Below are 57,671 nucleotides of genomic sequence, written 5' to 3'. Positions count from 1 at the left end.
ACCGTCAGCTGCGCCGGGAGGCACCGCCGGACGGGCCCGGAACACGGGTCGAACGAGTCGGCGACGTGGTCCGTCAGACCGGCGCCGACAGCGACTGGAACGGGGTCATCTGGTCCGGCCTCGATCGAGACACGGCCGACGCGGCCATCGCCGAGCAGACGCGGCACTTCACCGCACTGGGCCATTCCTTCGAATGGAAGCTGTACGGCCATGATGAGCCGGGGGACCTCGGCGATCGGCTGCTCAGGGCTGGTTTCCTTCCGGAGCCCACGGAGACGCTGATGGTCGCGCCGGCCGACGCACTGGCCACCGAGGCCGTGCTCCCCGACGGCATCACCTTGGACGAGGTCACCACACCAGCCGGGGTGGACCTCATGATCGATGTCAATGAGCGCGCCTTCGCTACCCGATCCCCCTGGCTCAAAGAGCGGCTACTGGGGCAGTTGGGACAGGACACTGTCACCATGACGGTCGCGATGGCGGACGGCCGACCGATCAGCGGAGCCCGGCTGGAGATGCGACCGGGCACCAAGTTCGCCGGACTCTGGGGCGGCGGCACCCTGCCGGAATGGCGCGGTCGGGGCGTCTACCGTGCCTTGGTCGCCCATCGCGCCCGGGTCGCGGCAGCGCGCGGCGCCCGCTTCCTCCAGGTCGACGCGTCCGATCAGAGCCGCCCCATCCTCCAGCGCCTGGGATTCGCACCGCTGACCACGACCACCCCGTACGGCTATGAGATGCCCTCCGGGCCGCGGTCCCCGGCCCGGTCCTGAGCCCGGGCCGTCGACCTGACCCCACAGCACCTCCCACGCTGCTCCTGACTGCCTCTGAGGAGCTGCCACGATGCCTCGTGGACCACTTCGGCCTCGTCGGTAGGCCCGGGACCAGCTCGTTTCCCCCTCCGCACCCCGGGTACGCACAGGACCTCCGACCTTCGGCGCGCCTACCCGAGGGCATGGCCTAAGGCCTCCCACGACGGTTCCTAAGGCCCCCATCGCACCGAAGATGGGGAAGCAGCCCGATGCGGTGGACCCCTCCGGGAGGCGAGATTGGGTGGGACACCAGGAGATCCCACACCACGGAGGATGAGATGTTCGCGTACCGACTTCAGGAAATCCGCAGCGCCGATCTGATCGAGGCGGCGGCGGCCCACCGGCTCGCCCGGGAGGCGCGTCGGGCCCGCCGTGCCGCGAGTCGCAAGACCACGGCAGGGGCGGGTCGGGTGAGAGGCCCCGGCGAGGAATTCGTCCAGGTGGCCTGACCCGATGCTGACAACCGTCCCCGAGCCGACAGCGCTCCCCGGCGGGCCGATTTGTGGAAACACGATGTCAGAGCACTGTGCGATGCTCGGCGATGTGGAGAACAGGTCTATCAGTCCGGTGTTCGTGGGGCGGGCCCAAGAGCTGTCGGCTCTCACCGACGCCCTGGTCCGCGCCGGTGGCGACCCCGGGAGCACATCTCCCGGAGCGCCGCAGGCACTGCTGGTCGGGGGTGAGGCGGGAGTCGGCAAGACCCGCCTCCTGGAGGAACTGCAGACCGTCGCCTGCCGCCGCGATGCCGTCGTCGCCATGGGCGGCTGTGTCGAAATAGGCGCGGACGGACTGCCGTTCGCGCCCTTCTCCACCGCGCTTCGCGCCCTCAACCGCCAACTGCCGCAGGAACTGGCCTCGGCAGCGGCCGGACAGGAAGAAGAACTGGCCAGGCTCCTACCGGAGCTGGCCATGCGCCCCAGCGGCGAAGCGGATCGACGGGATGAAGAGGGCATGGCCCGCCTCTTCGAGCTGACCGCACGGCTCTTGGAGCGCATGGCCACCGACCGTACGGTCGTCCTGGTGCTGGAAGACCTGCACTGGGCGGACACCTCCACCCGCAATCTGCTCTCCTACCTCTTCCGCACCCTGCGTCGAGGGCGACTGGTCGTCATCGCCACCTATCGTTCCGACGATGTCCACCGCCGTCATCCGCTCCGACCGCTGCTGGCCGAGCTCGATCGGATGCGCACGGTGCAGCGGATCGAACTGACCCGGTTCAACCGCGGCGAGGTCCAGCGGCAGCTCGCCGGCATCCTGGCCGCTGAGCCCGAGCCCGAGATGGTCGACCAGATCTTTGAACGCTCCGACGGAAACGCCTTCTTCGTCGAGGAACTGGCCTGCAGCATCACCGAGAACTGCCGCAGCGGACTCACCAGCTCACTGCGCGACATCCTGCTCGTTCGCGTCGAAGCACTGCCGGAAGAGGCACAGCGAGCCGTCCGCATCCTCGCCGAAGGCTGCTCGACGGTGGAACACGGACTGCTCAGCGCCGTCGCCCGCCTCCCCGAGGACGACCTGATCGAAGCACTGCGAGCCGCTGTCGGCGCGAACATTCTGCTGGCCACCTCCGACGGTGACGGCTACCGCTTCCGGCACTCCCTCGTCCGCGAGGCCGTCAGCGACGATCTAGCGCCCGGCGAGCGCTCCCGCATCAACCGGCGGTACGCCGAGGTTCTGGAGGCCGAACCGCTCCTCGTACGGGACGAGGAGCGGGCCATGCGCCTCGCCAGCTACTGGTATCACGCACATGTCCCGGCGAAGGCACTACCCGCGGTGCTCAGCGCCTCCGTCGAAGCATGGCGGCGCCACGCCTACGCCGAACAACTACGCCTCCTGGAGCGGGCCATGGAGCTCTGGGACGCTGTTCCCGAGTCCCTGCCGTCCACCCTGCGGCCTCTTGACTACATCAGGCAGTGGGCGCCGAGCATCAGCGATCCCGCCACCACCCCGCTGCGCTTCATCGACCTGATGGCAGAGGCCACCGTCGCCGGCCGGCTCTGCGGTGAGCGGGAGCGGGCCCTGAAGATAGCCAAGCGCGGACAGCGGCTCGCCCAGTCGGACGACGACCCCCTGCGCGCGTCCTGGTTCGCGGTCCAACGCTCACGACTGGTATCGGCCCTGGGGCGGAGCGACGGCCTCGGCGAACTCCACGAGGCCAAGGAACTGGTACACGGACTACCCCCGTCCGCCGCCCACGCGGAAGTCCTCGCCGCCACGGCCAACTGGGCCCGGCTGCGGCCTTCGGGGCCGGACGCCCTGGTAGACGCCGAGCGGGCCGTCGCCTACGCCCGGATGGTGGGGGAGGAGGAGAACGAACTGCTCGCCCGGCTCGCCCTCGGCGGACTCCTGGTCGACGCGGGGGACCATGACGAGGGATTCGCCGAGATGCACCGGGTCAAAGAGCGGGCCGTCACCCTGGACCTTCCCTCGCTCATCGCCTCCGCCCACATCAATCTGCCCTCCGCCTTGGAGGGCGTGGGCCGCTCCCGGGAAGCCGTGGACGTCCTTCTCGAAGGACTTGAGCTCTGCCGCCACTACCGGATGCTCGACACCGAGGCATGGGTGCTGGGCAACCTCGCCGAGTCCTACTACTCGCTCGGACGATGGGATGAGATACGCCCGGTGGCCGAGCGGGCACTGCGCATCGCCCTGAGCCCCAAGCCCCGGGGGTACGCCGCCACCCGACTGAGCGACCTCGCCCTGGGGCAGGGCGATACGGACAAGGCGGCGGAGTATCTCCAGGCCGCCCGAAGCCACTTCGGGACCCATGACCCGCTGCTCCACAGCTCCTTGAGGCTCGACACCATTGAGATCGCCATCGCAGCGGCCCAGGGGCGGGTCCTGGATGCCAGAAGGCAGTTTCGCCAGGCCGTGGAGGCAGGGTTCCCGCCGGGCGTTCAGCGCTATGCCTGGCCCCTGCTGCGCGTCGTGGCCGAACTGGAGGCTGACACACGGGGTCTGCCCGCCGCGGAACATGGCCGCTCCGAGGCCTTGGACCTGATGAGCGGGGTGGCCAGGAGTCTCACCACAGGGGCATCGGTGTGGAGGGCCTACGACAGTTGGGTTCGGGTTGAGTTGTTGCGTGCGCAGGGTCGCGACACCGCCGAGGCGTGGATCGAGCCGCTCGCTGCCTTTGAGCAGTTGGACCTTCCGCACGAACGGGCGACGGTTCGGTTGCGCAGAGCGGAAGCATTTGTCTCATCGGACCGTCCCGGTGCCACGGAACTACTGAGACAAGCGGATGAGACGGCCCGCACTCTGGGAGCGCGTCCCTTGTCCCAGCAGATCGCTCTCCTGGCCCAACGGGCCCGGATCTCGCTCACCCGTCCCGCCAAGGTTTCCTCCGCTGCTCCGACGAGCCCGGCCCCTGGCCCGGCATTCGGACTCACCCCTCGGGAGGAAGACGTCCTACGCCTGGTAGCGGCGGGTCGAAGCAACCGTCAGATTGCGGCCGCACTGTATATATCCCCGAAGACCGCGAGTGTTCATGTCTCCAACATCCTGGCCAAGCTCGGCGTCTCGGGGCGGGTAGAAGCAGCCGCCCTCGCCCACCGTCTGCGCCTCTTTCCCGCCCTCCCCGAGGAGCAGCCCTCCCCTTGACGGGGCCACTGCCCGCCCCTCCCTTCCCCTGACCTGACCTGACCTGACCTGACCTGACCTGACCTGACCTGACCTGACCTGACCTGACCTGACCTGGCCTGGCCGGTCCGTGGCCGGTCCGTCGACCCGCCGACTTCCTGTGGCGTCCCCGGGCCGTCGCGATGCTGGGGCGCCATTTGGCGGGCGCGATAGACAAACCCGGGTCTGTCACCTGTCGTCGCCCTGCTGGTCCCCCGTGAAGCCCCATCTGCGGACAAAGCCCCCATGGGTGAAGCCCCACCCAGGGCGGCCCATCAGCTCCCGAGGTACATCCACGCCGCCGCCCGCCCGTGGGACCTGCAACCCCGACTCCCGGGCCTGGCGATTCCAGCGCGCACCCGCCCCGCCGTGCCCGACCCCCGGCGCGAGAGTCCGCCGGGCCAGCGTCGTCAGCGCACCCCGTTACACCGTCTCGCTGCTAGTCCCTCTCGCTGCGATGCACCCGGGGGACCGGGGGAAGCACCGCTGCCAGTGGCGGTTTCTCGGCAAGGGCAGGGCACTCGCCCGAGGCGGTGGACCCATCCGTGGTGAGGGGTGCCGCAGCACCGCGCACGGTCACCTTGCCCGAGGCCAGATCTATGGGGCCGCGCGACGGGTCGCTCTCTCCGACATCGGTCCTCGTCAGCGCCAGGCGGTTGCGCTCTTCGTCCGTGTGTTTGCTGCCCGGAGCGAAGAACTCATCCAGTGCGTTGAACATCGAGATCGCACCTCCTACTTCACCTCTAGCCGGAGGATCTTGTCGTCCCCTGGCCCGGGTGTGCCCCGGGTGTCGGTCTCGCTGGTGACCAACAGGATCTGAGAGCCGCCGGTTGCCACGACCGTGCGCAGTCGGCCGTACTTGTCCTGGAGGAACGACTGGGGATCGGCCGAAGGTTCCTCGCCCGCCAGCGGAATGCGCCAGAGCCGTTCCCCTCCCAGCCCCGCCATCCAGATGGAGCCCTCGGCATAGGCGATACCGCTGGGGGACGCCTCAGCCGTACGCCACTGGGCCACGGGGTCCACAAACCCCGCCTTACCGGCCTTGCCCTCGGCCTCCGGCCAGCCGTAGTTCTTCCCCGGCTTGATCAGATTCAGCTCGTCCCAGGTGTTCTGACCGAATTCGGCTGCCCACAGCCGCTTCTCGGAGTCCCAGGCCAGACCCTGCACATTGCGATGGCCCAGGGAGTAGACCAGGGAGTCGGCATCCGGATTGCCCGGGGCTGGCTGCCCGTCCGGGGTCATCCGAAGGATCTTGCCGGCCAATGAGGTCCTGTCCTGGGACAGCCCCGTCTCACCCACCTCGCCCGTGCCCGCGTAGAGCATCTTGTCCGGACCGAACGCAATCCGTCCGCCGTTGTGGACGACCCCCTTGGGGATGTCCCTGAGGATGGTGTCCGGTGCGCCCAGCTGCTGCCCGGCGGGCTTGTCCTCATCGAAGAGCATGCGTGCGATGCGGTTGTCCGACTCGGTCGTGAAGTACACATAGACCGATCGGTCCGAGGCGAACGTCGGAGAGATCGCAAGACCCAGCAATCCGCCTTCGCCGCCGGGGGAGACCCCAGGCACCGAGCCCACCGCGATCTGCTTCCCGGTCTTGGTGTCGACCCGGGTGATCGTGCCCTCATCGCGCGAGGCGACCAGCAGGTCTCCGCCGGGCAGGGTCGCGGCCCCCCACGGGGACTTCAGCCCCTCCGTGAGCGTGGACACCACCTTCACCGAGCCCTTTGCCGGTGGCGCGGGCCGTATCGGCGCTGAGGGGCTGCTCCGCGGGGCACCGGCTGAAGCCGAGGCGGAGGACGACGACGACTCCTTCAGTTCGTCGAACAGCTTCCCATCGCCATCCGAGGAGCACCCAGTGGCCAGCAGCGCCACCAGGGCGGCCAGCACGGTCGTCACACCAGGACGTTGCACAGTTCTGATCCCTTCGACAGCTCTTTGAGCAGTCTCACTACCCTTCTTACACCGCTCGCCGTCCAGAGGTTCCCGTTCGGACCGTCCGAAGTGATCCCCGGTTCCGCTGCCTCAGTCCCAGGAACCGCGCGCCCGCGGTAGCCGAGCGATCTCGTCCAGATCACGCGTCGATAGCCGCAAGTCCGCCGCTGCCGCGTTCTCCACCGCCCACTCCGCCCGTTTGGCCCCCGGCACCGCCACCACGTACCGCCCCTGCTCCAACACCCACGCCAGCGCCACCTGTGCCGGGGTGGTGCCCGGCCGGTGGCGCTCCGCTATCCGTCGCAGGCCAGCCACCACGGGCTGGTTCGCCGCCATCATCTCCGCGGTGAACCTCGGGTGCCTGGCCCTGATGTCGTCCGGCTCGAACCCCTGTCCCGGCGTCAGCGTCCCCGTCAGAAAGCCGTTCCCGAGCGGCATCGCGGCGAGGAATCCCACCCCGCGCGCCGCACACCACGGCAGCAACAGCTCCAGGGCCTTTGACGACCAGACCGACAACTCCGCCTGCACCGTGCTCACCGGGAACACCTGCTGCATCCGCTCCAACTGCCGGATCGTTCCGGCGTGCGCACCCGCGGCAGGTCCGGCAGACGCACCCGCCCGGACATGCCCGGCAGGAGCACCCGTCCCCGCCCCGTGTGGACCCATGGCACACACCCCCAGCGCCCGTACCTTGCCCGCGCCCACCAGATCCGCCATCGCGCCCCAGGTCTCCTCGACCGGAACCTCCGGATCGACGCGGTGCAGCTGGTAGAGGTCGATCACATCTGCCTGGAGCCGCCGCAGCGAGGCATCACACGCCCGTCTGATGTACGCGGGGTGACCGTTGGCGACCACATGCCGATCCCCCACCAGCAGCCCGACCTTGGTCGAAACGAAGGCGTCCCGCCGCCGTTCCCGCAGCACCCTGCCGATGAGCAGTTCATTGGTGAACGGCCCGTACATATCCGCGGTGTCCAGGAGCACGGCCCCCGCGTCCAAGGCGGCGTGCACCGTACGCAGTGACTGCTCGCCCCGCCGTTGGGACGCGGTGTAGCCCCAGTGCATCGGCATACACCCCAGCCCGACCGCGCCTACCGCCAGCGCTGTCGCACCGATCGTCCTGCGCTCCAACTGCCCGTACCCCTCCCTCAGCCGCCCCCCAAACTAGCCAATGCGGACCGCTGATCTCCGCTCAGGCTGTCGCCGACTAGCCTCGTGACCATGACTTCAGACGTATGGCTCTCCATACCGGTCGACGAAATCGAGGGTCTGCCCTCCGCCGCCGACTCCGGTTTCACCTACCGGTTCTGGAACGGCGGCGCTCAGCTTCCCGCCGATCCGGCGGACTGCATCTTCTACACCGTGCCCTACCTCCAGCCCGAAATCGCGCTTGTCCCGGTCCCCGAGATGACATCAGTGCAGGTCATCCAGACCCTTTCCGCCGGGATCGACCATGTCGAGCCGGGCCTTGCCGCACTCCACCCCGGCGTACGCCTCTGCAACGCCAAAGGCGTCCATGACGCCTCCACCGCTGAACTGGCGCTGACCCTCCTCCTCGCGTCCCTCAGAGGCATCCCCGGTTTCGTCCGCGGCCAGGACAAGGAGGAGTGGCGATCCGGTTTCTATCCCGCGCTCGCCGACAAGTCGGTCCTCATCATCGGCTACGGATCGATCGGGGCAGCGATTGAAGACCGGCTCGCGCCCTTTGAGTGCGCGCGGGTATCACGCATCGCGCGCTCTGCCCGCACTACGGCGCGCGGTGAAGTGCGCCCACTCACCGAAGTGCACTCTCTGCTCCCGCACGCCGATGCGGTGATCCTTTCGACCCCCCTCACCGAGGACACCAAGGGGCTGGTGAATGCCGAGTTCCTGGCCCGTATGAAGGACGGAGCCGTGCTGGTGAATGTCGCAAGAGGGCCGGTCATCGACACGAAAGCCCTGCTGGCAGAGGTGGAAAGCGGTCGTATCACCGCCGCCCTCGATGTCACCGACCCCGAGCCGCTGCCCCCGGGCCATCCTCTGTGGCATGCCCCCGGGGTGCTCATCAGCCCTCATGTCGGCGGCTCCACCTCGGCGTTTCTGCCGCGCGCCAAACGACTGCTGGCGGCGCAGATCACCGCTTTCGCGGCCGGGGAACCCTTGGGCAATGTTGTGCTGACTACGGAATAGCCCCTGGTGGGGCTCTATGCGGCCCGGTGCGGAGCTCGGCGGGGCGATCGTCGGAAGCACCTGGTGCGCTGGGTAAACGCGGTGAAGTCAACCAATCGCTCCGCGCGCCGAGATGGCGATTGATGGTCACTCAGAGTAGAGGGACTATGTCCCTGAGTGACAATTCTGGTGTATCGTCCGGACCGGGGACTGCGCCGGGCAAGGGGCGGTGCAGTAGCGCGACCTGACTGCCAATCAGACTTTTGAGGGGGGCGACGGGCGATGCATGGCCAGTGGACCCAAGATCCCATGAGGCGAGGACGTCAACGACGACCCTCGCACGCTCCAGAACCCAGCGCCACCACGACTACAGTTCCCGTTTCCATGCCTCCTAGGCCAGCCTCGACGATCCGGCCCAGCACGGCCCCACCCACTTCAACGTTCCCCACCGCTGCGAAGTCACCCCCGTCGTCGTTCCGGCTCACCGCAGCGACATCGGCGGCCCGCATCGCCCACGGCCGAGCCCTCCCCGCGCCGACTGCGGCAACGGCCGCGCCCCATGCGCCCGCCACGCCGGCGAGGCGCCCTCTCCTCGCCACCCACCGGTTCCCGGAGGCGTGCTCACCACAAGGAGCGGCCCGGTGAGCGCCCCGGGGGCAGTGGTGGCCCACGAGCCCGCCCCCAACGGCACTGGAGTAGTCGCCCAATTCATCCTCGCCCTCATCTGCGCCGGCTACGGAGTGGGCGCGGCTCTCGGTTGGGGCTCTCCCGAACTCGCCCTCATCATGGGTGACTTCGGCCTCAGTGCCGGGGCGCTCGTCGCCGCCGTCTCGTGCTTCCTCTACGCACGGACCAGCCCACCCCGACTGCGCCCCGCGTGGTTGCTCTTCGCGCTCTCCTCGCTGATGGCCTCGGCGGGCAACGCCGTCTGGGGATGGTACGAGGTGGTGCTGGATCGCGAGGTGCCCAGCCCGTCCATCGCCGACCTCTTCTTCCTCTGCTTCGCACCGCCCGCCATCGTCGGGTTGCTGGTGCTCGCCAAGCGTCCGGTCAGCAGAGCCGGCTGGGTCTGCCTCGGTCTGGACGCCTGGTTGATCGGCGGTTCCCTGTTGACCCTCTCCTGGAGCCTCGCGCTCGCCCACACCACTCGCGTCCAGGGCGAGAGCGTGGCCCCCGCCGCGCTTTCGCTCGCGTATCCACTGTTGGACATCGTGCTGGTGAGCATGGTTCTCGCCCTGCACTTCAGGCGCTCGGCCACCAATCGCTCCGCGGTCAACACCGCCATCGCGGCGCTCGCCCTGACCGTTCTGTGCGACACGTTATTCACCTCTCCCCTGCTGCGGGAGAGCTATCGCTCGGGGCAGTTGCTCGACGCGGGCTGGTTCGCCGGCTCGCTGCTCCTCGCGTACGCCCCCTGGGGCGCTCGCCGTCCGGTCGAGTCCCTGCGACCCCCGAGAGCGCCGCGCCCCAGCAGCCCGGTCGCCGGCTCGCTCGCCGCCCTCACCCCGTATCTGGCCGCCGCGGTCTGCACTTTGGGCATTCTCTACAACGTTGTCGAAGGGCGAACGGTCGACCGAGTCGTCGTTCTCACCGGCTGTACGGTCGTCCTCGCCCTGGTGGTGCGACAGGGCATCATGCTCGTGGACAACATCGCGCTCACCCATGAGCTGGCCCAGAAGGAGAACCACTTCCGCTCGCTCGTCCAGGGCTCCAGCGATGTCATCATGATCGCCGCTCCCACGGGCGTCCTGAGATATGTGAGCCCCGCCGCATCGGGTGTCTACGGGCGGGAGGCCGATGAGCTGATCGGCTCCGAGCTGGCCACGCTCATCCACCCCGAGGACCTGGGCCGGGTCATCCGGGAAGTCCGTCGATTCCTGACCGCTCCTCCGTCGGAAGAGCCCACCACCCGCATCGAGTGCCGCTTCAGGTCCGGTAGCGGGGAGTGGCTCAATGTGGAGTCCACGGTCAATCGCCATCAGGGCGGCCTGATCTTCAACAGCCGCGATGTCACCGAACGTGTGCGCCTCCAGGCTCAGCTCCAGCACAGCGCGGAGCACGATCCCCTGACCGACCTCCCCAACCGGGCCCTCTTCACCGACCGGGTCCGGCAGGCCCTGACGGGGAGACGATCCAGTGATCGAGGCACCGCGGTCCTCTTCATCGACCTCGACGGCTTCAAAGGCGTCAATGACCGTCTTGGTCATCAAGCGGGCGATGAACTGCTGGTCCAAGCCGCCGGACGGCTCGCCGACTCGGTACGGGCCGGGGACACCGCGGCTCGACTCGGCGGCGACGAGTTCGCCGCCCTGATCATCGGCGACGGCGGTGCCGACCAGGCCACACGCGAAGGCCACGTCGCCGAGATCGCCGATCGTCTGCGGCTCACGCTCTCCCAGCCCTACCGCGTCGACGGCAATGACGTTCGGGTCGCCGCCTCGATCGGAGTCGCCTTCGCCGAGGTGGGCATCACCCCCACCGACCTCATGCGCAACGCCGACCTCGCCATGTACCGCGCCAAGGCGGCTGGCAAGGACCGTGTCGAGTTGTACGTACCGCAGATGCAGGCCGAGGTCGTCCGACGTACGGAATTGGCCGCGCGGCTGCGCACTGCCCTGCACGACGGAGAGTTCGCGCTGCTCCACCAGCCCGTGGTCAATCTCGCCACCGGCCGTATCGAGGCCGTCGCCGCCCAGGCCCGCTGGCGCTCGGCCCAGGGGATGCTGTTCACCCCCGCCGAGTTTCTGCGCTCGACCGACGACGGTGACCGTTCGGCTGAGCTCGGCCGCTGGCTGCTGGAGGAGGCGGTGGAGCAGGCCGCCGAGCGGGATCGGCTCGGCCACCGGGTGCCCGTCTCGGTGCGGCTGTCGGCTCGCCGCCTACTGGACCGCTCCCTGCCGGGCGGGACGGTGGAGGCCCTGCTCACCCGGCACGGCCTGCCCTCCGGCGCCCTCATCATCGAACTGGCGGACAGCGATCCGCGGATTTCCTTCGACGATCTGGAGGAGCGACTTATCACGCTGCGCAGGCTCGGGGTACGGATCGCGCTGGATGGTTTCGGCAGCGGGCACGCGGCCATCAACGCCCTGCGCAAACTCCCCGTCGATATGTTGAAACTCGATCGGGGATTGATCGAAGGCATCGTGGAATCCGCTCGACTGCACAAGATCACCAGCGGATTGCTGAGGATCGCGGGCGACCTCGGGCTTCAGTCCGTCGCGGATGGGGTGGACGCCCCGGAGCAGGTGCTCGCCCTGCGTGCCATGGGTTGCACTCATGGCCAGGGGATGGCCTTCGCCGGGCCGCTGGACGAGTATCGACTGAGGCGAGCGCTGGTCCGCGATGACTTCCCGCTGCCAGGCGGGATCGCCCTGCCCGTTCTCGCCGGTGGCTCATTGAACCCACACACTGGTTCAAATAGTGAGACGCGTGTCCCACCCGCTTGACAGTCCCACCACGCGAGAGGGAGGGTCTGTGCCATGCGCACCCGAATTCTCGTACTTGGAAAGCGCGTCGGCTGAGCGGAGCCTCGATAAGGCCCCGCAGACTCCTCCCGACGCGCTCCCCTCGCTTGCCTCACGGCACGGGGGGTTTTTTGTTGTACCGATACAGGTTCCAGGCGTGAGAATTCACCGCAAAATCCACCAGCAGGACCCGGTGGATGCTCTAGCGACACCCGTGAAATCCTGAGCAAGACAGCCCCATAAGTAGTAACTGGCAGTAATCAAATGCAAGCCCATAAAAAATCAGCCATTCCGTAGAAACCTCGGCAAGATCGCAGACCTTCCGCAGGGCCCCAGGGCCCACACGGAGGCGGCTCAGCCCGGCGAGATCCATGGCCCGGCCCTCACCACGCTCAGCAACACCTCGCAGACCGATCGCAGCAACCTCAGCGTCAGCCCTCAGCTTTGAGAAGAGAATGCCGATGACCGAGCAGGCCACCGGGGCCCACCATCCGCAGCCGCGGGCCCGAACTGTCGGACACTCCACCCCCGCAGTCGAGCACGTCACGGGCGCCAAGTCCCTCATTCGCTCTCTTGAGGAAGTGGGGGCGGACACCGTCTTCGGTATCCCCGGCGGCGCCATCCTCCCCGCGTACGACCCGATGATGGACTCCACCAAGGTCCGTCACATCCTGGTCCGCCACGAGCAGGGCGCGGGCCACGCGGCCACCGGGTACGCCCAGGCCACCGGCAAGGTCGGGGTCTGCATGGCCACCTCGGGACCGGGCGCCACCAACCTGGTCACCCCGATCGCCGACGCCCATATGGACTCCGTCCCGCTGGTCGCGATCACCGGCCAGGTCTCCTCCAAGGCGATCGGCACCGACGCCTTCCAGGAAGCGGACATCGTCGGCATCACCATGCCGATCACCAAGCACAACTTCCTGGTCACCAAGGCCGAGGACATCCCGCGGACGATCGCCGAGGCCTTCCACATCGCCTCCACCGGCCGGCCGGGCCCCGTCCTCGTCGACATCGCCAAGGACGCCCTCCAGGCCCAGACCACCTTCAGCTGGCCCCCCGTCCTGGACCTGCCCGGCTACCGCCCGGTGACCAAGCCGCACGCCAAGCAGATCCGGGAAGCCGCCAAGCTGATCGTCCAGGCCAAGCGTCCCGTCCTCTATGTCGGCGGCGGTGTTCTCAAGGCGCACGCCACCGCTGAACTGAAGGTCCTCGCCGAGCTGACCGGGGCACCCGTCACCACCACCCTGATGGCGCTGGGGGCCTTCCCCGACAGCCATGAGCTGCATGTGGGCATGCCCGGTATGCATGGCGCGGTGACCGCGGTCACCGCGCTCCAGAAGGCCGATCTGCTCATCGCCCTCGGTGCCCGCTTCGATGACCGGGTCACCGGCAAACTCGACAGCTTCGCCCCGTACGCCAAGGTCGTCCACGCTGACATCGACCCCGCCGAGATCGGGAAGAACCGAGCCGCCGACGTGCCGATCGTGGGTGACGCCCGTGAGGTCATCGCCGATCTGGTCCAGGCCGTCCAGGCAGAGCACAGCGAGGGCCACATCGGCGACTACAGCGCCTGGTGGAAGGACCTCAACCGCTGGCGCGAGACCTACCCCCTCGGCTACGACCAGCCGGCGGACGGCAGCCTCTCCCCGCAGCAGGTCATCCAGCGCATCGGTCAGCTCGCCCCCGAAGACACGATCTACGCCGCCGGGGTCGGCCAGCACCAGATGTGGGCCGCCCACTTCATCGACTACGAGAAGCCCGCCACCTGGCTGAACTCGGGCGGCGCCGGAACCATGGGATACGCGGTCCCGGCCGCCATGGGCGCGAAGGCCGGCTCCCCCGAGCGCACGGTCTGGGCGATCGACGGTGACGGCTGCTTCCAGATGACCAATCAGGAACTCACCACCTGCGCGCTGAACAACATCCCGATCAAGGTCGCCATCATCAACAACGGCGCGCTCGGGATGGTCCGCCAGTGGCAGACGCTGTTCTACAACCAGCGCTACTCCAACACCGTCCTGCACTCCGGCACCGGAGAGGGCGGCAGTGAGCCCAGCGGCGGCACTCGTGTCCCCGACTTCGTCAAGCTCTCGGAAGCGATGGGCTGTTACGCGATCCGCTGTGAGTCCCCCGACGACCTCGACAAGGTCATCGCGGAGGCCAACGCCATCAACGACCGTCCCGTGGTCATCGACTTCATCGTCCACGAGGACGCGATGGTCTGGCCGATGGTGGCCGCCGGCACCTCCAACGACGAGGTCATGGCCGCCCGTGGCGTCCGCCCCGACTTCGGCGACAACGAAGACGACTGAGCGAGCGAGCAGAAGAGAGACCGACTCCGATGACCTCCTACAACAACCCGGCGCACACGCATATGTCGAAGCACACGCTCTCCGTCCTGGTGCAGAACACCCCCGGCATCCTGGCCCGGATCGCCGCCCTCTTCTCCCGCCGCGGCTTCAACATCGACTCGCTCGCCGTCGGCGTGACCGAACACCCCGACATCTCCCGCATCACCATCGTGGTCAATGTCGAGGAACTGCCGCTGGAGCAGGTGACCAAGCAGCTCAACAAGCTCGTCAACGTCCTGAAGATCGTCGAACTGGAGCCGGCCAACGCCATCCAGCGCGAACTCGTGCTGGTGAAGGTCCGCGCCGACAACGAGACCCGTTCCCAGATCGTCGAGATCGTCCAGCTGTTCCGTGCCAAGACCGTGGACGTCTCACCCGAGGCGGTCACCATCGAGGCCACCGGATCGAGTGACAAGCTGGAGGCCATGCTCAAGATGCTGGAGCAGTTCGGCATCAAGGAGCTGGTGCAGTCCGGCACGATCGCCATAGGGCGTGGCGCCCGGTCCATCACCGACCGGTCGCTGCGCGCCCTCGACCGCAGCGCCTGACCCTCGCTCCGGCTCGCATAGCGAGACCCGAAAACCTCCCCGCGCCCTCCCGCCGTACGGTGGGACGCACAACCTGCACACCAAGGAGACATTCCAGTGGCCGAGCTGTTCTACGACGACGATGCCGACCTGTCCATCATTCAGAACCGCAAGGTCGCGGTCATCGGCTACGGCAGCCAGGGCCACGCCCACGCCCTGTCGCTCCGTGACTCCGGCGTGGACGTCCGCGTCGGTCTGCACGAGGGTTCCAAGTCCAAGGCGAAGGCCGAGGAGCAGGGTCTGCGGGTGGTGACCGTCGCCGAGGCTTCCGCCGAGGCCGACGTCATCATGATCCTCACGCCGGACCCGATCCAGGCCCAGGTCTACGAGGAGTCCATCGCCCCGAACCTCAAGGACGGCGACGCGCTGTTCTTCGGTCACGGCCTCAACATCCGCTTCGGCTTCATCAAGCCCCCGGCCGGTGTCGACGTCGCCATGGTCGCCCCGAAGGGCCCTGGCCACCTGGTCCGCCGCCAGTACGAGGAAGGCCGCGGCGTTCCGTGTATCGCCGCCGTGGAGCAGGACGCCACCGGCAAGGGCTTCGAGCTGGCCCTGTCGTACGCCAAGGGCATCGGCGGCACCCGTGCCGGCGTGATCAAGACCACCTTCACCGAAGAGACCGAGACCGACCTCTTCGGCGAGCAGGCCGTGCTCTGCGGCGGTGCGTCCGCGCTGGTCAAGGCCGGCTTTGAGACCCTGGTCGAGGCTGGCTACCAGCCGGAGATCGCCTACTTCGAGTGCCTCCACGAGCTGAAGCTGATCGTGGACCTGATGTACGAGGGCGGCCTGGAGAAGATGCGCTGGTCGGTCTCCGAGACCGCCGAGTGGGGCGACTACATCACCGGCCCCCGCATCATCACCGACCAGACCAAGGTCGAGATGAAGAAGATCCTCGCGGAGATCCAGGACGGCACCTTCGCCCGTAACTGGATGGACGAGTACCACAGCGGTCTGAAGAAGTACAACGAGTACAAGACGCAGGATGAGAACCACCTGCTGGAGACCACGGGCAAGGAGCTTCGCAAGCTCATGAGCTGGGTCGACAACGACGAGGCGTAAGCCGAAGGCGGGGGCCGGGACTGCCGTGTCCCGGCCCTTCGCCGTGATGGCACCGCCCGGGCGCGAGAGCGACCGGTGTGCGCCCCGGACACTCGCGGACACGCCGGGACTCTCCGGGCGGTTCTCCACTTCGTCCAGCCACGGATGGGTGATCCTGCCGAGAAGGCACAAGACACACCCCGATCCACCACTACACTTCTCAACAACACCTTCGCGTCAGGCCCACAGTGTCGTGCGTCTTCCACGCGGCTAGCCCCCTCCACCGCCTGCGGCCGTCGGGACGGCCGTCTGCAATGGACTAGTGAGGACTCACGTGAGCACTGCGTCTCGGAAACCAGTCGTACTCATCGCTGAAGAGCTGTCGCCCGCCACCGTGGATGCGCTCGGCCCTGACTTTGAGATTCGTCACTGCAACGGTGCGGACCGTGCGGAGTTGATCCCCGCCATCGCCGATGTGGACGCCATTCTGGTGCGTTCCGCGACCAAGGTCGACGCCGAAGCCATCGCCGCCGCCAAGAAGTTGCGCGTCGTCGCACGCGCCGGTGTCGGCCTGGACAACGTCGACGTGTCCGCCGCCACCAAGGCCGGCGTCATGGTCGTCAACGCACCGACCTCCAACATCGTCACGGCCGCCGAGCTGGCCTGCGGCCTGCTCGTCGCCACCGCGCGCAACATCCCCCAGGCCAACACCGCCCTGAAGAACGGCGAGTGGAAGCGCTCCAAGTACACCGGCGTCGAGCTGAGCGAGAAGGTCCTCGGCGTGGTCGGCCTCGGCCGTATCGGTGTGCTGGTCGCCCAGCGGATGTCGGCCTTCGGTATGAAGATCGTCGCGTACGACCCCTATGTTCAGCCCGCCCGCGCCGCCCAGATGGGCGTCAAGCTGCTCACCCTCGATGAGCTGCTGGAAGTCGCCGACTTCATCACCGTGCATCTGCCGAAGACCCCCGAGACCCTCGGTCTCATCGGGGACGACGCGCTGCACAAGGTCAAGCCGACCGTGCGGATCGTCAACGCCGCCCGCGGTGGCATCGTCGACGAGGAGGCGCTGGCCTCGGCGCTCAAGGAGGGCCGGGTCGCGGGCGCGGGCCTCGATGTGTATGCGAAGGAGCCGTGCACCGACTCCCCGCTCTTCCAGTTCGACCAGGTCGTCTGTACCCCGCACCTCGGCGCGTCCACCGACGAGGCACAGGAGAAGGCCGGCGTCGCCGTCGCCCGTTCCGTGCGCCTCGCGCTCGCCGGTGAGCTGGTGCCGGACGCGGTCAACGTTCAGGGCGGCGTGATCGCCGAGGACGTCAAGCCCGGTCTGCCGCTCGCCGAGCGCCTCGGCCGCATCTTCACCGCACTCGCGGGCGAGGTCGCGGTCCGTCTCGATGTCGAGGTGTACGGCGAGATCACCCAGCACGACGTCAAGGTGCTGGAACTATCAGCGCTCAAGGGCGTGTTCGAAGACGTCGTCGACGAGACCGTTTCCTATGTCAACGCTCCGCTCTTCGCACAGGAGCGCGGTGTTGAGGTACGGCTGACGACCAGCTCGGAGTCCCCGGACCACCGCAATGTCGTCACCGTGCGCGGCACCCTCTCGGGCGGTGAGGAGGTCGCGGTCTCCGGCACTCTCGCCGGTCCCAAGCACCTTCAGAAGATCGTGGCGATCGGCGACCACGACATCGATCTGGCGCTCGCCGACCACATGGTGGTGCTGCGCTACCAGGACCGCCCCGGTGTCGTCGGCACCGTCGGCCGGATTCTCGGTGAGGCCGGACTGAACATCGCGGGGATGCAGGTGTCCCGTGCCCATGAGGGCGGCGAAGCCGTTGTCGTACTCACGGTGGATGACGATGTGCCGCAGTCGGTGCTCACGGAGATCGCCGAAGAGATCGGCGCCGTATCGGCCCGCTCGGTCAACCTGATCTGACCTCTCCTACCGCAGGGGCCCGACTCACCTCTCGTGAGTCGGGCCCCTGCGGTATGTGTGCCCGGTCACGGTGGGAGCCATATCTGTTGACCCGTCATATGCCTGCTGGGGAGCGGGAGTTGCCGTCCGGCGGCCGGGCCGTGCCCAGGGGATGGAGGCCTTCGAGGAAGGGCTGTTCTGTGCTTCGGCGGGGGAGCGAGGGCGGTTGGGGCAGAACCCTCAGCCGGGCCGGGCCAGGCGGTCGGCGGAACGAGCGTTATGGCCCCGGTTTCGCGGCGCCTTGCCGTCCCCGGGCCGGTGGGACGCACCAGGCCAGGGCCGCCCGCCGGGGGTTTCCCGGCGAGCGGCCCGGATGACGGGGTGTACCTCAGCCGTTCCGGGTGCCGGTGTGCCGGATCACCGCGGTGGCCGAGCGGGGGCGGGACCCTCGGTTTCCGTCCGGCCAGGAGCTGACGGCCCCGGGGTCGCCCGCCTTCGGCGCACCCCAGGCGGAGGTGCGCTGACCGGGGTGCTGGATGTTGACGAACAGCGTGCGACCGTCGGCCGAGGTGGCCACGCCGGTCACCTCGGCGCCGCGCGGCGCGGTGAGGAACCGTTGGACCGTTCCGGTGCGGGTGTCCGCCGCCAGCAGGGCGTTGTTGCCGAGCGACCGGTAGGGCCCGTCAGGACCGTTGAGGTGACGGCCGGGAATGCCGGTGGAGATCCACAGCCGCCCGCCCGCGTCGAACCACAGACCCTTGGGGTGCGCGAACGCCCCTTCCGACGCCGCGTCGTCCTCGCCGCCGGTGAGGAACCGCTCCCACGCGAACACGTTCGCGGCCGGGTCGCCGCCCTCACCGCGCCAGCGCACGATCTCACCGTAAGGACCCGTGCCCGGGACACAGGCGCTGCCCGCGCCACCGCAGGAGGCGCCGCCCTCCCCGCCCACCAAGGCGAGATAGACGTCGCCGCCGAGCGGGTCGACCGCCACCCGCTCGGGGCGGGCCAGCGGTGTCGCGCCGAGCGCATCGGCCGCGAGCCGGGCCCGTACGAGCACATCGGCCTGGTCCCGCCAGCCGTTCTCCGCGGTCAGCGGCCCCTTCCCGTACGCCAGCGGCAGCCATGCGCCGGTGCCGTCTGGGGAGAGCCGGGCGACCTGGAGGGTGCCGTGGTCCAAGGGGTCCTTGCCCCGCGCGCGTAGCTCGCGCCAGGGTGCGGAGCCGACGAAGCGGTACAGGTACTCGCCGTCCTCCGCGTCCGTGCTGTGGACGATGATCCGTCCGGCGGTCTCGGACACCGTCGCGCTGCCGTGCGCGAAGCGCCCGAGGGCGGTCCGCTTGATCGGCTCCGATGCCGGGTCGCGGGCGTCGATCTCCACGATCCAGCCGTAGTGCTCGGGGTGGGAGCGCCGGTCGGCCAGGTCGAACCGGGGGTTCTCGGTGTGCCAGGCGTGTCCGAAACCGCTGGCGGCCAGACCGTCGCGGACATCGCTCTCGGAGCGACGCCAGGTCCGGTCGTCGGTGCCGAAGAACGCGTTGGCGTTCTCCTCCGCCACGAGCACCGTGCCCCAGGGAGTGATGTCGACCGCGCCGGGGGCCAGCACACCGAGGGCCGTGCCCCGGCCCGCGGCCGGGCCGGAGAGCCGGACCGGGGTGTTCGCGGTGATGCGCCGGTTGTACCGGGAGCTCTCGGTGCGCCAGGCGGTCTTCGCGGTCCTTCCGGCGGCCACCGCGACCACGGTCACCCCCTGCGCTGCCATGGCCGTCTGCGCCGCGCCCTCCGTAAGCGCGGCGTCGGCGGACTCATGGGCCAGGACCAGCAGGCCGTGCGGGGGAGTGTTGCCGCTCCGGGCGAAGGGCAGGAACCCCACTCCGTGGTGGTGGCTTCCGATCTGGTGCGCCTGGTCGGCCGCGGAGGCCACCCGCCCGGGGCGCCAGGGCGGGGCGGAGGACGTCAGGGGCTCGCCCCAGCGGGCGATGGTGTCGGCCCGGAAGCCCTCGGGGACGATGAGCGCGTCGGCGTCACCGGCCGGCACCGCGGTGAAGGCGGGCAGCACGCCGTGGCCGCCGGTTTCGGCCGGGAACCCGGGCGCGGCCGTAGCGCTCGGAGCGGACGCGACGATGAGGCCGGCGGCAGCGAGCGCGCCCCCGGCGAGAACGGTGCGTCGGGACGCGGCGGTTGGCCGGTCGACGGAGGGTTGCGGCTGCCTGTCCGCCGACGGGTTCGGGTGCTGTCCCATTCAGAACTTCTCCAGGTTGAGTGCGGTCTGTAGGGCTCGGTTGGTGGCGGGCCCCCAGGACCCGTCGAGGGGGAGTCCGGCGCGGATCATCTTGTTCAGATGGTTCTGGAGGGCCTTGACGGTTCCGGGTCCGATGGCGCCGTCGACCACCAGGCCCGCGTCTGACCAGGTGTTGAGATGGCGCTGGAGCGCCCGCTTGGACTCCGGGCCCCAGACGCCGTCCGGTACGACACCGATCGCCCGCTGGGTGGCCGAGATGGTGGCCGGGCCGAAGCTGCCGTCCACGACGAGGCGTTCGCCGTCGGACCATCTGCCGTACGCGGCCTCGGTGTTGGGACCCCAGTTGCCGTCGGCGTCCACACCGATCTTGGTCTGGAGCCAGCGGACACCGGCCAGGGTGAGCGGCCCGAAGGCGCCGTCCACGACCAGGGCCGGTGTGTAGCCGAGGCCGTTGACCGCGTTCTGCTGGTAGGAGACCGAGCGGATCGTGGAGATACCGCCGGAGCTGGAGCCTTGGCCGGTGTGGGCGAGGTAGGCCTTCTCCGTCGCCGGTCCCCAGTTGCCGTCCGCCTCGACGCCGATCTTGGTCTGGAGCCAGCGGACGCCCGCCGTGGTGGCCGGGCCGAAGGAGCCGTCGACCACGAGCGCCGGCGTGTAGCCGAGCGCGTTGGCCGCGCGCTGCTGGGCCTTGACGGAGCGGTAGAGGGTCAGCCCGCCGCCGGTGCCTCCGCCGATGTGGGCCACGTACGCGGCTTCGGTGAGCGGTCCCCAGTTGCCGTCCGCCTCGACGCCGACCTTCCGCTGGAGCCAGCGCACACCGGCCAGGGTGGCCGGGCCGAAGGAGCCGTCGACCACGAGCAGCGGTGTGTGGCCGAGGAGGTTGACCGCATGCTGCTGAGCGGAGACGGAACGGACGTGTGTGACACCGGCCCCGGCCCCGGGCGGACCGCCGCCCTCGATGGGGACGTTGTCCCCCGCGAGCCCGCTGATCACCCAGTTGCGCAGGTCGGCGCCTGGGCAGGCGGTCGATCCGATCGCGCCGTGGTAGGTGGCTTGGAGCGTGCGGCCGGCGTTGTGGTTCGCGGCGTAGTACAGCGCGCGGATGGCGTTCTTGGCGGCCGGGGTCGCGTCTCCGTTGCTGCCGATGAAGCAGACGCCGATGTGGGTGGTGTTGTAGCCGGTGGCGTGGGCGCCGATGCTGAGCCAGCCACGGCCCTCATAGACCCGGCCGAACCTGTCGACCAGGAAGTTGTAGCCGATGTCGGGCCAGTTCCTGCCGTCCATGTGGTAGTTCTGGATCGATCGCACGGACTGGGTGGCGGGTCCCGCCGAGTAGTGCACGGCGAAGCCGGTGCGCTGGGAGAGCGGTACCGAGGACTCACCCCTCGGCGGACGGGCGCCCCATGCCACCCGCGGGACGATCGACACGACCGGTGACGGGGCGGGCCGCCCGGGGTCGATGACCGAGCCCAGCTTTGCGTACGGGGTCAGATTGCCGGGGCATTCCGTGTTGTCTCCGTGCGAGTGCGGGAAGATGTTCGCGCCGGCCCGGATGTGTGAGCTGACATCCCCTTGGAGATATCCGATCAGATTCTTTATCGAATTCAGCATCGCCTGGGTCGGCTGATCCCAGGATTTGATCATTCCCAGGATGGAGTAGAAGCCGGCGTTGCGTCCGACCGCTCCGGTGCCGTTGACCCAGATCTCACCCTGCTTGGTACGGGAAGTCGCCGGTGCGTCACCGCCGTTCGCCTCGCCGCGTACCAGTCCGCGCCCCTCGTAGATCTTTCCGTGCGGGCACACGAGAAAGTTGTAGGCGATATCGCCGTAGTCCTTTCTCATATGTTGTCCCCAGACGTCTGCGACCCCCTCGATGCACTCCGCCTCGGAATTCGGCGAGAAGGACATGGAACCCATGTGGTGGATGAATACTCCACCCTTCCAGGGGGCCCATTCGCGGCCTTGGGCCGGCTGTGCGGGGGCGGCGATCTGATCCCGCACGATCCGCAGGGCCGTGGTGCCGTCGAGGCCCTCCCCATGGATCAGTGGCAGCGCCAGTACGTGCCCACTGGGTGAGGCGGCCGCGCGGTCCGCCCAAGTCGAGCGCGGTCTTATGTCGATCGCCATAGAAGCGACTCTCCCGTCAACGTGATCATCCGTAGCCGGGGACAGTAAAGGTCTGGACCTTTGGATGGCAAGAAAGGGTCGCCAGGGGATTGCGATTTCCGGAATGGCGGCCGGTTGAACGGGAGTGCCGTCCCGATGCCTTCGCTCGCCCAGCGGATGGTAAATGCGAAGAGTGCCGGAAATGGGGTTGATGGTCGAGGGTAGGTATGCGGGAAGAGCTACGCATACGGGAGGCGTCGGGGTGGAGTGAGTGATGCGCGTAGGTTGGGAATAATGTCCTGCCAGTGGCTTGACATTGACTTATATGAGTGCAGCTGTCGGGTTGGCCCCATCCGCCCTTCCGTATCGCTTCGGAGGGGGCCTGGTGTCCGAAAGGGCCTGTGCCGCCATGATTTGATGCCCCGTCAGAGATGCGGCGGCGATCCCGAGGTGGACGATGGCGCTGCTGGGCCGCGGTGGGGTCTTTCCGCTTCCCGGCGAGCGGGGCCGGAATCCGATGTGCGCGGATCGCTCCGGACCGCTCAGCCGGAATTCCTCCGGTCACTACCGTCGCAGCCGGTTTCGGTCGATCGTTCCTTCCGAGGTGGAATTGCGCTCGGATGGTGCGCGAGTGAGTGTGGCGCTGTTTGGTTGGAGGGTTTGACATGCGATTCGGCCGACCGGTGCGGAGTGTCTTTCTGATCGACCGGACAGGGAATGCGCTGACGAAATTCAGTGCGATGGCCCCCAGACGGCCGTTCGGAGAGGGATAAGTCAAGGGAGAGGAGGCCGAGTGATAGGGGAAAATCTCCGCGGCTCCCTTCGGCACGGATTTCACGCCTACCGGCTTGAGGGTGAACGAAACCGCGGGTGGAGCGAGGGGATGGGGAAGGCGGATACCCGGATCTCCCCTTCCGGCGCGATGAATCGCCCTCCCTGCTCCGGGGGTTCTTCGCTCTCGCGCTCTTCGTCGTAGCCGGGGAGTCCGTCCCGGCTGACGCGGGGAGTCCCGTGTGGGTCGCCAGGGCATGAATCAGCTATGCGCGCCCCCGTCGACGGGGGCGGACGGAGGCCCACTGATGGAGTCTGGCCAGGAGGAACCCTGAGGTGAGACACCCCAGGGCGGTGATCCACCAGATCTGGTCCGGTGGTGTCCGCGCGCCCATGCCATCGCTGTGACCGCTCGCTGATGCCGCCAGGGTGATCCCCAGGCCCGCCGCCAGGGTGAGTACCGTCTTGGTGACTCCCGACGCCTCACCCGCCCAGAGCGGATCGATCGCCGTCTGAGTGGCCACCAGCGTCAAGGAGTTCGCCATCCCCAGGACCCCGCCACCGATGGTTGCCACGGTCAGATAGACGGTGAGCGAGGAGGCCTGGGCGAGGCAACCGAACAACGCCGCCATCCCGCCCAGGGCCCCGGCCATCAACCGGACGGCCAGTCGTGCGGGTATCCGCCCGGCGACGGGCCCCGCCACGGCCATCGCCAGCGCCGGCAGCGCGAAGGCGGTGCCCGCGCCGGAGACCGAGAGGGCCCACTGCCCCTGGAGCGTGCCGGGCACCGTGTAGAGGAAGACCACCGTCGCGGTGTTGGCGACCGCCCCGCCGAGGGTGAGGGCCATAAACGGTCCATTGCGGAACAGGGCCGGTGCCACCAGCGGATGTGCCGTGGCTCGCTCCCGCCGGACCAGCAAGATCACCAGGGCCGCCACGCCGACCAGCCCGAACAGGACCGCATCCCACCGCCCCTGCCGACCACGGTCCAGGACAAGGGCGAGGACCCCCAACGCGGCGGTGGCCAGGAGCAGCCCCCGCCAGTCGACCGGCCGCGCCCCGCACCGGCTGCTCGTACCACCCCGGGCAGCGCTCCGGGGTGCCGCGGAAGACGCGGCACACCCGATGCCCAGCGCCGTGAGTGGCACCGCCAACCAGAACACCACCCGCCAGGACCATGCCTCGGTGACCGCGCCCCCGATGAACGGTCCGGACGCGGTGGCGATCCCGCCGAGCCCGAGCGCCCACCCGATCGCCCGCCCCCGCAGCGCCCCCGGGTACCGCTGGCTCAACAGGGCCAACCCCACCGGCATGACCAGGGCCGCCCCCGCGCCCTGGACCACCCGGGCGCCGATGAGTACGGGCAGGGTCGGCGCCAGCGCACATCCCGCGGCGGCCGCGCCGAACAGCGCCAACCCGACGATGAGCAGCCGTCGTCGGCCCCAGAGGTCACCCAGCCTGCCGGCGCCCAGCATGAAGGTGCCCGACGACAGCAGATAGGCGCTCAGCACCCATCCCGGGTCCGCGCTCGATGTCGGTAGGTCGTGAACCAACCGCCGCAACGCCACGGGGAGGGCGAACGCGTCGAGCTGTACACAGAACACACCCAGGGACACGGCGAGCAGTGCCCGTGTCCGGGAGGCGACGACAGGTGTCCTCACGCTTGCGGTCTCCTTCTCCCACTGCGCCGGTGGGGCGCGACGACGGCCGGGCACGGCTGTGCGGCGGCTCGGTCGGGCGAGGGGGGAGGTCACAGCCAGAAGGCCTCGGGGGCATCGCTGCGGGGAAGGCGCGGTGGAGTGGCGCCGGTTGACGGTGTGACGGAGGACGGTGTCGCGGAAAGCGAGCGACAGCCACTACGGCGCATCGGGCGTACACGAGGGCCGAGTCCGCTGGGAAACGCCTCAGCCAAGAAGCCAGGAAACCGAGCGGGGGACTCAAGGCCCGCTGCCCAAGGGCTGCCGTGAGGCTCCGACAACCTGGTGGACCTTGTTCTGCGGTGCCACCGTGCCACCGGGCCAGCGCGCCCTACCGAGCTCCGTACGGTCACAATCCCCCGGAAGCCCGGAAGCCCGGAAGCCCGGAAGCCCGGAAGCCCGGAAGCCCGGAAGCCCGGAAGCCCGGAAGCCCGGGCGCGAGGATGCGGGCGCCCAGATTCCGGGCCATCGGGAGTGTCGATCTCCTCAGCGCGCGATCGCCTCGGGGAGGAGCGGCGGGCGTGGCCGTCGCCTGCTCAGAGCCGGGTCGTCTTCAGGGCCATATGGAGCAGCAACCGGTCCTCGCCCTCGGCCAGGTCGAGTCCGGTGAGCTGCTCGACCCGGGAGAGCCGGTAGTAGAGCGTCTGGCGATGGATGCCGAGGGCAGCGGCGGTACGGCTGGCCTGGCCGCCGCAGTCGAGGTACAACTCCGCCGTACGGACGAGGTCGGCGTGGGACGGGTCGAGCAGGGGCATGACGGCGGGGTCGGGTGGTAGATCCCGGGGCAGGGCGGTCAGGGTGCGGTACGGCCCGATGCCCGCCCACTGGGCAATGGGTCCCAGCCGGGGTGCCGCTCGGGCCGCCCGAGCGGCGGAGGCCGCTTCCCGCCAGGCGGCGGTGAGCTCGGTCAGGCCGTGACGCGGGGAGGCCATCCCGGCGGTTGCGCCGCCGTCCGCCGAGGTCAGCAGCCGTTCGGCGGCGCTGAGCGCGGGGGAGGGGGTGTCGAGTGCCCGAAGCCTGACGAGCACGGCGAGCGCGTGTGTGCCCGTGGGCGGCCGGGTGCCTCGCGTATCGGGCGGCTGGTCGCCGCTCCTGCCGCCGGCTCGGCTGGGTGGGCCCGAGGACGGCGCCGGGGCGGCCGGGGGTGCCTCGGCGCTCTCCCCGGGCAGGGTACACAGGGCCGCTGCCCCCGGTAGTGACCGTACGGGTGGGGCGTCCCCGGTGGGCCAGGGCGTCACACACACCATCGCGTGCGGTCCGTCGGCCCCTCGTTCCCCGCCGCCGAGGGCGGTCCGTAGCGCTGCCACCGCCATGTCGTACTGCCAGCCGCGCTCCGCGGTGAGCACCGCGCGGAACTCACGGGACAGGTCCGTGCCGGCTCGTTCCTCGTCGGCCAGCAGGGTGCCGATGCGCTCCGCTACCTCCATGGCCGCGGTGAGCTGGGCGTCGGTGGGGCCGGGAGTGGTGTCCAAGAGCCAGACATAGCCGAGCACGATGCCCCGATGGCGTACCGGGAGGCAGACGCGGTCGCGGAACACTCCGGCGTCGGGGGCGGCGGGGATGCGGACGGGGCCGGTCGCCCGGGCGATGCCGAAGCCCTCGAACCAGGCGCGGATCGCGGGGGTGGACTTTCTGGTCAGGATGGACCGGGTCCTGACCGGGTCCATCGCGCTGTCGTCCTCGCTGTCGTGCGCACCGAAGGCGATCAGCCCGAAATCGCGGTTCTCCAGTGTTGCCGGAGCTGCCAGCAGTGCCGAGATCTCATCGACGAGTTCCTGGTAATCGCCCTTCATCTGGACATTCTGGCACGGCCTTCAGACATATGTCTGAGATCCCGGCCACGGATGCGTGACAGCTGTCGATGGCTGAGGATCGGAGCGATCCTTAGATTTCACGGTGGTTCTTCGTGCCGTCGCAGACGCGTTGCCCCCAACGCTTCGGCCCGGTGCCCGTACTTCCAGGAGGTCCCCGTGCTGGGTCCCGTGATCCTCGCCGCTTCGCGCAGCGACAGGATGCGTCGTATCGTTTCGGCCGCCCCGGTCACCAAGCCCGTGGTGAACCGTTTCGTCGCGGGTGAGACGGTCCGGGAGACCATCCCCGTCATTGAGGAGACCGCCGCTCGCGGCCTGGAAGTCACCCTCGATGTGCTCGGTGAGGACATCACCGACCCCGCCGAGGCGCTGCGCGCCCGGGACGCCTATCTGGAGCTGGTCGAGGCGCTGACGCCGCTCGGCCTCGGTGAGCGCGCCGAGCTGTCGGTGAAGCTCTCCTCCTTCGGTCAGGCGCTCCCCGGTGGCCATGATCTGGCGCTGAAGAACGTCCTCCCGGTCGTCGAGGCCGCCGCCGGGATCGGCACCACGGTTACCCTCGACATGGAGGACCACACCACGGTCGACTCGACCCTGGCCATCCACGCCGAGCTTCGTGAGCGCTTCCCGCGCACCGGGGCGGTCGTGCAGTCGTACCTGTTCCGCACGGAGGACGACTGCCGCGCACTGGCCGCGGCGGGCTCCCGGGTCCGGCTGGTCAAGGGCGCCTACAAGGAGCCCGCGTCCGTCGCCATCCAGGACAAGGCCGAGGTCGACAAGGCGTACATCCGCTGCTTGAGGATTCTGATGGAGGGCGAGGGATACCCGATGATCGGGTCCCACGACCCGCGCATCATCTCCATCAGCCAGGAACTCGCCCGCCGGGCGGGCCGCAAGCTCGACGACTACGAGTTCCAGATGCTGTACGGCATCCGTGAGGGTGAGCACCACCGACTGGCTGCCGAGGGCCATCGCATGCGTGTCTACATCGCGTACGGCACCGACTGGTACGGGTACTTCACCCGCCGCCTCGCGGAGCGCCCCGCCAACCTGGCGTTCTTCCTGCGTTCGCTGGTCAGCCGCGGCTGAACCCCCCAACTGACCTACTGCTTAAGGAGAGTCGGCACCATGGACGCCGTCACCAAGGTTCCCGCCCCGATCAATGAGCCGGTCCACGGCTACGCGCCCGGCAGCCCCGAGCGGGCCCGGCTCGAGGTCAAGCTCAAGGAGCTGGCCGAGAACCCGATCGAGCTGCCGATGACCATCGGTGGCGTACGCCGGATGGGCGGCGGCGAGCGTGTCGACGTCGTCCAGCCGCACAACCACTCCGCTGTGATCGGCACCTTCGCCGGGGCCACCGAGCAGGACGCGCAGGACGCCATCGACGCCGCGCTCGCCGCGGCCCCCGCCTGGCGCGCGATGTCCTTCGACGACCGCGCCGCGATCATCCTGCGCGCCGCCGAGCTGCTGTCCGGCCCCTGGCGGGAGACGCTGGCCGCCTCCACCATGCTGGGACAGTCCAAGACCGCGCAGCAGGCGGAGATCGACACCCCGTGCGAGCTGATCGACTTCTGGCGGTTCAATGTCGCCTACGCCCGCGAGATCCTGGCCGAGCAGCCGCCGGCCAACTCCCCGGGCGTGTGGAACCGGATGGACCACCGTCCCCTGGAGGGCTTCGTCTACGCGATCACGCCCTTCAACTTCACCGCCATCGCCGGCAATCTGCCGACCGCCCCGGCCCTGATGGGCAATGTGGTGGTCTGGAAGCCGTCCCCCACGCAGACCCACTCGGCCGTGCTGCTGATGCAGCTCCTTGAGGAGGCCGGGCTGCCCAAGGGCGTCATCAACCTGGTGACCGGTGACGGCATCGCCGTGTCCGAGGTGGCGCTGAACCACCGCGATCTGGCCGGTATCCACTTCACCGGTTCGACCCCCACCTTCCAGCACCTGTGGAAGACGGTCGGCAACAACATCGAGAAGTACCGCTCCTACCCGCGGATCGTCGGCGAGACCGGTGGGAAGGACTTCGTCGTCGCCCACCCGAGCGCCGATCGTGCCGTGCTGAAAACGGCGCTCACCCGGGGTTCGTTCGAGTTCCAGGGCCAGAAGTGCTCGGCGAGCTCGCGTGCGTACATCCCGGCCTCGATCTGGAACTCCGGCTTCAAGGAGGAGTTCGCTGCCGAGGTCGACGCGATCACGATGGGCGATGTCACCGATCTGTCGAACTTCATCGGTGCGGTGATCGACGAGCGGGCGTTCGCCAAGAACAAGGCCGCCATCGACCGGGCCAAGGCCGATGACAGCTGCACTGTCATCGCCGGTGGTACCTATGACGACTCGGTCGGCTACTTCATCCGTCCTACGGTCGTGGAGTGCTCCGATCCGGCCAATGAGGTCTTCACCACGGAGTACTTCGGCCCGTTCCTCGCCGTGCACGTCTACGACGACAGCTCCGCCGACCAGTACGACGCCATGCTGGAGCAGATGGAGTCCGTCTCGGACTACGCCCTGACCGGCGCGGTGATCGCCAATGACCGGGCGGCGGCGGCGCACACGATGGAGAAGCTGCGGTATGCCGCGGGCAACTTCTACATCAACGACAAGTCGACCGGCGCCGTCGTGGGCCAGCAGCCGTTCGGCGGCGGGCGTGCCTCGGGCACCAACGACAAGGCGGGCGCCCCGCAGAACCTGATGCGCTGGACGCTGACCCGCGCGATCAAGGAGACGCTGGTCGCGCCGACCGACTACACGTATCCGCACATGGGCTGATCTTCCCAGCCCCCCAGAGCCCGCCCCCGTTCCAGTCCCCACGCCGGAACGGGGGCGGTTCCATCTGCCCACCCAGCCCGTACGGTCATAGGCGATCGCAACCGGTCTCCTGCCGGCTAGTCATGATCGGACTCCGCCAGGTTCTTGATCGCTGACAGTCGGCTGTCCCAGTCCGACGCCACTCGGTCCATCCAGCGTGCCGTGCTGGTGAGCGGGGAGGGCAGAACGGTGTAGCGCGCCTCGCGCCCCTCCCGGTGGCCCACGACCAAGCCGGCCCGGGTGAGCACTCCGAGGTGTTTGACGATCGCCTGCCGGCTCACCGGTAGTTGCAACGCCAGCACGGTGGCGGTCGCCCGGCCGCCGTGGGCGGCCAGGGCGTCGAGTATGCGGCGGCGGGTGGGGTCCGCCAGTGCCGAGAGCACCTCGGAGACCGCGTCCTCACCCGGGTCGCGCCCGCCTTCTTCCGTCATGCCGCCATCTGCTCCGCGTACTTCCGGATATTGACGGTCTGTTCGGTCCAGCCGCCCTCATGGGCCTCGTACGAGGCCGAGCTCCTGCGGTCCTCGGGGATGGTGATCGAGGCGAATCCGCTCTCGACCACCCGCAGCCGGGTGCCGTCGCCCTCGGGGGCCAGGGTGAACTCAACCAGGGTGGAGTTGCCGTCGACGGCCTGCTCGCCGGGGTGTGCGGTCGCCCAGCGGTAGGAGAAGTGGTGCGGCGGGTCCACCTCCACGATGGTCGTCGGGAACTGCCCCTGCTCCCCGTGGTCCAGGAGCATGGTGCCGCCAGGACGGAGGTCGACCGGGGTGGGCTGCCCCTGGCCGAACCACGTACCGACGTGCTGCGGTTCGGTGAGCACCGCCCAGACGCGCTCGATCGGCGCGGCGATGCTGATCTCCCTCTCGATGCGGTCCCGGTCCGTGCTGTGGTCTTCACTCATGGCGGCCTCCTCAGCGCTTTGATGTGCAACTCCAGAGTTGCACGACACTGAGTGACGTGCAACCCGATGGTTGCGAATTGGTGGTTCCGCTGGATCTGTGACCTTGTGAACACTGTTCGAAGCCACAGGTCCAACTCCATTGACCGGTGGGACACTTGGGCCGTGTTCCAGCTTCTGCCCGGCACCGGAGTGCGGCTGCCGCATCACGCCGGCACGCTGCGCTTCGGTATGAGCGAACACGCGGCTCAGTGGGCCGTATCGAGCATCTGCGCGATCCGTCCCGGCTCTGTCTGCGGAACCGCGTGGGCGTTCAGCGGCGAGTATCTGGGGCTCACCATCGATGTCTGGGGCGCGCCCGAAGGGCTGCACGCCCAGCGGCTCGGATATGTCGAACTGCTTCGGATATCACGTGACTCATCGGGAGCGGAGCCCAAGACGCCCGCGCTGGTGGCCGTCGTCCATGAAGGCGTCGACCTCTTCGGCCGTCCAAGGGATGAGATCGCCCGCCATCTGCCACCGGAGTCCCGGGTGAACCACGGCACCGGGCTGAGCGGCGGCTATATCCAGTCGATCGGCCTGCGCAGCCCCTTCTGGTCCATCCCCCAGCGCTGACGGGCCCTGCCCCGAGGGCGCGAACCGATCCACCGGATCCCCCGCGCCCTGTGCCGCCGCGCTGGCCGCTTCGCCCGCCGCGCTGGGCCGCTGTGAGCTCGCGGGGCGTCTGGTTCAGTGCCGGCTGGACACGGTCAGTCGCGCCGGACACGGTCAGTGTCGACTGGACATGAGCAGTGCCGCCGGACACGGTCAGTGCCAGCTGGACACGATCAGTGCCAGGCCGACCGTGAAGGCGCTGCCCAGCAGTACCAGATAGATGCCGTAGAACCTCCGGTACCGGCGCAGCAGCAGCCCCAGTGCCGCAAAGGCCAACCCCACCGTCAGCGTCCGAGCCCCCCGGGCAGCCGCCGATGACACCAGCCACTCACCGGCCGGGACATCGGCCCGCCCGGCCCCTGCCGCGTACACCTTGAAGGGGATGCCGTTCCACGGCTGGTGTCGCACCGCCTGCGCCGACTCCACGATCAACTGCTGCCGGACCTCGACCCGCATCCGGTCGGTGGTCAGCGGGGCGGGCAACACCGCGCCCGAACCGGCGATTTGCAGGGCGAGCAGCGATCCCGCGAGGCTGCCCGCCAGGGCGGTGGCCGAAAGGCGCGGTGCCGCCCGGGGCGCGGCCACACAGGCGATGCCCAGCAGCAACTCCGGCATCAAAGGCCAGCTCAGTGCCTCGGCAAAGGCCCAGACAAAGGCGATCAGCAACCCCCAGCGTGACGCGGCCCGCGCCGCCACCCAACGTCGGGTCCGCGAGTCCCGCAGCGATTCCGCGTTGGTACGCCGGTGCAGCGCGGCGACCTCGTCGCGGGCCTGCTCGGGGGTGACCGTCGGCGGTAGCGGCGCACCTATGCGCACCCTCACCAGGGACGACCGCAGCCGCCCATGCTTGGGCAGCAGCCGATCGGTACCCGCGATCCCCACCGGAACCACGGGCACCCCGGCCTGCTCCGCGAGTACCAGAGCGCCGCGGTGGAAGGCGCCCACCGCGGCGCCGTTCCCCCCACGGGTGCCTTCCGGGAAGAGGACCACCGCGCGACCGGCCCTCAACTCATCGGCCATCGACAACAGATCGGCCATCCCGCCGCCGGTGCGCCGCAGCGGAAAGCCGGCAGCCAGCCGGCGGCAGATCCGGCTGCGCCACGGCGAGGCGAACCAGTAGTCGGCTGCCGCGCCCAACACCGGGGTGTGGCGTGCGTCGAGCGCGGCGAGCAGGGCCGCCGTATCCGCGTGGGAGGAGTGGTTGGCGACCACCACACAGCCACCGCGCGGCAGCCGACCACGGCGCTCCACCCCACCCGTGAGGGTGAGAACGCCCCACCACAGCGCACGGCGGAGCACCGACGCCACCCGTGACCGGGCCGGACGGCCCCCCATGGCCGGGGCTGTGGGGTTGACGGGCTTGACGGGTTTGCTGGGCTTGGATGTCTTGGGTGACGCCGGTGTCCTGGGGCTCCTACGGCTCAGCAGCCCGCTTCTCCTCATGGCGCGCCCACCACCATCGCCAGCAGCAGCGCGGGCAGTAGCGAGTCGATGCGGTCCAGCAGGCCGCCGAACCCGGGAAGCCAACTCCCCGCGTCCTTCACTCCTGCCTCCCGTTTGACCATCGACTCCAGCAGATCGCCCAGCACGCAACCCACCAGCACCGCCGCCCACAGCAGTGGTGTGAAGACGCCGACCGCAAACAGCACCAGCGCGGTCGCCACCGCGCAACCGGCGACCCCCGCCCAGGTCTTGTTGGGTGACAGCGGGGAGAGCGGCCGGGCCAGCGGCCCGCGCCGACCGAGCGCCGTACCTCCGCACCAGGCCCCCACATCGCCCAGCGCCACCGCGAGCCCCACCGCGATCGCCGTTTCCCCCAGCACCACCAGACCCGTCAGAGAGAGGGGAATCCACAGCAGTCCGAAGGTGGAACGAGCGACCCGGGTGAAGCCCGAGGCGGCATCCCCCGACAGCAGGGGCGGCAGCGCCGCGACGAGCAGCAGCAGTGCTGCGGCGCGTGGATCCAGCACCGCCGGGGCGAGCCAGGCCAGACCCGGCAGTACGACGGCGGCCACCGTCAACACCACCTGGTCGGTCCGCTGGAGCCCCGCCATCCGCGTGTACTCGGCCACCGCGATCACCCCGAGGGCGGCCGCGAGCGCGAACGCCCCGCCCGCGCCCAGGAAGAGCGAGCCCAAGAACACCGGGGCGGTCAGTGCCCAGGTGCGCCAGCGGCGCCGCAGCTCAGCCCGCATCCGCACCCGCGCGGGGAGCGCGGCCACCGCGATACCGCCGGCCCCGAGCGCACCGGCGACCAGCGGCAGGGCCCGGCCCATCGCATCGCCCACCACCAGGAAGCCGCTCATCGGGCCAACTCCTTCCAGAGCCAGCCGAGCCGGACCAGCGCGGTGAGCAGCGAACCCACCGCGATGACCATCAGCACCGGTACGGCCCACCCGGTGGCCGCGGCGACCAGTACCAACAGACAGCGCTCGGTCTTACCCACCGGGCCGCCGTTGCGGCGCGGCGCACCGGCCGCGGCGCCCGCCAGCGACACCCATGACGGAAGGGTCGCGGCCAGTGCCGCCACCGCCACCAGCCACCGCGGAGCGAGGCTAAGGAAACCGGCCAGCACCACCAAGTCCGCCACCCGGTCGCCGAGTTCATTGAGCAGTGCGCCACGCCGGGTGGTGCGCCCGGTGTCCCGAGCGAGGGCGCCATCGAGATTGGCGAAGGCCAGACGTGCCGCGAGCAGCACACCGACCGGGAGTGCGGCGAGCGGCACGGGCAGCCAGGCGAGCGCTGCCGCCGCTCCGGCCGCGCACACCACACCGGCTGCCGTCAGGGTGTCGGGCGACACCTCACGGCGGACGAGCGCGCCGCGGACCCCGGAGAGTCGGGCCGCGTACCAGGGCTTGAGGGAGTAGAGGCCGTTCATGCGCACAACTGTCCAGCGATGGCTTGTTCTCCACCACGACCCGGATACTCACTTCCTTGATGAGTACCTGTAAGCCGTGAGACCGGGGAGACTCAGAGTTATGTCCGAGACAACCTGGCTGGTCCGCACCGCACACACCCATGAGTTCACCCCCCAAGAACTGGCCGCCATCCACGATCTGCTGGACAAGGCCTTCGGCGGGGACTTCGGCGATGAGGACTGGGACCACAGCCTCGGCGGGGTCCATACCGTGCTGTATGACTCCGATGGCGCACCCGTCGCTCATGGCAGCGTCATCATGCGCAGGGTGATGCACGGCGGGCGCTCGTACCGGGTCGGATACGTCGAGGGCGTCGCGGTCCGGGCGGAGCTGCGGCGGCAGGGCCTCGGCGACCTGGTGATGGGGGTGCTGGAGGGAGTCATCGGTCGGGCCTATGACCTCGGTGCGCTCTCCGCGTCCGACGCGGGCGCGGCGCTCTACCGTTCGCGTGACTGGCAGCTGTGGCGCGGACGCATCGAGGCGATCGGCCCGGCGGGTGTGGTGCATCTGCCGGATGAGGAGGACTCCACCTTCCTCTGGGCCGGCAGCGCGGCCGAGAAGCTTCCGGAACCGTCCAAGGCGCTGGTCTTCGACTGGCGGGACGGGGATGTGCTCTGAACCGCCACCGTGGCGGTTCAGAGCGGCGCGGAAGCCGGGTGTCCGCCCGAGCTCTCGTCGCCCAGCTGCGATCGGTGCGAGCCGCTCGGCCCCATGACCCGGGGCCCGCCGCCCTGGTGGCCGAACCCCGGACGAACAGCGCGGAGTTCGCCGCGCTCTGGGAGCGCCATGAGGTGGCTGTCCGACGTACGTCGGTCAAGAGGTTTGTGCACCCGGTGACGGGCTTGCTGGAGTTGGACTGCGAGCTGCTGCTCAGCGCGGATCCTGGACAGCTGCTGGTCGTCCACAGCGCTCGACCGGGCACGGAGGCGTAGGAGCGGCTCCAACTACTGCGCGTGGTGGGACTTCAACGGATATCTCCCTGAGGCCCTGGGAGGTGCGCGGCGCTGACCAGGGGATTCCATGATCGCCGTCTCAGATAGTAGGAAGTCCGACTATTTGTAGAGACAGCGAGGCCCACCTCCCTTAGCTTGGTAGGAGCCGAACGTCTCGCTTGATCAAGCGAATGGCGTGCGTGAGCTCCAGCCCTTGGCAGGCGACCCCTGCGGCGCGCTCCCCGCCTCAACCGGCACCTCGACATCTCCGTGATCTCAAGGAGTCGATCACCATGCCCGCTGAGACCGCCCGCCGTGTCCGCCATGCCTCCCACGCCAGTGAGTCCGACCGCAAGAACGCGGCCGCCGCACTTCAGCGCGCTCTCGACCGCCGCGACAACGGCGGCTCCACCGGTCACTGAACCGCCCCGATGAACCCGGCTGGGTCGCCCGCGGCTGATGTGCGCTCTCCGGTCGGCCGCCGCTGAGTCCGATCCAGATCGCCGCGCTCGGGTGGGGATCAAGCCAAGCGCGGTCCGATGGGGTTCTCAGGTCGGCATGTGCTCGGGACGCCCAGGCGCGCGTGCCCCGTGTGGCCGGTGCGCCCCGACTGCACCACTAAGTCCACATCGTGGACGTCCCATGTCATGGGCTGGGACGGAGAGTAGGGTCCCCGACATGTCTCGCAGCCTCAATCTCGCAGTCATCCCCGGCGACGGCATCGGCCAGGAGGTCGTGGCCCAGGGCCTGAAAGTCCTGTCCTCGGTCCTTCCGCAAGATGTGAAGCTGGAGACCAGGGAATACGATCTCGGAGCCCAGCGCTGGCACCGCACCGGTGAGACCCTTCCCGATGCGGAGTTGACGGACCTCAAGGGCCATGACGCCATCCTGCTCGGCGCCATCGGCGACCCGACCGTGCCGTCCGGCGTACTGGAGCGCGGGCTGCTGCTGAAGCTGCGCTTCGCCTTTGACCACTACGTCAATCTGCGCCCCTCGAAGCTGTTCCCGAACACCGCGACTCCGCTGGCCGGCCGCCCCGAGATCGACTTCGTCGTCGTCCGCGAGGGCACCGAAGGCCCGTACACGGGCAACGGCGGCTCCCTGCGCACCGGTACCCCGGCCGAGGTGGCCACCGAGGTCAGTGTGAACACCGCGTACGGAGTCGAGCGCGTCGTCCGTGACGCCTTCGAGCGGGCCAACTCCCGCCCCCGTAAGAAGCTGACGCTGGTCCACAAGAACAACGTCCTCGTCTACGCGGGTCATCTGTGGAAGAACATCTTCGACGCGGTCGCCGCCGAGTACCCCGATGTCACCACCGACTACCTGCATGTCGACGCGGCGACGATCTTCTTCGTCACCCAGCCGGAGCGCTTCGACGTCATCGTCACCGACAACCTCTTCGGTGACATCCTCACCGACCTGGCCGCCGCCGTGACCGGCGGAATCGGCCTGGCGGCATCCGGCAACATCAACCCGACGGGCACCTTCCCGTCCATGTTCGAGCCCGTCCACGGCTCGGCGCCCGATATCGCGGGCACCGGCAAGGCGGACCCGACGGCCACCATCCTCTCCGTCGCCCTCCTCCTGCGTCACCTCGGCTTCGAGCCCGAGGCCGTACGCATCGAGGAGGCTGTCACCGCCGACCTCGCGGGACGCGACGGAACGGTCCGTACGACGGACGAGATCGGCGACGCGCTCGCGGCGCGAGTAGCGGGCTGACCCGACGCTTCCACCCAAGCCGCCGGGTCGCACCTCGCACCCGGCGGCTTCATCGTTGCGGCTTCCGGGTGCCACCATCATCCTGGACTGATTCACGCCGTTCCCCCCGGTACCACCCCCGTTTCTCGCATCAGCCCATTAAGGCGATAATCGAAGCGGGCCGTGGTCTGCGGTAATGCTCGGACGTCCTACCATCGGCGGCGGCGTGAGCGCGGTCCGTCACAACCAACGGTGAAGGACACTCCTCATGACGACGCCCTCGATCGAGCTCAAGCCCTCGGCGCATCCGCTATCCGACGCGGAACGCGAGGCGATCCTGGCCAACCCCGGGTTCGGCCGCCACTTCACCGACCACATGGTGACGATCAAGTGGACCGAAGGCCGTGGCTGGCACGACGCACAGCTCACCCCCTATGGGCCGCTCTCGATCGACCCGGCCAATATGACCCTGCACTACGCCCAGGAGATCTTCGAAGGCCTCAAGGCGTACCGCCGCCCCGACGGCACCGTCGCCACCTTCCGCCCGGACGCCAACGCCGCGCGTTTCCAGCGCTCCGCCCGCCGTCTGGCCATGCCGGAACTCCCGGTCGAGACCTTCATCGAGGCCTGCGACGTGCTGATCCAGCAGGACAAGGCATGGGTTCCCGCACACGGCGGCGAGGCATCGCTGTATCTGCGCCCGTTCATGATCGCGGCCGAGGTCGGGCTGGGCGTCAAGCCCGCCAACGAGTACCTCTTCCTGGTGATCGCCTCCCCGGCCGCCTCGTACTTCCCCGGCGGCGTGCGCCCGGTCTCCGTCTGGCTCTCCGAGAACTACGTCCGAGCGGTCCCCGGTGGCATGGGCTTCGCCAAGACCGGCGGCAACTACGCGGCGTCCCTGCTCGCCCAGGCCGAGGCCGCGGAGAAGGGCTGCGACCAGGTCGTCTGGCTGGACGCCCTGGAGCACAAGTGGGTCGAGGAGATGGGCGGGATGAATCTGTACTTCGTGTACGGGGACCGCATCGTCACCCCCGAGCTGACCGGCTCCCTCCTCGCGGGCGTCACCCGGGACACCCTCCTCAAGCTGTCGAAGGACCTCGGTTACCAGTCCGAGGAAGGCCGGATCTCCACCGAGGACTGGAAGCGCGACGCGGAGAACGGCACCCTCACCGAGGTCTTCGCCTGCGGCACCGCCGCAGTGATCACACCCGTCGGCCTGGTGAAGTCGGCCGGCGGCGAGTGGAACCAGAGCGATGGACAGCCGGGCGAGGTCACGTTGAAGCTGCGCAAGGCGCTGCTGGACATCCAGACCGGTGTCGCGGCGGATGAGCACGGCTGGATGCACCAACTGGGCTAGGGCCTCTCGTTTGGATCTTGCCGGGCCAGCCTGATCCAAACGACAGACCCCAGGCCGCAGGGCTCCCCTCCCCGTATCGACGGGGATGAGTCATGCCCCCGTCCCCACATCGGTGAGGATGGGGGCATGACGACGATCTCCGAGCGAAACGTGCGGCTGGCCGAGGCCGTACGGGTGCGGGAGCAGGGCGACGCCGCCGAGGCCCGGCGGCGGCTGCTCGCCCTGGGCGAGCGCTGGCCGCAGGACGCGGAGATCGCGTATCAGACCGCCTGGGCGCACGATGCCCTCGGTCTGGAGGCCGAGGCGGTGCCGTTCTACGAGCGCGCCCTGACGGCCGCGAGCCAGCGGCTAACGCCGGGGGACCGCTGCGAGGCACTGCTCGGCCTCGGCAGCACCTACCGGGTGCTCGGCCGATATGAGGACGCCGAACGCACGCTGCGCACCGCGGTCGCCGAGTACCCCGAACATGGCGCCCTCCAGGCGTTCTTGGCCATGACCCTGTTCAACCGGGGTCAGTACGAGGAGTCCACCAGGCTGCTGCTCGAACTACTGGCGGCCACCAGCGAGGACCCGACGGTACGGGCCTTCCACCGGGCGATCGAGATGTACGCCAAGGACCTCGACGGGACCGCGGGCTAGGGCGGTCTGCCCATCGGGTGCCACCACCGCGAGAACCTCCTACGCCGTTCGGTCTGACCGGCACTCCCGCTTCCCCCGTTCCAGGTCAGTCGCTTCCCTCCCGCGGGCCCCATGGTTAGAGTGACGCTCTAAAGGGAGGTGTGGTGAGGTGCGACTGACCCCCACGGAACGGGACCGGCTGCTGCTCTTCAGCGCCGCGGAACTCGCGCGGGCGCGGCGGGCCCGTGGTCTGCGGCTCAATGTGCCCGAGGCCACCGCGTTGATCGCGGACACGGCCTGCGAGGCGGCCCGCGACGGGCGACGACTCGCGGAGGCGATCGAAGCCGCCCGGGCGGTCCTCGGGCCCGATGACGTACTGCCCGGGGTCGCCGACGTGGTCACGGAGGTCCATGTGGAAGCCGTCTTCGACGATGGTTCCCGGTTGGCCGTGATCTCCGACCCGATCGGCGGTGGGGGCCTGGGCGATGCCGCCCCCGGCGCGATCCTGCCGGGCCCCGCGACCCCCGAACCGGAGCCCGCGCTACGGCTGATGGTCCGCAACACGGCTTCCGTCCCCATCAGCGTCACCTCCCACTTCCACTTCTTCGAGACGAACCCCCGGCTCGACTTCGACCGCGAAGCGGCGTACGGGATGCGACTCTGCGTCCCGGCCGGATCATCGGTCCGCTTCGATCCCGGCGCACGGTCCGAGGTCGGGCTGCTCCCGATCGGCGGCGCCCGGGTGGCGATCGGGTTCGCCGGTCTGGTCGACGGACCCCTCGACGCTCCTGGAGCCAAGGATGAGGCCCTGCGCAGAGCTGTGGCCTGCGGATATCTGGGTGCGCGCGAATGAGCCAGACGAGCCGCTCCGAAAAGCACCCGGCGGACGCGCCCCAGACATCGGAGGCTTCTGATGGCCGGAATTGATCCCTATGAGTACGCGGCTGTCCATGGCCCCCGCGCCGGCGACCGGGTCGTACTCGGCGACTCGGGCCTGGTCGTACGGGTGGAGTCGGACTCCCAGAAACCGGGGGAGGAGTTCCTCGCCGGATTCGGTAAGACCGCCCGGGACGGACTGCACCTCAAAGCCGCTGCCGTACGGGAGACCTGCGACGTCGTCATCAGCAACGTCCTGGTCATCGACGCCGTCCAGGGCATCCGCAAGGCCTCCATCGGCATCCGCGAGGGCCGGATCGCCGGCATCGGTCGCGCGGGCAACCCCGACACCCTCGACGGGGTGGAGGTCGTCACGGGCACGGGCACGACCATCGTCTCCGGCGAAGGCCTGATCGCCACCGCCGGAGCCGTGGACACCCATGTCCATCTCCTCTCACCGCGGATCATGGAAGCGTCCCTCGCCTCCGGTGTGACCACGGTGATCGGCCAGGAGTTCGGCCCGGTCTGGGGAGTGGGCGTCAATTCGCCCTGGGCCCTGAAGCACGCCTTCAACGCCTTTGACGCCTGGCCGGTGAACATCGGCTTCCTCGCCCGCGGCTCATCATCAGACGCGGCCCCCCTGGTGGAGGCCCTGGCCGATGGCGGTGCCTGCGGGTTCAAGGTCCATGAGGACATGGGCGCCCACACCCGCGCCCTGGACACCGCCCTACGGGTCGCCGAAGAGCATGATGTCCAGGTCGCGCTGCACAGCGATGGACTCAATGAATGCCTCTCGGTCGAGGACACCCTGAGGGTCCTGGACGGTCGCACCATCCACGCGTTCCACATCGAGGGCTGCGGTGGCGGGCATGTGCCCAACGTCCTGAAGCTGGCCGGCGTACCCAACGTCATCGGCTCCTCGACCAATCCCACCCTCCCCTTCGGCCGGGACGCCGTCGCCGAGCACTACGGGATGATCGTCTCCGTACACGATCTCAAGACCGACCTCCCCGGGGACGCGGCGATGGCCCGCGACCGTATCCGTGCCGGGACGATGGGCGCGGAAGACGTACTGCACGACCTCGGCGCGATCGGCATCACCTCATCCGATGCCCAGGGCATGGGCCGCGCGGGCGAGACCGTACGTCGCACCTTCGCCATGGCCGGGAAGATGAAGGCCGAACTGGGCCCGATGGACGGCGATGGGCCGCACGACGACAACGGCCGAGTACTGCGGTACGTCGCCAAGCTGACCATCAACCCCGCCATCGCGCATGGTCTCGCTCAGGAGATCGGCTCCATCGAGGTGGGCAAGATGGCCGATATCGTGCTGTGGCAGCCCCAGTTCTTCGGGGCGAAACCCCAACTCGTGCTGAAGTCCGGCTTCCCCGCGTACGGGGTGACGGGCGACCCCAACGCGGCGACCGACACCTGTGAACCGCTGGTGATCGGGCCGCAGTTCGGGGCGTACGGCGCGACCGCCGCCGATATCTCCGTCGCCTTTGTGGCGGGCGCCGCCATCGACCTCGGCCAGGACCGGATGCCCACCCGCCGACGGCGGGTCGCGGTCCACGGCACCCGGGGCATCGGCCCCGGGGACCTGCTGCTGAACTCCCGCATCGGCGACGTCGGGGTGGACAACCACAGCGGCCTGGTCACCCTCGACGGTGCGCCCATCCGCTCGGAGCCCGCCGAATCCGTCTCCCTGAACCGCCTCTACTTCCTCTGACGCTCTCCGGCCTGCTCCGACTGAGCCGCCGTACCCTCCAAGGAGTTGCCGTATGTTCCGTATGCCGCCCGAGTGGGCACCGCACGAGCGCACCTGGATGGCGTGGCCGGTTCCCAACACCACCTTCACCGGCGACGACCTGGCGGCCTCCCGTCGGGCCTGGGCCGATGTGGCCCGTGCCGTACGTCGCTTCGAGCCGGTCACCGTTCTGGTCGGACCCGCGGGAACGGACGACGCCCGGGCGCTGCTCGGGCCGGAGATCGAGATCGTGGAAGCCGAACTCGACGACGCCTGGATGCGGGACATCGGCCCCACCTTCGTCACCGACGGTCAGCGGCTGGCAGCCGTGGACTGGGTGTTCAACGGCTGGGGAGCACAGGAGTGGGCCAGTTGGGGCCATGACTCCCAGATCGCCCGCCGAGTCGCGGACCTCATCGATGTCCCCGTGTACTCCTCCCCCCTGGTGAACGAGGGCGGCGGAATCCATGTCGACGGCGAGGGCACTGTCCTGCTGACGGAGACCGTCCAACTGGGCCCGGAGCGCAACCCCGGCTGGACCAAGGCGGAAGTGGAAGCCGAGATCCACCGCCGACTGGGCACCACCAAGGCGATCTGGCTGCGACGCGGTCTGACCGCGGACTACCCCCCGCACGGCTTCGGCACCCTCGGCCATGTCGACATCGTCGCGGCCTTCGCCGGCCCCGGCACCATCGTCGCCCACACCCAACCGGACCCGACCCATCCCGACCATGAACCCTGCGCGCGCAATGTGGCCTTCCTGCGGACCCAGACGGACGCCCGGGGCCGCCCCCTTGAGGTGGTGGAGATCGAAGCGCCCACGACCGTACGGAACGAGGAAGGCGGCTGGGCCGACTACTCCTACATCAACCACTACGTCTGCAACGGAGGCGTGGTGCTGTGCGCCTTCGACGACCCCCGCGATGACCAGGCCGCGGCGATCTTCCGCCGGCTGTACCCGGGCCGCGAGGTGGTCCTGGTCGATGCCCGGACCATCTTCGCAGGCGGGGGAGGCATCCACTGCATCACGCAGCAACAGCCCCGGGTGGGAGCCTGACCACCCGCGCACCTAGCCATCCGGTGAACTGACCGCCCGCAGCCCCCTCCGTACGGCCTCGGCGATCTCCTCGCCCCGCCCGCTGTCCAACAGGTCCCGCCCCACGCGTACATACGCCTGGCCATCGGGGGAGACCACCGGCCCGATGGAACGCAGCGCCCGCTCCGGTAGACCGAGTTGGAGGAGCGCCGCACGCAGCGCGGAAGCGGAGGCTTCGGCCCGGGCCCGGGCGTCACGCCAGGTCTGCATCTCCATCACCGGGCCTCCCGCTCTTGCGTCGGGCAGCGGGGGCAGCGGCACGGAGGATAGGCCGAGGACGTCAGCGGGCTGAGGGACGTCTGCGGACCGGTGGGGGTGTCCACCACGATCTGGGGGGACACGGGATATTGGGACCTGTCCGGCCTCACTCGGTACACGCGCATCGTCATCACTCGATGTCCATCATCATGCGGCTCCTGATCTCAAGCTGCCGCATGATCGGGCCTGCGGATACTCCGACCAGGCGGCAGGAGGATCACGCTATGCATCAGCACGACTACTCCACAGTGCCAGGCCGTCCCAGATTCTCGATCAGGTAGGGCGCTGCGTCCTACCTGATGAGCCCAAGCCGGTCTGCCAGCCCCAGCACTGAACTGTCCCGATGGGGAGCCCGCTCACGCAGCTCGGAGACGAGACGGCGCGATGTGGAGTGGTAGCGCATCCATTCCGGTGCATCAGCCTCGGCCTGGAGCAGTGCGGTCTCCGCAGCTCGGTCTCGGCCCAGGTCTGTGCACGCCTGGGCGCGGTCGATGTGGAATCGGGCACGCCACGTCGGGGGCAGCGACTCCAGATCGGAGATACCACGGGCTGTACGGAGGGCTTCCTCGCTGGATTCCATTTCGACCAGGAAGTTGACTTTGGCGACCCCGGCGTTCGTGGGACCGAACGGCGTGGCGTACACGTTTAGGTCACGGCCCATCGCCTCGGCTGCCCCCGTCGCCATGTTCAGCAACCGGGTCACCTCGCCGTGCTTGTCCTGCCGGACTGCGGCCGTGGCAGCGCGGAGCAGAAGAATTCCCCACAGGGCAAGGTCTGCGGGCGGGGACCGAAAGCCCGGCTCAATCTGCTCCGCACGGGTCAGTGCTACCCGCTCGGCATCTGCCAGACGGCCCTGCTTCGTCAGAACCCACGACAACGTGGATGCGGCTAGCGTCTCAAGGTTTGGATCATCGCTGTGTCGGATCGCGGCAACGGACCGCTCCATAGCCGTGAAGGCCGCGTCCTCCTTTCCGAGCGCGGTGAGCGTTGTCGCCGCCACCTGATAGGCAACAGCCAGCACAGAGTGCGCGGCCGCCGCTTCCTGACCGGTGAACGCGTGTGCGGCAGCGCGAGCGTCACGGATAAGCGGCGGCAGGAGTACGCCGATCTCCCCTATCCGACCCTCCCGCCGGACGGCCTCGGTCGAGACAAGAGATGCCTGCAACTCCTCGATACCCGACGGCTCCTCCGGATCTGGCTCGCCGCCCAGCAGGTCTCCGATCGGAGACACCGCCTGCCGCAGCGCCAGCACCGACGGCTGTGAGTCGTCCCCGGAGTGAGGAACCTCAAACGTGCTGGGCTGCCCCACGAGATAGCTCGGCTCGGTGTCCAGTGCCCGGGCCATGGCATTGATGCTGGATAGGCGAGCAGTCTTGCGACGGCCCTGTTCCAGCTTCCGGATCACGTCGACGGACAGGCGCGCCCGCTCGGCCAGGGACTCCTGAGTCATACCGCGACGCAGCCGCAGTTCTGCAATTCGGTCGCCCATACCCGATTCGAATGTCACGGCAAACCCCTGCCAGAAGGTGAGCATCCACCGTACTCCCGTGAGATGCACCCAAATCGACGACCTGGAGATATGAGGAGTGGCCGCATACATAGGGGCGCCGCCTCGGGTCGGTGTCGAGCCCCCTAGGCCCGATCTTGCGCCCACGCCCGAGTGTCATTGCCGCTGATCTCCCTTTGCCGGATGCCCTGTTGCCCGAATCGATCCGATGGACGCCGCCCCGCTCGTACTCCCGGTGGCCGAATGGATGGCAAGCCCTCCGGCGTCTCCCTCTCCCGTACGGTCCAGCGGTACCGTCGTCCAGAGCACACAGAGCCGAGGGGGCAAGATGACGGTGAACTGCCCGCGCTGCGGGGCCACGGTATTGCCAAGGCCCGATGGCAAATGGTCCTGCGGGAACTGCGGCAGCGGCGGATGAGTACTCAACGCGTTAAATGCGATGATTGCGGTCATCTAACCGGTTTCTCCGGGCCCCAGGGTGGCTATGTGTGTGGCCGGTGCTGGTATGTCGTCGAGCCGGCGGGGTATGCGCGACTGCGTGCGGAGGGGCTCAAGACCGTGGCGGCGACCCGCCAGGCGCGCTCCCGGGCGCGTAGGGCGCAGGCCGAGGAGGAGCGCACGGCTCCCACATAGGAGCGCCGCCCCTCCCGCGGACGGCGAACTCGTGTGGATGCCGTCGGGGCGCTACCGGGCCGTCGCGCGCAGGCGGCGCGCTGAACCGTTCGGCGACGCGGCGCGAAACCGACGGCCCAGCCCTGCCCAGCCCTGCCCGGCTTCGGCGAGCTGGCGATACCTCGCGCCCTCGCCATCACCGGTGGGAATGGCGCATCGTCGACGGTGATGGAGAGTGATCAGGTAGAACATACGGGTGAATGTGATGCTCAATGAGCCTGGTGGTAGCGCGTCTCGCAACAGCGGATTAGGTGACGATGTGCCTCGTGGGGCACAGGGGATCGGACATCGACTGTCGTACGGCGCGCAGATCCCCGGGCCGCCCGCGACGAGGCATTCTCGCCTCGCTCCAGAACCCGCTCCTGAAAGCATGGGCAGTAACCTGTGACCCCCGCATCCCGGCGCCGCAACATCGCGCCACCCCGTGAGTCCGTGCTCGCCGCCGCCATGGCCACCATCGCCGAGCACGGTCTCGATGGACTCACCATGGCGGGCCTCGGTCGAGACGTCGGAATGAGCAGTGGGCACCTGCTCTACTACTTCCGCACCAAGGACGAGCTGCTCCTGCGGACCCTGGAGTGGAGTGAGGGCCGTCTCGGTGTCAAGCGCGGCGAACTGCTCGCCAGCTCGGCCTCCGCCGCCGATCGACTGCGTTCCTATGTTGAGCTCTATGTTCCCGATGGCCCCCGGGACCCCCACTGGACCCTCTGGCTTGAGGTCTGGAACCGCTCCCAGCACGCCGGTGAGAAGGCCCGGGCACGGCAGGCCGCGATCGAGGAGGCATGGCACCGGGATCTGGTGGCGCTGCTGGCCGAAGGAGTCTCCCAGGGGGAGTTCCGATCCATCGCTCCCGATCGTTTCGCCACCCGGCTGCGCGCCATCCTCGATGGTTTCAGCGTCCATGTCGCGGTCGACATCCCCGGTACGGGACGCACCCAAGTGCTCGCACACATCGGCGAATTCCTCGAAGAAGCGCTTCACTCGAACAGGAGTTGACGTACCGTCAAAAACTGTGCCGGGCCCCCGACCACGGGGGGAACGCAAGGCACGCAAGTACACGGGATCGTTGCCCTTGCAAGCCTTGTCGGCCCGGTAGGTCCTCCGGCACGGTGCCGCCATGGGACGAGCGCAGTGGAAGAAGATCTGGGTCGGGTCGGCCGGGAACATGGTCGAGTGGTTCGACTGGTTTGTGTATGCAAGCTTTGCGACCTACTTCGCGGGTGCCTTCTTCCCCGAGGGGAATGAAACCGCCAAGTTGATGAACACCGCGGGCATCTTCGCCGTCGGGTTCTTCATGCGGCCGGTCGGCGGCTGGCTGCTGGGTCGGGTCGCCGACCGCAAGGGCCGTAAGGCGGCGCTCACCCTCACCGTCACCCTGATGTCCGCCTCGGCCCTGCTGATCGCGATCGCGCCGACCTACTCGGTCGCCGGCTACGGCGGCGCGGTCGTCCTGCTGATCGCCCGACTGCTGCAGGGCCTGTCAGTGGGCGGTGAGTACGCGGCCAGCGCCACCTATCTCACCGAGGCGTCCCCGCCACGGCATCGGGGCTTTGCCTCCAGTTTTCAGTATGTCTCGATGACCGCGGGCCAGATCCTCGGCCTGGGACTGCTGATCGTGCTCCAGCGCACGATGTCCGATGAAGCGCTGCACGGTTGGGGCTGGCGCATCCCCTTCGTCATCGGCGCGCTGGCCGCCGCCGTGGTGTTCTATCTGCGCCGCACCATGCTGGAGACCGAGGTCTACGAGGAGTCCGGCGACGACACCCCCGACTGCCTCAAGGGCACGGTCAAGGCGCTGCTGGCCCACAAGCGTGAGGCGTTCCTGGTCATCGCGCTCACGATGGGCGGGACGGTGGCCTACTACACGTACACCACATATCTGACCAAGTACCTCTCCATGTCCGCTGGACTCCCCAAGGAGACCGCGACCCTGGTCTCCTTCTGTGCGTTGATCGTCTTCGCCTGCGTCCAGCCCTTGGCGGGCGGTCTCTCCGACCGGATCGGCCGTCGGCCGCTTCTGATCACCTTCGCGCTCGGCTCGACCCTCCTCACCGTGCCGATCATGACGCTGCTGAAACACGCCGGGTCCTTCTGGCCCGCGTTCGGCCTCTCGCTGCTCGCGCTGCTGGTCATCACCGGCTATACCTCGATCAACGCCTGTGTGAAGGCGGAGTTGTTCCCCACCGGTGTGCGGGCGCTGGGAGTCGCGCTGCCGTACGCCATCGCCAACGCGCTCTTCGGCGGAACGGCCGAGTATGTGGCGCTGTGGTTCAAGGACTCGGGTATGGAGTCGGGCTTCTCCTGGTACGTCGCCGGTTGTGCGGCGGTATCGCTGATCGTCTATCTGACGATGCGTGAGACGCGTGGCACCGATCTCAACCGGGTGGGCGCCACCGTGGAACGGGAAGCGCCCACTCCGGTGAAGGTGGCATCCCGTTGATCTTCCGTTGCGTGCCTGCGGACGTTTGATCTTGGGTCGCGGTTGTACGTCATCGGTCTGATTGTCCCGATGCGCGGAGTGCGCTTCACTCATCGGAACCTTCGGCGAGGGCCGGGGCCATGATTCTGGGGGGAAGCATGCAATTACGGCTGACTGCTGCCGTGGTGACCGCCTGTGCCACCGCTCTGCTGCTACCGACAGGTGCCCGAGCCGACCCGGGTGGGGCCGAGCGGGGGCACCGCAAGCCCTTCACGGAACGGCTCGGCCTGGCCGGCGGTGACCGTTCGCAGGACATCGCCGTCAGCACCAACGGCCGCTATGTGGTCTTCACCTCGCGCTCCGTCGACCTGGTACCCGGTGATACGAACGGCGTGGAGGACGTCTTCGTCCGCGATCTGCGCTCCGGGCGTACGGAACGCGTCAGCACCACGGCCCAAGGGGAGCAGGCCGACGGCCGTAGCCATCGGCCCTCCATCAGCGCCGATGGGCGCTATGCCACCTTCCTCTCGGGCGCCGCCAATCTCCGCCCGCCCGGTTCGGGGGAGACCTACGGCATCTACCGCAAGGACCGCAGGACCGGCGCGGTGACCTACGTGGGGCGCGATGTCGGCGAGGGATTCACCAGTCCCAACGAGTCCACTGTGAGCGCCAACGGGCGCTTTGTCGCCTATGCCAGCTACCAGCGCGCCAGTCGCCCCTACCGGCAGATCGGCATCCGGGATCTACTCACCGGCTCCCTGGCGATCGTGCCCAGCAGGCTGGCGGGGACGCCGAGGTTCACCGCGTCAGGACGTCTGCTGGCCTATACGGATACCAGCCCCGCGCCGATTCAGTTCCCGCCCTCCAGCGCCCAGGTGTGGAACGGCGCGACAGGGAGATCCCAGCAGCTGGACACCGCACCGGACGGTTCCCCCGGGAACGGCAAGAGCTACAAGACGGACATCACACCGGACGGCCGGTATGCCGTCTTCGAGTCCACGGCCACCAATCTGGTCACTTCCCCCGACCCCAACGGCGCAGACTTCAATGTCTTCATCCGTGATCTGCGCACCGGGGTGATCCGGCGGATCGACGGGGTGAGGGACGGGGAGCGGACCGGTGTGGGCGCGCTGAGCGGGGATGGCCGCTATCTGGCGTTCAGCTCGTCGGGGTCGGTGTCGGGCGGCTCGTATCTGCGTGATCTCCGTACGGGTGCCACGCGTCCGGCGGCCCCCAATCCGGCCGGGGCGCCTTCGGACGAGGGCGCCGCCATCGGGCCACGTGCGCTGGACGCCCATGGACGGGTGCTGGTCTTCATGTCCCTGTCATCGGACCTGGTCCCGGGACCCGTACCGCCCAGGGATGCCTATGTGTACGCCCGCCACCTGCGCTGATTGGCTCGGTGTTCCGTATCTCCCGGGGCGGGGCCTATTCATCGGGAGGGAGATACGGACACCCCTTTCGGGGATGGACGGCAGGGATCCGGGAATCGTCGGCAGGGGCCGGCATGGGTACTCGCCCGCCTACCGAGATCGCTCGCCGGCAGGTCGCTGCCGAGGGGTGCTCGCTCGCGTTCGCGGCCGGGGTGACCAGGGGCTGGCATGGGCGCCCGCATGGTGAGACTGTGCGGCACCTTCGCGCGCCGCTGTGGCACACTTCCACCGTGCTTTCGTTCGCCATGATTATGGGCAGCAGGCGCGCCGGTCCGCAGTGATCGCCTCGTACCACCCGTACGACGCGCTCATCGTGCCTCAGACCCGCGCGCAAACCTCTCGCACCCGCGAGGGGTTTTTTCGTTTTCTGGCCCCAACCCCGGTCGAAAACGGACAGCGCGCGAAGATGGGGGCAAGTGGAGCCAGTAATTCCGGGAGCCACTCATCCGACAGGAGCAACACAGTCATGACCACACAGCCCACGGATACACGTACGGAGACCGAGGCGGGCTTCCGCGCCGATGACAGTTTTCATGTCTTCGACACGACGCTCCGCGACGGTGCACAGCGTGAGGGCATCAACCTCACCGTTGCCGACAAGCTGACCATCGCCCGGTATCTGGACGAGTTCGGTGTGGCTTTCATCGAGGGCGGCTGGCCCGGCGCCAACCCCCGTGACACGGAGTTCTTCGCCCGCGCCCAGCAGGAGATCACCTTCCGGCACGCCCAGCTGGTGGCCTTTGGCGCCACCCGTCGCGCCGGTGGGAAAGCAGCCGAAGATCCCCAGGTCAGAGCACTTTTGGAGTCCGGTGCCCCGGTGATCACCCTGGTCGCCAAGGCGCATGACCGGCATGTGGAACTGGCCTTGCGCACCACCCTCGAAGAGAACCTGGAGATGGTGCGCGACACCGTCTCCTACCTCTGCGCACAGGGCCGGCGGGTCTTTGTCGACTGTGAGCACTTCTTCGACGGCTACCGCGCCAATCCGGAGTACGCCAAATCCGTCGTCCGGGCCGCGGCCGACGCCGGCGCCGATGTCGTGGTGCTCTGCGACACCAACGGCGGGATGCTGCCCGCGCAGATCCAGGCCGTCGTCTCCACCGTCCTCGCCGACACCGGAGCACGCCTTGGCATCCACGCCCAGGACGACACCGGCTGCGCCGTCGCCAACAGCCTCGCCGCCGTGGACGCCGGCGCCACCCATGTCCAGTGCACGGCCAACGGCTACGGCGAGCGGGTCGGCAACGCCAACCTCTTCCCCGTGGTGGCCGCCCTTGAGCTGAAGTACGGCAAGAAGGTGCTGCCCCGGGGTGCGCTCGCCGAGATGACGCGGATCTCGCACGCCATCGCCGAGGTCGTCAACCTCACGCCCTCCACCCACCAGCCCTATGTGGGTGTTTCCGCCTTCGCCCACAAGGCCGGACTGCACGCCTCCGCGATCAAGGTCGACCCCGACCTGTACCAGCACATCGACCCCGAGCAGGTCGGCAACACCATGCGGATGCTCGTCTCCGACATGGCCGGTCGCGCCTCCATCGAGCTCAAGGGCAGGGAGCTGGGAGTAGACCTCGGCGGCGACCGCGCACTGATCGGCCGGGTCGTCGAGCGGGTCAAGGAGCGCGAGCTCCAGGGCTATACGTACGAGGCAGCCGACGCCTCCTTCGAGCTGCTGCTGCGTGCGGAGGCCGAGGGCAGGGCGCGTCGATACTTCCGTACCGAATCGTGGCGCACCATCTCCGAGAACCGGCCCGATGGAACCCACGCCAACGAGGCGACGGTGAAGCTCTGGGCCAAGGGGGAGCGGATCGTCGCCGCCGCCGAGGGCAACGGCCCGGTCAACGCGCTGGACCGGGCGATGCGGGTCGGCCTTGAGCGGTTCTATCCGCAGCTGGCCAAGATGGAGCTGATCGACTACAAGGTCCGCATCCTCGAAGGCCGGCACGGCACCGAGTCCACCACTCGGGTTCTGATCACCACGGGGGACGGCAACGGCGAGTGGGCCACGGTAGGAGTCGCCAACAACGTCATCGCCGCCTCCTGGCAGGCCCTGGAGGACGCCTACACCTACGGTCTGCTGCGCGCCGGCGTGGAACCGGCTGAATAGGCGAACAGAAGCCCGTGTCCTTACTTGTCCTGAAACAGTGCCTTTCAAGGTAGCGTCGAAGGATGAGGACCAGGCTGTTTTCCGCACTGTCCGGTCTGCTGCTGGCGCTCTTGGCCACCGTCCTTGGGGCGGCTCCGGGAGCGCAGGCGGCCACCGGCGCTGACCCGGTGGCCATCTCCCAGACCGCGAGCGGTCAGGTCACCGGCACCGAAACCGTGGCCAACGCGTTTGAGGACGGCCCGGTCTATGTCGATCCGCGCGCCTCGGGACAGCTGTCCCGAGGGGATGCGGACGCACTGGCGAAGAAGATCAAGGACGCGGACAAACCGCTCTTCGTCGCGGTCCTTCCGGTGAGCTCCGACTATCCGGCGGCCACCGTTCTGCCCTCCATCCGCACCGACACCGGGGTCACCGGCCTGTACGCGGTCCGCCTCGGCGACGGCTTCAACGCCGGCGCGGACAGCGCGGTGCTGTCGAACCAGGCGGTGCGGAACCTGGTGTCGGCCGTGAAGACACCTCCGGGTGCCGATGCGGCCACCCAGCTCAACAACTTCGCCGACCAGGCACTCCCCCAGATGCGCGGTAGCGCACCAGCCTCCTGGAACGCGAAGGACAACGGCGCACGCGGCTATGACTCAGCCATGAACACCGGAGCGTTGATCACTTTCGGTACGGTTCTGGTGGCGGGCGGAGCAGGTGCCTACGCCGTCATCCGCCGCAACCGGCGCCGCAAGGCGGCCGAGGAGCGGGCCGCACTCGAACGGTTGCGCGTGGTGGTGGACGAGGACATCACCGCCTTCGGCGAGGAACTCGACCGGCTCGACTTCCACCCCTCGGAGAAGGGCGCCGACGACGCGATGCGCGCCGACTACGAGCGGGCCCTCGACTCCTATGACCAGGCGAAGTCACGCATGGCGGCAGCCGGTCACCCCTCGGACGTCCGCCGGGTCACCAAGGCCCTCGACGACGGCCGATTCAGCCTGGGGGTACTGGACGCCCGCCGCGCCGGACGCGCCCTACCGGAGCGCCGGCCACCCTGCTTCTTCGATCCACGTCACGGCCCCTCGGTCGCCGACCGGGAGTGGACCCCGGCCGGGGGTGCGACCCGCGAGGTGCCGGTCTGCGCCACTGACGCGTCCCGACTGGACGACGGGCTGCCCCCGGACTCCCGTACCGTCGAGACGGAGAACGGCCGTCGCCCGTACTGGGAGGCGGGCCCGGCCTACGGTCCCTGGGCCGGCGGCTACTTCGGCGGCGGACTGCTCCCCGGACTGCTGGTGGGCACGGTGCTCGGCAGCATGCTCTCCTCGCCCGCCTACGCGGCGGACTACGGCGGAGAGGGGTTCGGTGACACCAGCGGTGGTGACTACTCGGGCGCCGACTTCGACTCCTCCGACTTCGGCGGCGGTGGCGACTGGGGCGGCGGCTCAGACGCGGGTGGCGGAGGCTTCGACGGCGGCGGCTTCTGAATCCGCGCGCCGAAGGACGACGACGCTTTCTGAGCCGCACCTTCCGGTCTGCGCCCGCTGACCGCACCGCACCGCACCAATTCTGGTCTGCGCTGAGGTGACGCCGCGCCGATGTGCGCTGAGCCGTACGGCCCCTTCCCGGAGCCGATACGGCTCCCATGCCGATGAGTGAGCGTGCCCCGGGGTGCGGCCCGCGAGTTCAGCGCCGGGCGGCCGCAACGCTTCCGGGGCCAGCAGGGGAGGCCCCCACGCGGAGCGCCCGCCCTGGCCGAGGGGGGAAACGGCAGGGCGGGCGCGCTCATGGTGCCCGCGAGGGGCAGCGGGGCCGGGTCAGGCGTTCTTGATCGCCGAGATGTCGAAGTTCAGCTTCACCTTGTCGCTGACCATCACGCCACCGGTCTCCAGGGCGGCGTTCCAGGTCAGGCCCCACTCGGAGCGCAGGATCTCGGCGCTGCCCTCGAAACCGATGCGCTCGTTGCCGTAGACGTCCTGGGCCGCGCCGTTGAACTCCAGGTCAATGGCGAGCGGACGGGTGACGTCCTTGATGGTCAGATCGCCGGTGACCCGGTACTGCTCGCCACCGAGCTGCTCGGCGTGGGTGGAGCGGAAGGTCATCAGCGGGAACTGCTCGGCGTCGAAGAAGTCGCCGCTGCGCAGATGGCCGTCGCGGTCCGCGATACCGGTGTCGATGCTGCCGATCTTGACGTCGATCACTGCCTTGGAGGCGGCGGGCTCCGCGCCGTTCAGGCTCAGGCTGCCCTCGTGCTCACCGAAGGTGCCACGGACATTGGTGACCATGGCATGGCGGACGGTGAAGCCGATGCTGGTGTGGGCGGGGTCGATGGTGTATTCACCGGTCAGGGCGGCCAGCGCCGGGTCCACTGAGGTGGCGACGGCGGTGGTGGGGGTGGCGGCCTTGCGGTTGAACAGACCCATGACGCTCTCCTTGGGGGGATGGTGTGTTGTTAAATCTTCAACGAGATTCACCATAGAGGCATTCCGTTTAAAGTTCAACATCTTTCCGTGGATCTCCCTCCTGACTCACCCCCCTGCAGTAGGCGTGCTTGACGAAAAATGCAGAACTGGAAGAATTGTCAAGCATGATCGCAGCCATGGCGGAGCCCCGCTACCTCGATGAGCGAACCGGTGACACCTATCCCATCGCCGCACCACGCTGGCGTGCCGACGGGGGAACACCGCTGACCGTGGCCCCCCTGCCCGGCATCACCCGCGCCGATGTGGACACCGACCGCCGCTCGCTCTGGCGCTATCAAGCCGCCCTTCCGCTCGCCTTCCCGCACCCCGTCTCCCTCGGTGAGGGCTGCACCCCGCTGGTCGAGAGCGAATGGGGCGGTGTGCCGGTCTCCTTCAAGCTGGAGTGGTTCAGCCCGACCGGGAGCTTCAAGGACCGCGGCACCAGCGTGATGATCTCCCTCCTGGCCCAGCAGGGCGTCACCGACGTCATCGAGGACAGCTCGGGCAACGGCGGTGCCTCCGTCGCCGCCTACTGCGCGGCCGCCGGCATCCGCGCCACCATCCTGGTGCCCGAGAAGACCTCGCCCGCCAAGGTCCTCCAGAGCCGTGCCTACGGAGCCACGGTCCAACTGGTGCCCGGAGACCGCCAGGCCACCGCGGCCGAAGCCCTCCGTCGCTCCGCCCACACCAGCTACGCCAGCCACAACTGGCACCCCTTCTTCCTCCAGGGCACCAAGACACTGGCCTACGAGATCTGGGAAGACCTCGGCTTCACGGCCCCCGACCAGGTGGTCACCGTCGCGGGAGCCGGTAGCACCGTGCTCGGCTGTGACCTCGGCTTCAGCGAACTGCTGGCCGCCGGGCAGATCGAGCGACCGCCGAAGCTGCTGGTCGCCCAACCCGCCAACTGCGCCCCCATCCACACCGCCTTCCAGGCCGGAGCCGACTCCTTCGTCCCCACCGAGTACGCCCCCACCATCGCCGAGGGCACCGCGATCCAGCGGCCCATCCGCCTCCCCGAGGTGCTGCGGGCCATCCGCCGATCCGGCGGCGACACGGTCGCGATCCCGGAGGACGGCATCAAGGCCGCCGTGCGGGCGCTGGCGGCCAAGGGCCTCTACGCGGAGCCGACCAGCGCCACCGCGGCCGCCGCGATCACCACCTTCGCCGCCCGTGGTCTGATCCGGCCGGGCGATCGCACGGTCGTCATCCTCACCGGCTCCGGGCTCAAGGCCACCACCGCCATGGGCGGGTTGATCGACGGAGGCGAAGCCCGATGACCGCCGAGGACGAGTTGCTGCTGCGCGAGGCGGAGAAGATCGCGACCGCGGTCGGCCGCATGTTCCCGGGGCTCTGCGAGGTCGTGCTGCACGATCTGCGCGATCCGACCGAGGCCGTCCGGGTGATCGAGAACAATCTCTCCGGCCGGGCGGTGGGTGAACCCGCCACGGAAATCGGCCTCGCCCGCATCCAGGACCCCGACTACCCCGACATCATCCAGAACTACCCCAACCGCTTCCCCGACGGCCGCGCCGCCAAGAGCACCTCCATCGGCATCAAGAACAGCGACGGGGTCTATGTGGCCGCGATCTGCCTCAACCTCGATGTCTCACTCCTCGAAGGGCTCGTCACCGGCATCGGCCGGCTCATCGCCACCGACGAGCACGCACAGCCACTCACCGAGACACTGCGCGCCCGGACCATCGACGAACTGCGCTCGGTGGCACAGGACTTCGCGGCGGTACGCGGCCGATCACCGGCGACCCTGGGGACGGGGGAGAAGCGCGAACTCGCCCGAACCCTGGAAACGCAGGGCTTTCTCCAGGTCAAACACTCGGTAGGGACCCTGGCGGGCATTCTGGGCGTGTCCCGCGCGACCGTGTACAACTACCTCCGGCAGTGACGGCGACGGCCCCTGTGACAGCGGGTCCCTGAAGAGCGGCCCCGACGGTCCCGGTGGCGGCGGGGTCCATGGAGAGCGGACCGAGGGCGTGCTAGACCAACGGGCAAGACCGCTCCAGCCCCTCGGAGGCTCCGATGCCGCTCCCGTCAGACTGGTCCCGCCGCGCCTTCCTCACCGCGGCCAGCACAAGCGCTCTCCCCCAACTCCCGCCAACACCCGCGCACCCCGCGCCCCTAGCCGATGCCGACCCCTACGCCGCGCTCCGGCGGCGCTGGCTGGAGATCAGTCTCGGCACCGGATACGACCCCGCCATCGAGCCCTACGCCACACGCGTCGCCGAGACCGTACGGCTGGCGACCGCCTTCCGCGCGACCATGGCTCCCGCCCCCGACCGCCTCTGGCCCGAGCACCCCTTCCAGCCGCCCACCGGTATCACCCGGAGCTACGACCGACTCTGGACCATGGCCCGCGCCCATCGACACAGCCAGGACGCGGGATTGCTCGCCGACACCATCCGCGGCCTCGACCATCTCGCCGCCACCGTCTACCACCCGGGCACCACCCGTTACGGCAATTGGTGGGAGTGGCAGATCGGCAGCCCCCGCCTGCTGATGGACATCACCGCCCTGCTCCACGCCCATCTGAGCCCGGACCAGCGCGATGCCGCGTATGCCGCGGTGGACCACTTCATCCCGGACACCATGCTGGGTGCGTACACCGGCACCTCCACCGGCGCCAACCGGGTCGACCTCTGCCGCTCGGTCGCCCTCCGCGGCATCCTGGGCGCCGCGCCGGACAGGATCGCCCTGGCCCGGGACGCCCTTTCGCCCGTCTTCCCGCTGGTGACGGAGGGGGATGGGCTCTACGCCGACGGATCGTTCGTCCAACACACCTCGGTCGCCTACTCCGGCACCTACGGGCAGGTCCTGCTCGATGGCCTCGGGCGACTCTTCGCCCTGCTCGCCGGGTCCCCCTGGGCGGTCGTCGACCCTCGCCGGCAGACCATCCTCGACAGCGTGGAGCACGCCTTCGCCCCACTGATCCACAACGGGCTGATGATGGACAGCGTCAACGGCCGCGCCATCAGCCGCGGCCGTCTGCGGCACGACGAGAGCCGGATCATGCGCGGTGACCACTTCCACGGTCACGCCATGATCAGCGCCATCGCCCTGCTCGCGGAAGGCGCCAGCGCCACCGAGCGCGAACGGTGGCACGCCCGCATCAAGGGCTGGATCGACCGGGACACCACCACCCCGATCCTGACCAGCCCCCAGTACGACGTGGCCGACCTCGCCCGGCTGCACGCCGTCGCCGCCGCTCCCGTACCCGCCGTGCCCGAACCAGTCGGCCACAAGCTCTACCCCGCCATGGACCGGGCCGTGCACCGGCGCCCGGGATGGACCGCCAACATCGCGATGGCCTCGGAGCGGATCTCGTCCTATGAGTGCGGCAACGGCGAGAATCCACGCGGCTGGCACACCGGGGCCGGAATGCTCTACTGGTGGCCCGACCAGCACGGCGACGGGGCCGGCGGGGCCGAAGGGGCCGAAGGGGCCGCTCAGTACACGGACTGGTTCTGGCCGACCGTGGACTGGTACCGACTGCCCGGCACCACCGTCTCCACCCGGCGGCTCGCCGACCGCGCGGGTGGTGAATGGGGCGCGCCTCGACCCGCCGCCCCTTGGGTGGGCGGCACCAGCGACGGTGAGTACGCGGCGATCGGCCAGCATCTGCTGGGGCTCGGCTCCACCCTGGAGGCCCGTAAGTCATGGTTCTGCGTCGCCGATTGCGTGATCTGCCTCGGGGCGGGGATCAGCTGCACCGATGGCGTACCCGTCGAGACGGTCATCGACAACCGCAACCTCGGCGCAGCCGGAACGCAGCGACTGACCCTCGGCGGCGGCTGGGCCCACCTGGAAGGACACGGCGGTTGGGTCTTCCCCCGTGGTCAGCCGACGGGCGGTGGCCGCGGAGCTGCGGGGCTGCGCACGCTCCGCGAAGACCGCACCGGGGCCTGGAGCGACATCAACTCCACCAGCTCCACCGAGCGGGTCACCCGCCGCTACCAGACCCTCTGGTTCGACCACGGCACCGATCCGGTCCGGGCCGGGTACGCCTATCTCCTGATGCCGGGCGCGAGCCGGCGGACGCTGACCGCGCGGGCCGCCGATCGACGCTGGCTCACGATCCTCGCCAATGACGCGTCCCAGCAGTCGGTGGCCGTTGCTTCGCTGGGCCTCCTGGCGGCGAACTTCTGGCAGGCGGGTACGGTGGGCCCGCTCACCGCGACCGCGCCCGCGAGCGTCCTCGTACGGATGTCACGGCAGCCACGGACGCCGGAGCGGTCGCGTGGGCGTCGACGGACCGCCACCTTGGATCTCAGCGATCCACCACGGTCCCGAGAACCCCTGGAGATCAGCTGGCGCCACCCCGTACGGGAGGTACTCCACCACGGTCCGGGAGTCGAGGTGCTCTCCGCCGGGCGGACCCTCCGGGTACGGCTGACCGGGGCCACCGCCGGCGAGAGCCACCGCTGTGAGGTTGCTCTCGCATAAACACTTTATGGAGAGTCCACAAACATCAGTGGTCGTGCGCTGGTGGTTGGGCTTCTGTACTGGATGCTTCTGTGGAAGACCAACAGGAGAACGGTCAGGAGACTGTACAGAGTCAACGGCACGGTTTCCTTGGTCGCGTCCGTAGGGTCGATGCATGACCGTTGTGGACGAAACCTCCAGCGAGCCCACCGACGCCCGTGGGCGTGTAGCGGAACTGCGCGCCCTCCGGGAGCGGGCGGTGGCTGGGCCCAGTGATCGGGCGACCGAGGCGCAGCATGCGAAGGGCAAGCT

44 protein-coding genes and 1 pseudogene (1 of these 45 running past the window's edge) are annotated in these 57,671 nt (G+C 69.0%); 29 read left to right on the top strand and 16 right to left on the bottom strand.

Annotated features, from left to right (window positions below; genetic code table 11):
* The 3 genes from NBG84_RS05395 to NBG84_RS05385 form a co-directional block, all read left to right on the top strand.
* On the top strand, positions 1-770 hold the 3' portion of the coding sequence (locus NBG84_RS05395) for a GNAT family N-acetyltransferase (RefSeq protein ID WP_250918110.1). Its footprint begins 31 nt before the window's first position; 770 of the gene's 801 nt are visible here — the last part of the coding sequence; its start codon lies off the left edge, out of view; it ends in the stop codon at positions 768-770.
* Positions 771-1,087: 317 nt separating this feature from the next.
* Positions 1,088-1,258, top strand: a complete 171-nt coding sequence (locus NBG84_RS05390; protein WP_250918109.1) for a hypothetical protein — start codon at positions 1,088-1,090, stop codon at positions 1,256-1,258.
* Positions 1,259-1,322: 64 nt separating this feature from the next.
* Complete coding sequence (locus tag NBG84_RS05385) at positions 1,323-4,409, top strand: helix-turn-helix transcriptional regulator (protein ID WP_250918108.1); 3,087 nt, start codon at positions 1,323-1,325, stop codon at positions 4,407-4,409.
* A 457-nt stretch (positions 4,410-4,866) separates the two neighbouring features.
* Here NBG84_RS05385 and NBG84_RS05380 read toward each other — a convergent pair whose 3' ends face one another.
* From NBG84_RS05380 to NBG84_RS05370, 3 genes are all read right to left on the bottom strand, one after another.
* Positions 4,867-5,145: a DUF6191 domain-containing protein gene (locus NBG84_RS05380; RefSeq protein WP_250918107.1), complete on the bottom strand. Its 279-nt coding sequence runs from the start codon at positions 5,143-5,145 to the stop codon at positions 4,867-4,869.
* 14 nt (positions 5,146-5,159) lie between these two features.
* The gene (locus NBG84_RS05375; protein WP_425608573.1) at positions 5,160-6,338 is read right to left on the bottom strand and encodes a PQQ-dependent sugar dehydrogenase; all 1,179 of its coding nucleotides are present in this window, start codon (positions 6,336-6,338) and stop codon (positions 5,160-5,162) included.
* Between the two features lie 111 nt (positions 6,339-6,449).
* Positions 6,450-7,490, bottom strand: coding sequence for an aldo/keto reductase (locus NBG84_RS05370; RefSeq protein WP_250918105.1), 1,041 nt, complete (start codon positions 7,488-7,490; stop codon positions 6,450-6,452).
* 90 nt (positions 7,491-7,580) lie between these two features.
* On the opposite strand from NBG84_RS05370, the gene NBG84_RS05365 reads away from it, so the two are divergent.
* From NBG84_RS05365 to serA, 6 genes are all read left to right on the top strand, one after another.
* On the top strand, positions 7,581-8,528 hold the full coding sequence (locus tag NBG84_RS05365; protein WP_250918104.1) for a 2-hydroxyacid dehydrogenase: 948 nt from the start codon (positions 7,581-7,583) through the stop codon (positions 8,526-8,528).
* 620 nt (positions 8,529-9,148) lie between these two features.
* Positions 9,149-11,953 (top strand): putative bifunctional diguanylate cyclase/phosphodiesterase, encoded by a 2,805-nt coding sequence (locus tag NBG84_RS05360; protein WP_250918103.1) that lies wholly within the window; start codon positions 9,149-9,151, stop codon positions 11,951-11,953.
* Between the two features lie 473 nt (positions 11,954-12,426).
* Positions 12,427-14,286 carry an acetolactate synthase large subunit gene (locus tag NBG84_RS05355; protein WP_250918102.1) on the top strand — a complete coding sequence of 620 codons (1,860 nt, stop codon included), beginning with the start codon at positions 12,427-12,429 and terminating at the stop codon, positions 14,284-14,286.
* Between the two features lie 62 nt (positions 14,287-14,348).
* Positions 14,349-14,873, top strand: a complete 525-nt coding sequence (gene ilvN / locus NBG84_RS05350; protein WP_250918419.1) for an acetolactate synthase small subunit — start codon at positions 14,349-14,351, stop codon at positions 14,871-14,873.
* Positions 14,874-14,969: 96 nt separating this feature from the next.
* Positions 14,970-15,971: a ketol-acid reductoisomerase gene (ilvC, locus tag NBG84_RS05345; RefSeq protein ID WP_250918101.1), complete on the top strand. Its 1,002-nt coding sequence runs from the start codon at positions 14,970-14,972 to the stop codon at positions 15,969-15,971.
* 313 nt (positions 15,972-16,284) lie between these two features.
* Complete coding sequence (serA, locus tag NBG84_RS05340) at positions 16,285-17,883, top strand: phosphoglycerate dehydrogenase (RefSeq protein WP_250918100.1); 1,599 nt, start codon at positions 16,285-16,287, stop codon at positions 17,881-17,883.
* Between the two features lie 367 nt (positions 17,884-18,250).
* Here serA and NBG84_RS05335 read toward each other — a convergent pair whose 3' ends face one another.
* The 4 genes from NBG84_RS05335 to NBG84_RS05320 form a co-directional block, all read right to left on the bottom strand.
* Positions 18,251-20,101, bottom strand: coding sequence for a PhoX family protein (locus NBG84_RS05335; RefSeq protein ID WP_250918099.1), 1,851 nt, complete (start codon positions 20,099-20,101; stop codon positions 18,251-18,253).
* Complete coding sequence (locus NBG84_RS05330) at positions 20,102-22,228, bottom strand: peptidoglycan recognition protein family protein (RefSeq protein ID WP_250918098.1); 2,127 nt, start codon at positions 22,226-22,228, stop codon at positions 20,102-20,104.
* A gap of 1,016 nt (positions 22,229-23,244) precedes the next feature.
* Positions 23,245-24,639, bottom strand: a complete 1,395-nt coding sequence (locus NBG84_RS05325) for an MFS transporter (protein ID WP_250918097.1) — start codon at positions 24,637-24,639, stop codon at positions 23,245-23,247.
* A 572-nt stretch (positions 24,640-25,211) separates the two neighbouring features.
* Positions 25,212-26,468: a PucR family transcriptional regulator gene (locus tag NBG84_RS05320; protein ID WP_250918096.1), complete on the bottom strand. Its 1,257-nt coding sequence runs from the start codon at positions 26,466-26,468 to the stop codon at positions 25,212-25,214.
* A gap of 177 nt (positions 26,469-26,645) precedes the next feature.
* Between NBG84_RS05320 and NBG84_RS05315 the strand changes: the two genes are divergently transcribed.
* On the top strand, positions 26,646-27,572 hold the full coding sequence (locus tag NBG84_RS05315) for a proline dehydrogenase family protein (RefSeq protein ID WP_250918095.1): 927 nt from the start codon (positions 26,646-26,648) through the stop codon (positions 27,570-27,572).
* Between the two features lie 39 nt (positions 27,573-27,611).
* On the top strand, positions 27,612-29,252 hold the full coding sequence (gene pruA, locus NBG84_RS05310; protein ID WP_250918094.1) for an L-glutamate gamma-semialdehyde dehydrogenase: 1,641 nt from the start codon (positions 27,612-27,614) through the stop codon (positions 29,250-29,252).
* A 116-nt stretch (positions 29,253-29,368) separates the two neighbouring features.
* On the opposite strand, the gene NBG84_RS05305 is transcribed toward pruA, so the two are convergent.
* Positions 29,369-29,722 carry an ArsR/SmtB family transcription factor gene (locus tag NBG84_RS05305; RefSeq protein WP_250918093.1) on the bottom strand — a complete coding sequence of 118 codons (354 nt, stop codon included), beginning with the start codon at positions 29,720-29,722 and terminating at the stop codon, positions 29,369-29,371.
* Positions 29,719-30,192 (bottom strand): SRPBCC family protein, encoded by a 474-nt coding sequence (locus tag NBG84_RS05300; RefSeq protein WP_250918092.1) that lies wholly within the window; start codon positions 30,190-30,192, stop codon positions 29,719-29,721. Before NBG84_RS05300 ends, NBG84_RS05305 begins: the two co-directional genes overlap by 4 nt.
* Positions 30,193-30,354: 162 nt before the next feature.
* Here NBG84_RS05300 and NBG84_RS05295 point away from each other — a divergent pair, with 162 nt between their 5' ends.
* Positions 30,355-30,804: a hypothetical protein gene (locus NBG84_RS05295; RefSeq protein ID WP_250918091.1), complete on the top strand. Its 450-nt coding sequence runs from the start codon at positions 30,355-30,357 to the stop codon at positions 30,802-30,804.
* A 192-nt stretch (positions 30,805-30,996) separates the two neighbouring features.
* Here the strand turns inward: NBG84_RS05295 and NBG84_RS05290 are convergent, their stop codons facing one another.
* From NBG84_RS05290 to NBG84_RS05280, 3 genes are all read right to left on the bottom strand, one after another.
* Positions 30,997-32,178, bottom strand: a complete 1,182-nt coding sequence (locus tag NBG84_RS05290) for a lysophospholipid acyltransferase family protein (protein WP_250918418.1) — start codon at positions 32,176-32,178, stop codon at positions 30,997-30,999.
* A 104-nt stretch (positions 32,179-32,282) separates the two neighbouring features.
* Positions 32,283-33,149 (bottom strand): phosphatidate cytidylyltransferase, encoded by an 867-nt coding sequence (locus NBG84_RS05285; RefSeq protein ID WP_250918090.1) that lies wholly within the window; start codon positions 33,147-33,149, stop codon positions 32,283-32,285.
* Positions 33,146-33,721, bottom strand: a complete 576-nt coding sequence (locus NBG84_RS05280) for a CDP-alcohol phosphatidyltransferase family protein (RefSeq protein ID WP_250918089.1) — start codon at positions 33,719-33,721, stop codon at positions 33,146-33,148. The genes NBG84_RS05285 and NBG84_RS05280 overlap by 4 nt, the downstream gene beginning before the upstream one ends.
* Before the next feature lie 100 nt (positions 33,722-33,821).
* Here NBG84_RS05280 and NBG84_RS05275 point away from each other — a divergent pair, with 100 nt between their 5' ends.
* From NBG84_RS05275 to NBG84_RS05240, 9 genes and pseudogenes are all read left to right on the top strand, one after another.
* Positions 33,822-34,379 (top strand): GNAT family N-acetyltransferase, encoded by a 558-nt coding sequence (locus NBG84_RS05275; protein ID WP_250918088.1) that lies wholly within the window; start codon positions 33,822-33,824, stop codon positions 34,377-34,379.
* A 44-nt stretch (positions 34,380-34,423) separates the two neighbouring features.
* Positions 34,424-34,693, top strand: a pseudogene (locus tag NBG84_RS05270) (MmyB family transcriptional regulator); the annotation flags it as partial.
* A 293-nt stretch (positions 34,694-34,986) separates the two neighbouring features.
* A complete protein-coding gene (locus NBG84_RS40495) occupies positions 34,987-35,115 on the top strand; it encodes a hypothetical protein (protein WP_285366387.1) in 129 nt (42 codons plus the stop codon).
* Positions 35,116-35,371: 256 nt separating this feature from the next.
* Positions 35,372-36,412, top strand: coding sequence for a 3-isopropylmalate dehydrogenase (locus NBG84_RS05265; RefSeq protein WP_250918087.1), 1,041 nt, complete (start codon positions 35,372-35,374; stop codon positions 36,410-36,412).
* A gap of 247 nt (positions 36,413-36,659) precedes the next feature.
* Entirely contained in the window at positions 36,660-37,748 is a 1,089-nt protein-coding gene (locus tag NBG84_RS05260; RefSeq protein WP_250918086.1) for a branched-chain amino acid aminotransferase, read from the top strand.
* Positions 37,749-37,874: 126 nt separating this feature from the next.
* Complete coding sequence (locus tag NBG84_RS05255) at positions 37,875-38,387, top strand: tetratricopeptide repeat protein (RefSeq protein WP_250918085.1); 513 nt, start codon at positions 37,875-37,877, stop codon at positions 38,385-38,387.
* Positions 38,388-38,535: 148 nt separating this feature from the next.
* The gene (gene ureA / locus NBG84_RS05250) at positions 38,536-39,219 is read left to right on the top strand and encodes an urease subunit gamma (RefSeq protein WP_250918084.1); all 684 of its coding nucleotides are present in this window, start codon (positions 38,536-38,538) and stop codon (positions 39,217-39,219) included.
* Positions 39,220-39,279: 60 nt separating this feature from the next.
* Positions 39,280-40,971, top strand: coding sequence for an urease subunit alpha (locus NBG84_RS05245; protein WP_250918083.1), 1,692 nt, complete (start codon positions 39,280-39,282; stop codon positions 40,969-40,971).
* A 52-nt stretch (positions 40,972-41,023) separates the two neighbouring features.
* Positions 41,024-42,046, top strand: coding sequence for an agmatine deiminase family protein (locus NBG84_RS05240; protein WP_250918082.1), 1,023 nt, complete (start codon positions 41,024-41,026; stop codon positions 42,044-42,046).
* Between the two features lie 12 nt (positions 42,047-42,058).
* Here NBG84_RS05240 and NBG84_RS05235 read toward each other — a convergent pair whose 3' ends face one another.
* From NBG84_RS05235 to NBG84_RS05225, 3 genes are all read right to left on the bottom strand, one after another.
* Positions 42,059-42,301, bottom strand: a complete 243-nt coding sequence (locus NBG84_RS05235; RefSeq protein ID WP_250918081.1) for a hypothetical protein — start codon at positions 42,299-42,301, stop codon at positions 42,059-42,061.
* A 334-nt stretch (positions 42,302-42,635) separates the two neighbouring features.
* The gene (locus NBG84_RS05230; protein WP_308312009.1) at positions 42,636-43,850 is read right to left on the bottom strand and encodes a helix-turn-helix domain-containing protein; all 1,215 of its coding nucleotides are present in this window, start codon (positions 43,848-43,850) and stop codon (positions 42,636-42,638) included.
* Between the two features lie 684 nt (positions 43,851-44,534).
* Entirely contained in the window at positions 44,535-44,714 is a 180-nt protein-coding gene (locus NBG84_RS05225; protein ID WP_250918080.1) for a hypothetical protein, read from the bottom strand.
* A 192-nt stretch (positions 44,715-44,906) separates the two neighbouring features.
* Here NBG84_RS05225 and NBG84_RS05220 point away from each other — a divergent pair, with 192 nt between their 5' ends.
* The 5 genes from NBG84_RS05220 to NBG84_RS05200 all read left to right on the top strand — a co-directional run bounded on the left by NBG84_RS05220 (position 44,907) and on the right by NBG84_RS05200 (position 51,947).
* On the top strand, positions 44,907-45,518 hold the full coding sequence (locus NBG84_RS05220) for a TetR/AcrR family transcriptional regulator (RefSeq protein WP_250918079.1): 612 nt from the start codon (positions 44,907-44,909) through the stop codon (positions 45,516-45,518).
* Positions 45,519-45,639: 121 nt separating this feature from the next.
* A complete protein-coding gene (locus NBG84_RS05215; RefSeq protein WP_250918078.1) occupies positions 45,640-46,962 on the top strand; it encodes an MFS transporter in 1,323 nt (440 codons plus the stop codon).
* Between the two features lie 137 nt (positions 46,963-47,099).
* Positions 47,100-48,335 carry a TolB-like translocation protein gene (locus tag NBG84_RS05210; protein WP_250918077.1) on the top strand — a complete coding sequence of 412 codons (1,236 nt, stop codon included), beginning with the start codon at positions 47,100-47,102 and terminating at the stop codon, positions 48,333-48,335.
* A 505-nt stretch (positions 48,336-48,840) separates the two neighbouring features.
* On the top strand, positions 48,841-50,478 hold the full coding sequence (cimA, locus tag NBG84_RS05205) for a citramalate synthase (RefSeq protein ID WP_250918076.1): 1,638 nt from the start codon (positions 48,841-48,843) through the stop codon (positions 50,476-50,478).
* A 62-nt stretch (positions 50,479-50,540) separates the two neighbouring features.
* Positions 50,541-51,947, top strand: coding sequence for a hypothetical protein (locus NBG84_RS05200; RefSeq protein ID WP_250918075.1), 1,407 nt, complete (start codon positions 50,541-50,543; stop codon positions 51,945-51,947).
* 330 nt (positions 51,948-52,277) lie between these two features.
* Here the strand turns inward: NBG84_RS05200 and NBG84_RS05195 are convergent, their stop codons facing one another.
* Positions 52,278-52,883, bottom strand: coding sequence for a YceI family protein (locus tag NBG84_RS05195; protein WP_250918074.1), 606 nt, complete (start codon positions 52,881-52,883; stop codon positions 52,278-52,280).
* Positions 52,884-53,047: 164 nt separating this feature from the next.
* Between NBG84_RS05195 and NBG84_RS05190 the strand changes: the two genes are divergently transcribed.
* From NBG84_RS05190 to NBG84_RS05180, 3 genes are all read left to right on the top strand, one after another.
* Positions 53,048-54,202 (top strand): threonine synthase, encoded by a 1,155-nt coding sequence (locus NBG84_RS05190; RefSeq protein ID WP_250918073.1) that lies wholly within the window; start codon positions 53,048-53,050, stop codon positions 54,200-54,202.
* Complete coding sequence (locus NBG84_RS05185; protein ID WP_250918072.1) at positions 54,199-54,825, top strand: helix-turn-helix transcriptional regulator; 627 nt, start codon at positions 54,199-54,201, stop codon at positions 54,823-54,825. Before NBG84_RS05190 ends, NBG84_RS05185 begins: the two co-directional genes overlap by 4 nt.
* 134 nt (positions 54,826-54,959) lie before the next feature.
* Positions 54,960-57,380 carry a polysaccharide lyase 8 family protein gene (locus NBG84_RS05180; protein WP_250918071.1) on the top strand — a complete coding sequence of 807 codons (2,421 nt, stop codon included), beginning with the start codon at positions 54,960-54,962 and terminating at the stop codon, positions 57,378-57,380.
* Positions 57,381-57,671: the final 291 nt, after the last annotated feature.

The sequence above is a fragment of the Streptomyces albipurpureus genome (assembly GCF_023701525.1).
GTDB classification, from domain to species: Bacteria; Actinomycetota; Actinomycetes; order Streptomycetales; family Streptomycetaceae; genus Streptomyces; species Streptomyces albipurpureus.
This window is presented reverse-complemented; position numbering and strand designations above follow the sequence as displayed.

Coding starts and splice junctions, on each gene's coding strand:
- pruA (WP_250918094.1), top strand. CDS start 27,612: ATGGACGCCGTCACCAAGGTTCCCGCCCCGATCAATGAGCCGGTCCAC.
- NBG84_RS05185 (WP_250918072.1), top strand. CDS start 54,199: ATGACCGCCGAGGACGAGTTGCTGCTGCGCGAGGCGGAGAAGATCGCG.
- NBG84_RS05330 (WP_250918098.1), bottom strand. CDS start 22,228: ATGGCGATCGACATAAGACCGCGCTCGACTTGGGCGGACCGCGCGGCC.
- NBG84_RS05245 (WP_250918083.1), top strand. CDS start 39,280: ATGGCCGGAATTGATCCCTATGAGTACGCGGCTGTCCATGGCCCCCGC.
- NBG84_RS05195 (WP_250918074.1), bottom strand. CDS start 52,883: ATGGGTCTGTTCAACCGCAAGGCCGCCACCCCCACCACCGCCGTCGCC.
- NBG84_RS05200 (WP_250918075.1), top strand. CDS start 50,541: ATGAGGACCAGGCTGTTTTCCGCACTGTCCGGTCTGCTGCTGGCGCTC.
- NBG84_RS40495 (WP_285366387.1), top strand. CDS start 34,987: ATGCCCGCTGAGACCGCCCGCCGTGTCCGCCATGCCTCCCACGCCAGT.
- NBG84_RS05265 (WP_250918087.1), top strand. CDS start 35,372: ATGTCTCGCAGCCTCAATCTCGCAGTCATCCCCGGCGACGGCATCGGC.
- NBG84_RS05290 (WP_250918418.1), bottom strand. CDS start 32,178: ATGGGGGGCCGTCCGGCCCGGTCACGGGTGGCGTCGGTGCTCCGCCGT.
- ilvN (WP_250918419.1), top strand. CDS start 14,349: ATGTCGAAGCACACGCTCTCCGTCCTGGTGCAGAACACCCCCGGCATC.
- NBG84_RS05255 (WP_250918085.1), top strand. CDS start 37,875: ATGACGACGATCTCCGAGCGAAACGTGCGGCTGGCCGAGGCCGTACGG.
- NBG84_RS05305 (WP_250918093.1), bottom strand. CDS start 29,722: ATGACGGAAGAAGGCGGGCGCGACCCGGGTGAGGACGCGGTCTCCGAG.
- NBG84_RS05355 (WP_250918102.1), top strand. CDS start 12,427: ATGCCGATGACCGAGCAGGCCACCGGGGCCCACCATCCGCAGCCGCGG.
- NBG84_RS05180 (WP_250918071.1), top strand. CDS start 54,960: ATGCCGCTCCCGTCAGACTGGTCCCGCCGCGCCTTCCTCACCGCGGCC.
- NBG84_RS05240 (WP_250918082.1), top strand. CDS start 41,024: ATGTTCCGTATGCCGCCCGAGTGGGCACCGCACGAGCGCACCTGGATG.
- NBG84_RS05280 (WP_250918089.1), bottom strand. CDS start 33,721: ATGAACGGCCTCTACTCCCTCAAGCCCTGGTACGCGGCCCGACTCTCC.
- NBG84_RS05390 (WP_250918109.1), top strand. CDS start 1,088: ATGTTCGCGTACCGACTTCAGGAAATCCGCAGCGCCGATCTGATCGAG.
- NBG84_RS05260 (WP_250918086.1), top strand. CDS start 36,660: ATGACGACGCCCTCGATCGAGCTCAAGCCCTCGGCGCATCCGCTATCC.
- NBG84_RS05225 (WP_250918080.1), bottom strand. CDS start 44,714: ATGTTCTACCTGATCACTCTCCATCACCGTCGACGATGCGCCATTCCC.
- NBG84_RS05275 (WP_250918088.1), top strand. CDS start 33,822: ATGTCCGAGACAACCTGGCTGGTCCGCACCGCACACACCCATGAGTTC.
- NBG84_RS05210 (WP_250918077.1), top strand. CDS start 47,100: ATGCAATTACGGCTGACTGCTGCCGTGGTGACCGCCTGTGCCACCGCT.
- NBG84_RS05320 (WP_250918096.1), bottom strand. CDS start 26,468: ATGAAGGGCGATTACCAGGAACTCGTCGATGAGATCTCGGCACTGCTG.
- NBG84_RS05335 (WP_250918099.1), bottom strand. CDS start 20,101: ATGGGACAGCACCCGAACCCGTCGGCGGACAGGCAGCCGCAACCCTCC.
- NBG84_RS05380 (WP_250918107.1), bottom strand. CDS start 5,145: ATGTTCAACGCACTGGATGAGTTCTTCGCTCCGGGCAGCAAACACACG.
- NBG84_RS05365 (WP_250918104.1), top strand. CDS start 7,581: ATGACTTCAGACGTATGGCTCTCCATACCGGTCGACGAAATCGAGGGT.
- NBG84_RS05385 (WP_250918108.1), top strand. CDS start 1,323: ATGTCAGAGCACTGTGCGATGCTCGGCGATGTGGAGAACAGGTCTATC.
- NBG84_RS05285 (WP_250918090.1), bottom strand. CDS start 33,149: ATGAGCGGCTTCCTGGTGGTGGGCGATGCGATGGGCCGGGCCCTGCCG.
- NBG84_RS05235 (WP_250918081.1), bottom strand. CDS start 42,301: ATGGAGATGCAGACCTGGCGTGACGCCCGGGCCCGGGCCGAAGCCTCC.
- NBG84_RS05215 (WP_250918078.1), top strand. CDS start 45,640: ATGGGACGAGCGCAGTGGAAGAAGATCTGGGTCGGGTCGGCCGGGAAC.
- NBG84_RS05300 (WP_250918092.1), bottom strand. CDS start 30,192: ATGAGTGAAGACCACAGCACGGACCGGGACCGCATCGAGAGGGAGATC.
- cimA (WP_250918076.1), top strand. CDS start 48,841: ATGACCACACAGCCCACGGATACACGTACGGAGACCGAGGCGGGCTTC.
- NBG84_RS05190 (WP_250918073.1), top strand. CDS start 53,048: ATGATCGCAGCCATGGCGGAGCCCCGCTACCTCGATGAGCGAACCGGT.